Consider the following 57,671-nt stretch of genomic DNA (forward strand, 5'->3'; position numbering starts at 1 on the left):
ATAAGTTAGAATAGAATTTATTCATCGATTTTAAGTGTGCGCTAGAATCTTGCAATTCCAATTCGTACACTGCGTTTAATGCAGATAGATTTTTAGCTAAATTGTTTACTTGATCGTGATAAGCTTGAGAATCTACATTGCTTTCGCCCATTGCTTTCAAGTTTTTGGTTGCATTATCAAAAGCAGCGCTTAGGTTATCAAAACCAGCAGAAGCTGTTTTAACTTTACCTGTAAATTCGTTTGTTGCTGTAGATGCATCAGCTACGCTAGAAATTGCAGCTACTTTATCGCCAAAAGTACGTAAGCCAGTACCTAAGCTCTCAATTAAATCTGGTCCAATTTTAGCATCTGATAACATTTTATCCAATGCAGCTGTATTGGCAGATGAAGCTGGTGCAGCAACAGGTCTAACGGTAGCAGTAGGCAGTTCACCTTTAAAATCTTCTCTTAATTCAGGATAAACTTTATCCCACGCTGGTTCTGGTTCTGGTGGAAAAAACCCTGTTAAGAAGAATAAAAACGCTTCTACTCCAAGCCCAACGCCAATTGCAATATTTCCAAAAATGCCGCCAATGTGCAAAATTTTAAATAGTGCTCCGATAATTACAATACTTGCTCCCCATGAAATCGCTACGTGTAACCAGCTTGGTTGTTTTTTTGCTGCCATAAAATTTTGATGTTTTTCTTTAGTTTTTGTTTTTGTTTGTTTGGTTTTTAATTTCTTAGGTCTGTTCCAGGATAAGCAGATACGCACCTGAACCCAATATATGATCTTTGCTGATCTTGATATTCGTAAGTAGCAACAGCATTTTGCAAGAAGTATCCAGTGTCTTTCCAAGAACCACCTTTAACCACTTTGCGTTTCAAATATTTACTGTCATTCTTTCCAGCAACATATGTGAAATTTGGATTTAAATCGTGTAATAACGGAGCAGATGATTTGTTGTAAGCCGTTTTCGTCCACTCGGCAACGTTACCCGCCATATTATACAATCCATAGTCGTTAGGGAAATAAGATCTAACACCTACAGTATAAATACCACCATCGCTTGAATAATCTCCACGACCGGGTTTAAAGTTTGCCTGTAAACAACCTTTTGTATTTCTGATATATGGCCCACCCCAAGGATATTTGGTTTTTGTATTTCCACCCCTTGCTGCATATTCAAATTCTGTTTCTGCAGGTAAATCGTAATCCATCCTTGCATTCATTGGCAATTTACGTGCAGAAGCTACACCTTGATACAACTGAGTTCTCCAATGCGAGAAAGCTTTTGCCTGTTCCCAACTTACACCAACAACAGGATAATCATCATAAGAAGGGTGATTATAATAACCACGTACCATTGGATCATTTTGTGAATATGAATAATCAGTTTTCCAAACCATTGTATCTGGATAAACTGCAATCACATATCTATCAATATAATCTTGACGTTTGCTATTTGGATCTTTATGGCCTAAAGCGGCTTTATCCAAGTTTAGGATTCCGTAAGAATATTCAAGCTTGCGAACATCAAATTCCTTTCTACCAGGAAGCGCATCTAAACCAGAATAATACATTCCATCTAATTGACTGGCCTGGGCTCCGGCAGAACCTTTACCCTTATTGCGCCAAATATTAGCTCCATTGTAGCCAACTTTTTTCCAATCGATATAATTTTCTCCACCTACTGCATTTGCAGCAGCGCCCTTTTTTGTCATCATGAACTGAGCAGGGTTTCCCATCATTGTAATTGCGATGGAATCGCGAACCCAATTGGTAAACTGACGATATTCGGCATTTGAAATTTCGGTTTGATCCATAAAGAATGCACTAATTGTTGTCATTCTACTTGGACCATTTTGCGAAAAGGTAATATCTTCATCAGAACCACCTAGAGGCGTATGGCCCGGTGGAATATAAACCATCCCCAATGGGATTCTGTGGTTCTTGAATTTGCGGTTATAAGCACCTACTAGTTCGCCTTGACCTCCATGGCCACAACTTGCCAGCAATACGGTTACACCCATTAGAGCTAGAAGGTAAATTTTCTTCATATTAATTATGTTGTGCTAAGCACTGTTAGGAGCAATTTTATCAAAAATCATTGAAATTATCAACAATTACAAATATTTTACACGAAATCATTGTTAAAATGCCATTAAACAGCTAAAAAGGCTTTTTTGTCTAATTTTTTTGTTACAAAATAAAGCGTAACTCTCTTATAACTGAAAAGTTACGCTTTTATTGTGAGACATTGAAAGTTTTCTACAAAGTCTTATTTATTAGATACTTTGATATAGTTCTCTATAGCCATTGTCATAGATGGAACTCCGGGAGTTGGAGCCGCAATATCTACTATTAGATCCATATCTGTTGCTGCTTTACTTGTATTGGTACCGAATGCAGCGATACGGGTATTATTTTGTTTGAAATCTGGGAAATTTTTGAATAAGGATTGAATGCTGGATGGACTAAAGAATGCAATCACATCATAAAACACTTCAGCAAGATCTGATAAATCGCTTACTACAGTTCTAAATAAAACCGCCGGAGTAAAATCGTAACCACTTTTTTCTAAAAATTTCATGGTATCCTCTGTAGCTACATCAGAACATGGATACAAAAACTTTTCGTTGGCATGTTTTTTTAACACTTCGGCTAAGTCTGCTGCGGTTTGTTTGCCAAAGAAGATTTTTCGCTTGCGATATTGAATGTATTTCTGTAAGTATAAAGCTATCGTTTCAGATAGACAGAAATACTTCAGCTCAGCCGGCACATCGTATCTCATTTCCTCACATATTCTAAAGAAATGGTCTGCGGCATTACGGCTAGTAAAAATTACTGCTGTAAAATCGGCAAGGTTAATTTTATCCTTCCTAAAATCCCTGGCAGGCACTCCTTCTACGTGAATGAAAGACCTAAAATCAACTTTTAAGTTATGCTTTTTAGCCAAGTCGTAATAGGGAGATTTTTCTGTTTCAGGCTTCGGTAAAGTAACTAAAATACTTTTTACTTTGCGAAGTTTAGCGTCATTTTTTTCTTGCATTTTCCTTTTTCCTGCTACAATCCTATCGTTTTAATTAGTATCAAAATAGGACATATTTCGAGGGCGCAAAAGTACAAAATTAAATGCATTCTAGAAAACTTATTATTAGAAAGAATTGTAATCCCCGCCCTAAGCAACTGGAATGTAAAAATAACCCCTAATAACAAGTACGCCAACACGATATAAACCCCTCCATACTTTAATGGCGATAGCGCAAAAGCGACCACCAAGGGGATAAACAATAAAGATGCGTTAAAGTAACTTAAATATAATATGGAGATGTACTCTCCTACTGCTTTCTGAACATTGAAAAGATGGCCTAAAAACCTAAGAATGATAAGTTTCAACGCATAAAAAACAATTATGATTATAGAAATTGTAAAGAAAAACCTAAAACCGTGCTGTGCCTGATACATGTCATAATACTGCGCAACAAGGAAGAAAAACATTCCTAAGATAAATCCAAACTGGATAAACAGCAAAAGAAATGGCCAAGAACTAAAAAGATTATCTTCTTTGTTAATGTTATTTAAAATCCTATTGCTAAAAAAGGATTGAACTATTGCCGAAAGCTGTTTGGAAAAGGCATTTTTTAGAATTGCAAAAATGACCAGCATTACAAATATAAAGCCTAGTAAACCTACATTGCCCTTTCTAATAGGCTTCCCTAATTGATATGGATTTTCTTTCTTTTTTAAATATTGAAACTTTTTCTGCCAGGCCAATAAATTAAGTGTAGGAAACAGATATTCTTTTTGAACGCTATCTAGTAAGGCATTTTTATTTAAAGCACTATCTGGCAAAACCCAGGTATGTGTTATAATGGAATCTGTTACTATTTTTTGCCTAGCTAAAGTTGCAGAATCGAGTCTAAATCTTCGGAACTTGTATGGATTAACGGCAGTACTATCGGGTTGAATAGGAACTTGTTGCCCATCAGCAAAATTTGCAAAGCACAAAAAAGCAAATAAGACAAAAACAAACTTGGGCATTCCTATTAAAAATTTAACGGCACAAAAGTAATCCATTAATCATTGTTTACCTAAAGAAAATAAATCGAATTGGTTTTATCACTTATCTTTGCATTAATGTCCGGTATATACATCCATGTTCCCTTCTGCAAAAAGGCTTGCCACTACTGCGATTTCCATTTCAGCACCTCTTTAAAATATGCTGATGAAATGGTAGAAAGCATTTGCAAAGAAATCAAACTAAAAAAAGATAGAATAATCGGCCAGGTTGGAAGTATTTATCTGGGCGGTGGAACACCATCAATACTTTCTCAAGTCTCGCTTCAAAAGATTTTTGACACTATAAATCATACTTTTTCTGTTGATGCCAATGCAGAAATTACCATCGAAACCAATCCAGACGATTTAACGGCGCAGAAACTCAAAGAGCTAAAACAACTTCCCGTTAATCGCTTTAGTGTTGGCATTCAATCTTTTTATAACGAGGATTTAATTTGGATGAATCGGGCACACAATGCACATGAAGCCGAAGACAGTATTAAAAGAAGTCAGGATGCTGGTTTTGAAAACCTAACACTCGATTTAATTTACGGATATCCTTTACTTACGGATGCCAAATGGTTGACGAACATCCAAAAAGCAATCGACTTACAAGTTCCTCATATTTCTGCTTATGCACTTACTGTTGAACCTAGAACAGCTTTAGCGCATGCAATAAAAAATAAAAAACAAATTCCTGTAAGTGATAATCAAAGTGCAGAACAGTTTGTAATTTTAATAGAAAAGCTCCAAAATGCTGGCTTTGAGCATTATGAAATTTCAAACTTCGCTCAGCCGGGTTGTTATGCAGTGCATAATACAAACTATTGGAAAGGTGTTGATTATATCGGAATTGGACCATCCGCTCATGGTTTTGATGGTCAGAACAGATATATGAATCCTGCGAATAATGCCTTATACATGGAAAAATTAGATGCCAACAAACTTCCAGAAATTATAGAAGAATTGAGTTTGAAAGATCGTTTTAACGAATATATTATGACATCATTAAGAACCATGTGGGGAATTGACCTGCAAAAAATAAAGAACGATTTTGGCAAAGATTTCCTCGAGGAAACACAGCACAACCTTAGAAATTTTGAGGATAAAGATTGGTTGTTAATAACAGAAGATAATATAAAACTTACACAGAACGGAAAGCTCTTTGCCGATCATATTGCATCGGAATTGTTTGTAATTAGTGATTGAATTAGAGAATGAGTGAGTTAGAGATTTGCTGAACATATCAGACATAATTAACATTCACTCATTCAATCCCTCGATCATTCAAAATAAATTTATATGTCTAAAATTGTATGGATTACTGGTGCTTCTTCTGGAATTGGCGAGGCGCTTGTTTATAAATATTTTAAAGCTGGAGATAAATTAATTATTTCTGCCCGCAACCGCGATGAATTGTTCCGTGTAAAAAGCAATTGCCAAAATTCTTTTAATGTTCATGTTTTGCCATTTGATTTAAGCGAAACCAAAAGTTTAAAAAGCAAGGCAGAAGATGCAATCCGAATTTTCGGAAAGATTGATCTTTTAATTAATAGCGGTGGTGTTAGTCAGCGGGGATTGGCCTTAGAAACTGATTTATCTACCGAGCAACTGATAATGAAAACCAATTTTTGGGGAACAGTTATTTTAAGCAAGGCAGTATTACCCGTTATGATTGCAAATGGCGGTGGACAAATTGTTGTAGTCAGTAGCTTGGTTGGCAAATTTGGAACAAAACTTAGATCAGCATATTCCGCGTCGAAACATGCCTTACATGGCTATTTTGATTCGTTAAGGTCTGAAGTTTTTGACAAAAATATAGACATAACAATTGTATGCCCAGGATTTATAAAAACCAACGTTTCTATAAATGCACTTACTGCAACGGGTAAAAGCCAAGGCACTATGGATGATGCGCAAGCAAATGGAATGACTGCCGAGGCCTGTGCAATGGAAATTGTAAAAGCAGTAAGTGCGAAGAAAGAGGAGGTGTATATTGGTGGCAAGGAAACAAAAGCTGTTTTATTGAAAAGATTTTTCCCACGCATTTTTTCAAAAAAAGTTAGAGAAGCCAAGGTTACATAAAGCTTAAATTTTCATTTTTTAGGTGGATTGAAAATCCACAGTTTTAAGGACGAGAAAACATTTCCCGACCATCGTCAAACATTAATTAGCCTAGTGTTGGTCGGGATTTTTAATCCTTTTTCCGATTCCTGGACTTATAACCCAGCGTGCACAAAACATAAATCCGCCACCGCAATGTCCCTAAAAAAGATTAAATAAAATTTTAATCTTCTAATTATCAATATTTTATATAATTTTTTCGATTTCAAAAAAACCAAGTATCCGTAAGCCCTCGTAAATGGAATCAAATAACAGAAACTTAAAATAAGAAATATGAAAAATTTAATCCTATCTGCAATTGCCGTAGTTACAATGGCATTTACAACTCAAGTTTACGCTCAAAAAAACCCAATGGTTGGTGGTGCTGCAATGTATGCAACTAAAGATATTGTTGACAATGCTGTGAACTCTAAAGACCATACCACACTTGTTGCTGCTGTTAAAGCTGCCGGTTTAGTAGAAACTTTGAAAAGCGCTGGACCATTTACTGTTTTTGCTCCAACAAACGAAGCATTCGACAAATTACAAAAAGGTACTGTTGAGACATTAGTTAAACCAGAAAACAAAGCAACCCTTACAAAAATTTTAACTTATCATGTTGTAGCGGGCAAAATGGATAGCAAAGCAATTGCAGCTGCAATTAAAGCTGGTGGTGGTAAAGCTGAGTTAACAACCGTAGAAGGCGGTAAACTTTGGGCTTGGATGGAAGGCAAAAAGTTAGTTCTTAAAGATGAAAAAGGTGGAACGAGCACTGTAACTATTGCTGATGTTTATCAAAAAAATGGTGTAATCCATGTGGTTGATACCGTTTTAATGCCAAAATAATTATCACATCCCTATAATTATAACTGGAAACGTTTCTGCTTCGGCAGAAGCGTTTTTTTATTTGTCAGTTTTTATTCAAGATTTTATTAAAGTGGCAATACATATAATTGAGTACTTAGATTTGCACGCAATAAATAATTGAATTATCCTCTCGTTTAAAAATTCAACATACAATAATTAGGATAGATGCATCCCAACATTACTAAAATTCAGCAGAATATAGCGCCTTTAAGGCAACAGATTATTAACCACAAAGTTTACTCGGCCATTAGCGAAATTGAAGATCTTCAGATTTTTATGGAACACCATATTTTTGCGGTTTGGGATTTCATGTCGCTTTTAAAAGCTTTGCAAATCAATTTAACCTGTACAACTTTACCATGGTTTCCGGTTGGCGATGCTGTTACACGTCAGTTGATAAATGAAATTGTTGCAGGCGAAGAAAGTGATGTTGATGCCGATGGAAATATAAAAAGCCATTTCGAGCTGTATTTAGATGCCATGAAACAGTGTGGCGCAAACGTAGAGCCCATAACTAATTTCTTGCATTCTTTACAAAAGGGGCGAGATTTTGATATGGCTTTTGAGCTTGCTCAGGTTCCGTTTGCGGCCAAAGATTTTGTTAATTCTACCTTCGAAACCATTAACAGCAACAAGGCGCATCTGCAGGCAGCAAGCTTTACCTTTGGAAGAGAAGATTTAATTCCGAACATGTTCTTTAGTATGGTAAACGATTTAAATAGCACCCAACCGGATAAGGTCTCTATTTTTAAATATTACTTAGAACGCCATATCGAAGTTGATGGAGATCACCATAGTCATTTAGCTTTATCTATGACAGAAAAACTTTGTTCGAACGATGAAAATTTCTGGCTCGAAGCAGAAGAAACAACTAAAATAGCTTTGCAGAAAAGAATAGATTTGTGGGATGCTGCATATGTAGCTATTGCGAACAGAAAAGTTTTTGCCTAGCAGTAATCAAGTGTTAACAAAGTATTAATTTCCAATTAAGTAATTTTCGTCACATTTATTCCCGGATATTCAATTTGTAAAATAAAATTTACACATTTGTTATTCGGCCACAAATAACCGATTTTAAGCGCATGAGTTTCATTTTAAAACCAGTAGACATCGTCGAGAGTATTACTCCAGAAGATTTTAAAAAAAATTATCTGAAAACAAAACGCCCATTAGTAATTAGAGGCTTAACTAAAGATTGGCCTGCAAGAGATAAATGGACAACAGAATATTTAAAAGAAATTGGTGGCGATTTAGAAGTGCCACTTTATGATAATTCAAAAGCAGATCCATCAAAACCCATTAATGCGGCTACTGCGCATATGAAATTTGGCGATTATCTTGATCTGATTAAACGTGAACCAACTGAACTGAGAATATTTTTCTTTAATCTGTTTAAAAAAGTTCCAAGCTTAATTAATGATGTAAAAATCCCAAAAGATTTAATGGGTGGTTTTATCGAAAGCATGCCTGCAATGTTTTTTGGGGGATCTAATTCTGTAACTTTTTTACATTACGATATCGATTTGCCTCATATCTTCCATACCCATTTTGGCGGAAGAAAACACATTGTTCTTTTTGATAATAAATGGAAAGATAGACTGTATTGCCTACCGAATGCAACTTATGCCTTGGAAGATTACGATGTTGCCAATCCAGATTTCGAAAAATTTCCAGCTTTAAACGGTGTTGAAGGTTATGAGGTTTTCTTAGAACACGGCGATACTTTATTTATGCCTACAGGAATGTGGCACTGGATGAAATATTTGGATGGTTCCTTTTCATTAAGCTTACGTGCCTGGGATCAATCTATTACCCGTAAGGTAGCAAGTGTTTGGAGTTTGTTTACCCACGGTGCGATTGATAGTTTGATAAAAATGACTTTTAAAGAAAAGTACGCACACTGGAGAGAGAAAAAAGCGGTAAAAATTGCTGAAAAAGCATTGGCTAACGGCAGACCATAAAATAATACCTTTCCAACTTCGTTTAAAGAATTTGGGGAAAGCAATTTCAGCGGGGTTATCGATATATCGATAGCCCCGTTTTTATTATCAAAACTATCGGATACAACTTAACCCAATCGAAACACATATTGCACTTGTTTCTAACTTGCGTATTTTAGCCCAATCATATATAGAAAAATGGAAAACGAGATACTTACTGAAAAACAAAAAATGCTAGCAGGCAAAGCATACCAAGCTGGTGGCACAGAACTTTCAAAGGAGAGATTAAAGGCAAGGGAAATCGTTTTCGAATTTAATAACCTTGCTCCCAAGTTCATTAAACAACGCAAAGAACTATTAAAAAGGCTATTTGGTAAAACCGAAAAGATGTTTTACGTAGAACCTCCCTTTCGTTGCGATTATGGTTATAACATTGAAATTGGAGATAATTTTTATGCAAACTTTAACCTTGTTATTTTAGATTGTGCCAAAGTAAGCATTGGCAATAATGTTTTTATTGCGCCAAATGTGTCGATTTATACGGCCGGCCACCCTATACATGCACATCTTCGCGATCAGGAATTTGAATGGGCTCAAGAAATTACAATTGGAAACAGTGTTTGGATCGGCGGAAATGTAGTTATAAATCCAGGGGTAAAAATCGGCTCAAATGTGGTTATCGGTTCAGGAAGCATAGTTACAAGAGATGTTCCGGATAATGTTTTCGCTGCCGGAAATCCATGTAGAATTATCCGTCAGATTACAGATGAAGACAAAGATTTTTATTATAAGGGTTTTAAATTGGGGGAATAGTTTCTCAACTTGTCATCTCGAGCTTGTCGAAAGATATGGTATTCGACAAGCTCAGGCTGACAACATGAGCATTCTCGGCCATTTTCCACCTTCCCTCCTGCATCTTAAATTTATCCTAACTCGAATGGTCTACAATTATTTTCCACTGTCCATTAATTTTCTTAAACAGCAAGGTAAAGAAACCTTTAAGTTCATCTTTATCACGCTTAACATTCCAACTACCCAAAACAAAGGCAACATCTTTACCTAAAAAATCTACTTTCTTTATGCCAAAAGATAAGTAGCCCATTGCAGATTTATCAGGATAACCACGCTTGTAATTATCTAAAGTTTTTTGCCACCCATAAGTTGGTCCGCTTTTACCAACAAAAAGTAAGCTGTCGCTTTTGGCATAACCTTGCATGTAGGCTACAACATCGCCCTTATTCCATTCCTGTCTTTGATTTTCGAGCACGTTAAGTATGGCTTGTTTATCTTTTGGTGTTTGTGCAAAAGTGTTAGTAGCAATTAAGCATAATACGGTTACTAAAATTTTTCTCATGTTGAGCATCATAATTATAATTTAAAGATATTAAAACATTTATTTCTTTACGCCGGTAAAAATTGTTTCTTTACATTTCCAAAATTAATCCATGCAAAATAAAGTTATCACAATAGGCGAAATACTTTGGGATGTTTTCCCAGAAGGCAAAAAAGCAGGCGGCTCCAGTATGAACGTTGCCCTTAATCTACACAAGCAAAGTATAGATAGCGGTTTTATTAGCGCTGTTGGCGATGATGATAATGGAAAAGAGTTATTAAGCTTTCTTGATTCGAACCATTTTACAACGGATTTAATTGAAGTAAATGAGGAATTGCCTACGAGCACCGTAGTTGTTCAGCTCGATGAAAACCATCAGGCAACATATACGATAAAACAACCTGTTGCCTGGGATGATATAAAAATTACCGATGATAATATCGAGGCCGTTAAACAAGCTGATGCATTGGTGTATTGTAGTTTAACTTGCCGTGATGAAAGATCAAAGAAAACAATACTTGAGCTTTTAGAAAATGCCAAAACCAAAATCTTCGACATTAATCTTCGTGCGCCTTTTTTTGAAAAGGATTTAATCGATCAACTTTTAAAAAAGGCTGATATTTTAAAAATTAACGAAGACGAAATTATTTGGGTTCGCGATACTTTTGGTTTGACGGGCAATACGGATGAACAAATTTTAAAACAGCTATCGGCACAATTCAACATCGAAATTATTTGTTTAACCCTAGGCGGTAAAGGTGCCTGCGTTTTAAAAGATGGGAAATTGTTTAAGCATGCGGGCTACAAAGTTCAGGTTGCAGATACTGTTGGCGCAGGCGATGCTTTCTTGGCCACTTTTATTGCTTGTTATTTGCAGGGCTACCCAATGGAAACCACTTTAGATAATGCCTGTAAGGTTGGTGCTTTTGTAGCATCTCAATCTGGCGCAAACCCTGAGTATAACAAGAAGATTTACCATATGGCGTTGGGGTAGTTTCTGCTACGGAAAATTATTATCTCGTGATTGCGAGCACAAAGCAATCGTAAAGCTATGGGTTTTTATATCGATCATAGTAAGATTGCTTCGTAGCTCGCAATGAAGGCCGCATAAAGGCTTTAACATCAATTCATTGCCGTGGACCAGTCAACGGTTACAAGTTTTATTAGACATCCTAATTAGTACGTTGGGTTTTGCGTTAGGGATTGTAAGGGTTCAGTACCGATTTTTCATCGGTACCGTAGCGTAGCGAAGCCCTGAAAAGCCCGACCCTTGCGCAGCTTGGGGAACGCCCAAATTAGTTTTCGGTAGGCAGTATCGGCTTTCGGCTAGCCACTCCAAATATGACACCCCGCTTAAATTAATCCAAATCGAAACTTTTATCTTTAGTAATCCGTTAATACAATTACATGAGAGGTTTTCGTTTTTCTGATTATAAGCCCGGCGATACGCCAAAGGGTGGGTTCGATGAGTTGCTGAAATTATTTAGCGAATTGCTAAATTATACTTCAGGCGATGCAGCTGAGGCATTAAGCTGGCTTAACGAACTCGACAAACAATATAAATTAACCAATAATGATTACGGTATTGGGAATTTTATCGACGACCTTAAAGATAAAGGCTACCTGACTGAAGATAATCAATCGGGAGAGTTTAAAATTACAGCCAAAACGGAGCAAACAATTCGTAAATCTGCCCTAGATGAAATTTTTGGAAAGCTGAAAAAATCGGGTCGCGGAAATCACAATAGCAACCAAAGTGGCATTGGCGAAGAAAAAAATGCAGACAGACGAGAATATAGTTTCGGCGATAGTCTGGACCAGATCGACATGACGGCCTCTATCCAAAATGCTCAGATTAACCACGGAATAGGCGATTTTACATTAACAGACAGGGATTTAGAGGTTGAAGAAAAGGATTTCAAAACCCTGACTTCTACGGTGTTGATGATTGATATTTCGCACTCGATGATTTTATACGGTGAGGACAGAATTACGCCCGCAAAAAAAGTGGCGATGGCTCTGGCCGAACTCATTAAAACAAAATATCCGAAAGATACACTGGATATTGTAGTTTTCGGAAATGATGCCTGGCCAATAACGGTTAAAGATTTGCCTTATTTACAGGTTGGCCCGTACCATACCAATACTTATGCAGGTTTGGAATTGGCGGCAGATTTACTGCGAAGAAGAAAAACGCATAACAAGCAAATTTTTATGATTACAGATGGGAAACCAACCTGTTTAAAAGAAAATGGCAAGTATTATAAAAACAGTATGGGTTTGGATAGAAAGGTGATTAACAAAACCTTAAATATGGCGGCCCAATGCAAGCGTTTGAAAATTCCCATTACCACGTTTATGATTGCCAAAGATCCTTACTTACAACAGTTTGTGCGCCAGTTTACTGAAATTAACGGCGGAAGGGCTTTCTATAGTTCGCTAAACGGATTGGGTGAATACATTTTTGAAGATTACATTAAGAACAGAAGAAAAACAGTTAAATAGATAAAAGAACAAAGATCAAGGAACAATGGTCATTCGATTATGCCGAATGGTCTTTGTTCTTTGCTCTTTTATCCTACTCAAATAAAAGATGCGAAACACAACTTTAGGCCAATTAAAGGCAACAAATTATAAATCAAGAAGCGTTAAAGAAGAACTGAGAGAAAATCTGATTAAGGTTCTCAGAGATAAAAAAACTGAATTTGAGGGCATTATCGGTTACGATGAAACGGTAATCCCTGAGTTACAGACAGCAATCCTTTCTCGCCATAACATTTTACTTTTAGGTTTACGCGGTCAGGCGAAAACACGTATTGCCCGCTTAATGGTTAACTTATTGGATGAATATGTTCCATATGTTGCCGGAAGCGAAATTTTTGATGATCCGTTGAATCCTATTTCATGGTATGCAAAAAACGAGATTGAAACCAAAGGCGATGCTACTGAAATTGCCTGGTTACACCGCAGCGAACGTTATACCGAAAAATTAGCTACGCCCGATGTTACCGTTGCCGATTTGATTGGCGATGTTGACCCCATTAAAGCAGCAACATTAAAGTTGACTTATAACGATGAACGGGTAATCCATTTTGGGTTAATTCCTAGAGCGCATAGAAGCATTTTTGTAATTAACGAACTGCCCGATTTGCAGGCAAGAATTCAGGTTGCATTGTTTAATATGTTGCAAGAAAAGGATATCCAAATCCGTGGTTTTAAACTGCGATTGCCTTTGGATATTCAGTTTGTTTTTACAGCAAATCCCGAAGATTACACCAACCGCGGAAGCATTGTTACGCCTTTAAAAGACAGAATTGAAAGTCAGATTTTAACCCATTATCCTAAGAGCATCGAAATTTCGCGTAAAATTACTTTCCAGGAGGCGAAGTTAACCGATGAACAAAAAACAAATATCGAAGCGGATGGATTGGTAAAAGATTTGGTAGAACAAATTGCCTTCGAGGCTCGTAAAAGTGAGTATATCGACCAGAAATCTGGCGTTTCGGCAAGGTTAACCATTTCGGCTTACGAGAATTTAATCAGCACTGCTGAACGCAGAATGTTAATTTCAGGCGAAAAAAACACAGTTGTTCGTTTGGCAGATTTAGCAGGAATTATCCCTGCGATAACAGGTAAAATAGAATTGGTTTACGAAGGTGAATTGGAAGGGCCAGCGCATGTTGCTACAACCTTAATTGGCAAAGCGGTTAAAACTTTGTTTGCCCGTTATTTCCCTGATCCAGAGAAAGCAAAGAAAAGCAAAACCGCAAATCCTTATACCGAAATTACCGAATGGTTTACCGAGGGAAATAATTTGGATGTTACCGATACCCTAACAAATGCTCAATACAAAAAAGCGTTGATGGCAGTGCCGAGTCTTTATGATTTGGTTAAGAAATTCCATCCAAAGCTGAGTGAAAATCAGACCCTACTTTTAATGGAATTTGTACTCCATGGATTGGCAGAATACTCGCAATTGAGTAAAAACTTCTTAAATGGAGGCTTCGGTTTCAGTGATATGTTTGGCAGTTTGTTTAACGCCGAATTTGATGAGGAAGAGGATGAAGATGATTTTAGATAATAATTAAATAACACAATTTGTTTAGCTTTGAATACTTTCTATCCATTGGAGGAAAGTATTCAAAGCTTTTTTATTTACAACTAGTCCATTGAAATGGGAAGATTACCCTTAATAATTGTTGCTTGCATTTTCATTATCGCTTTTGATGTTTACTGTTTTAAAGCAATTGTCTCTGTTTTCAAAAAATGGAAACCATCCACAAAAAAAATCTTTGGAATTTTATATTGGACATACAGCATTTTACTCATTATTGGCGTATTTGCCGGGATTTACTTAAACCTGTTTCTAACTTTAAGAGCGATTATTTTAGTGGCGTTCTTTTTAACTGTTGCCTGTAAATTGGCCATGTTGCCGTTTCTGATACTTGATGATTTGCGAAGATTATTCATTAAACTTTTCAGAAAAAAAGAAGTAATAAAAGACCAACCAATCAGCGAGGCAGAACCGATATCCCGTTCAGAATTTTTAGTTAAAGCAGGTTTGGTGGCCGCTGCCGTTCCTTTAACATCATTAAGCTGGGGCATTATTTCTGGTGCTTACGATTATCAGGTTAGAAGAGTAAATCTTATTCTGCCAAACCTACCAAAGGCTTTTGATGGCATTACCTTGGGACAGATTTCTGATATTCACTCTGGAAGCTTTTATAATAAAACGGCAGTAAAAGGCGGTGTTGATATGTTGCTTGCCGAAAAACCGGACTTCATATTTTTTACCGGTGACTTGGTTAATAATCTAACCAATGAAGTAAGAGATTATCAGGATATTTTCGCAAAGGTTAAAGCACCGCTTGGCGTTTATTCTACCTTAGGCAATCATGATTATGGCGATTATTATTTTGGAAAGGAATCATCACCAGCAAAAGTTAAAAATCTTCAGGATATTATCGATGTACACAAGGTAATGGGTTACGATTTATTGATGAATCAAAACCGACGACTTAAAGTTGATGGCGAGGAAATCGGAATTTTAGGGATCGAAAACTGGGGAATGGGTCGTTTTCCCAAATATGGAAAAATGGAATTGGCTGTTCAAAATACTGATGATTTACCAGTTAAATTACTACTAAGCCATGACCCTTCGCACTGGCGTGGCGAAGTTTTACAAAAATATCCTCAAATCGATGCGATGTTCAGTGGCCACACTCATGGAATGCAGTTTGGCGTTCGTTTAAAAGAATATCAATGGAGCCCTGTTCAATATATATACAAAGAATGGGCGGGCCTATATCAGGAACAGAAACAACAGCTTTACGTAAACGTTGGCTATGGCTTTTTGGGCTATCCGGGTAGGGTTGGGATTTTGCCAGAGATTACAATTTTTACGTTGAAGAGGGCGTAAAAATGAGTGAATTTTGAATGATTAAATGAGTGAATATATTTGCATCACGCCATTACATTCACTCATTCAATAATTCTCTCATTTAATAATTCATTCTACCCCGCGTTAAAGCGATAGCCTACACCACGAACCGTTTGCAACAATTGTGGGTTATCTGGATTCAATTCTATTTTTTTTCGTAAGCGTACGATATGCATATCAAGCGTTCTGGTATTTACATCAGAGTTGTAACCCCAAACCACTAACATCAATTCATCACGATTAATTACCTTACCCGGATTGCGTAAGAAATAGAGTAGAATCCGATTTTCTAGAATCGTTAATTCGATCTTCTTACCTTCTCTAAATAATGTGTGGATGTTTGGATGATGCTCCATATTTCCAAAGCGGTGGATTTCTGCCGTGTCTTTATTGACAATAAATTTAACCTTGCTTTCTAACATGGCAACCAAAACATCCATGTTAAATGGCTTGGTAATGTAATCAGAAGCGCCAAAATTATAAGCATCAATTTTATCTACATCCTGCGCTTTGGCTGTCATCATAATAACTAAGTTCTCGAAACCCTGCTTGCGAACGCTTTCGCAAACATCAGAGCCCTGCTTGCCTGGCAACATCCAGTCTAAAAGTACAATATCCGGCTGATCGGCTATAATCATCCTTTCGCCTGCGTCGCCATCATTTGCCTCAAGTACATTATAACCTTCGGTTTTTAAACGATGTGCTACTAAAAAACGTAGGTTTTCATCATCTTCTACAATTAATATTTTTACTTCTTTAGACATTTTGTGTGTTGTTAGGGTTGTAATGCTTTAAGTTGTATGGCAACACTTAAACATTTCGATTTTTAATATTTCAATTTTAACTATTATAAGGTAGTACAATTTTAAACTCTGTTCCTGTACCCACTTTACTTTTTACGGTAATTTCGCCATCCATAAAGTTAACGAGTTCTTTGCAGAATGCCAAGCCCAAGCCAACGCTTCCCATTTGGTTGTATTCGTTCTGGATTCTGAAAAACTTTTTAAATATATTATTTAATTCACTAGCTGCTATACCAATTCCTTTATCCGTAAAACGGAATACCAAAACACCTTTTATTAGTTTTGCGCTAATGTGAAGTTTTTTATTGGCGGGCTTAGAGTATTTGTATGCATTTTCTGCCAAATTATCGAACAAACTTCCTAATAAAACCGGATCGGTAATAAAGGTTTTAAAACCCACAACCTCATAAGTCATGTTAAAATCTGGGTGTTTTAAGGTATGAGATTCTATGGTACTTTCAATAAAATCCACAATATTAACCTCTTCTTGATTTAATTTGATGGCCTTATTTTCAATTTGTGTAAAGGCCAGCAATTTGTTCATCAGTCCATTCAGTTTATCGGCTTCCTCATCTAAAATTTTGCCATAGAGCTGCTGTTCTTTCTGGCTGAGGGATGTTGCGCTTTTAATGTTGTTTCCTGCAATTTTAATTACGCTAACGGGCGTTTTAAATTCGTGCGTTAGGTTATTTACAAAATCGTACTGGAGCTTAAACATTTTACTGTTGATGTTCAGGTTTCTATATATTAAAAAGGCAACCAGTAAAAGCACCCCATAAACCAATAAAAGCACCAGTGCAATTGGCATAAAGTATATAAAAATTTCTTTCTTGATATAAGATTTTGATGAAGTGAAATATAATTTAAAATCAGAAAAAGCGCCTGGCAATGCAATTTCGGTAGTTATATTTTCATCTGATGTATCAATAGGATCATATGTCAAAGGCTCAATTTTTATGGTTTGATACAATAATGGCCTTGTATTAACAACCTTAATTTTATTGGCATCTAATTGAAAAACAAGCATATCCTGCTGATAAACGGGCGCTGGATCCAGCTTACGTTGCATCATTTCCTTGTAAACCTTTAAATCTTCTCTTCGTGGAATATTTAAATAGGTGATTCGATTATCGTTTGATGAAACTACAGAAAAATTTGTAAAGAGCTCTTCCTGAGAAGGAACAGTAGCCGTATCAAGCTGGTCGACAAATGTGACCAATTTATAAGCCATCGCATTAAAATCATCGCCAACCTTGAAAGATTTAGTATTCTCTTCGGAAAATAATTTTATGGAATCTGGTTTGATATATTTTCCAAACTGAAAGATAGATTTTGGTCCAATTGCCAAATGACCGGCATTCATACCATCCTTAACGGGAACATTTTTAACCTCTGTATCGTAAAATGTAATTTTAGATACAAAGGGATATTTTAAAATAACGGTATCAACAAATTTTGAGGCTGTAGCCGAATCAAGAAATCCGTTGTAGTAAGAAATCTCAGGCATTTTGTTCTGAAAGAAATCGTTGTAGGGCTTAATACTTTCCTCAAGCACATTTACCTTTTCTGATACAAATTCATTTTCGATGGATTTCTTGCTGAAGTTAAAAGCAAGAAATAAGGAAAGGATAAAAAGGATCGAAATTAGGGATATGAAAATTACGCCGAGCGAGAAGTTTTTACGATAACCACTTTTCTTATCTAAGGCCATAAGCTATTTTTTGCTTAGGTTTTGTTGTAAAAATTCTTCTAACGCTTTGTAAAGTGCTGTTCTACCCTGCTGACGCATGACTGGGTTTGGGCCTTCTTCTTTTTCGATATAGGTTACAGGTACATTCCTTTTCTTTAACTCTTTTATAAACTGAACACCTTCTGCAACATTTACACGTGGATCTTTAGGATTTTGTGCGATAAAAACCGGAGTTTTAAATCGATCAGCATGAAAAACCGGAGACGCGAAACGCATATAATCGGTATCGGTAATCGGGTTTCCTACAAGTTCATAATACATCTGCAAATTCGATTTTAAGAATGGAGGAATCGTTTTCAAATAACTAAACAGATTAATTACTCCAGAATTTGAACCGCCACAGCTATAAATATCGGGATTCTTATACAAACAATTTAAAGCAATATAACCCCCAAAACCTGTACCGTAAATGGCAACTTTTTTAGGATTAGCAATTTTCTTTTCAATTAACCATTTAACACCATCATTAACATCTTCTTGTATTTTATCGCTCCACTGTTTAAAGCCTGCAGCATAAAAAGCCTTTCCGTAACCGGTAGAGCCACGGTAATTAACCTGCAAAACCGCATATCCCCTATTGGCCAAAAATTGCACATCGGCATTGTAGCCCCAGGTATTTCTTAAACCTGGTCCATTATGGGGCACCACTACCACTGGCAAATTAGTTGCCTTTTTATTTTTTGGCAGGGTTAAATATCCGTTAATTGTTAAGCCATCTGAACTTTTATAACTGATTGGCTTCATCTCACTCATCTCTTCTTCTTTGATAGATGAATTGATATCCGTTAACTTTTTGAGTTTATTCTCGCCTGCATTGTACAAATAATAAGAGCCAGGATTTTTATCGGTAAAGGTTCTAACAATAAAAACATTGTCTACTTTATCCTTATCCATTATTCTCCATTCTGTACCTGGCAAAAGATGATCAATTTTGGAATAGGCCACCCGGGTGCTGTCATCAAGGTAGAATTTTTCCTTTTTCCAGGTTTCGCAGGTTACAAAGATCATTTTCTTCTTTGTACGGGAATATTTGGCATCAACTACGTTTAAGGTATCATTCCCGAATAAAACCTGCTTCTCTTTTCCGGTTTTTAAATCTAAGGCAACCAAGGCATTTTTATCCCGATCTACATTCGAAATGGCATAAAGTACATTTGCCTGCGCTTCAGAAAAAGCAATGGGTTGCAAAGTTGTTTCGAAATTATTGGTTATTACGGGCTTAAACGGCTGACTTTCGTTTTCGCGATACATCAGCGTTTCGTTCACGCCATCACTGGTAACCGCAATTTTCAAAACGCCTTTATTATCGGTCATCCATTCAGTAACGTTTCCAGGATTTTTGGCGGCAATATCCATATTGCCATTCCGAACATTTAATCGGTAAACATCAAAAACGGTAGAATCGCGTTTATTTGATGCTACGATAATATATTTATCATCAATAAGCTGATCCTCAATTACACGTACACGGGTTTTCTCATTCGAGCTTAATTGAACTTGTTTGCTCCCGTCTTTGTTGATTACAAACAAATCTGATTTGCGTTCTTTCGATTCATCTTCGGTATAGTAAACCAGTTCGTTATTGCTTGTCCAAAAGTAAAAACTAATGCTTTTCTCGCTCAAATGTGTAAGTTGAACGGTCTTTCCTGATGCCAGATCCTCTACAAACAAATCGAGTTTTTTATCTTGAAGTTTTAGATAGGAAAGGCACTTACCATCTGGAGAAATGCGATAATAAGCTTTGTCCTGTGTTTTAAAAAAATCATCAACGGGTATAGTTTTATCATCATTGTTGCCTTTACAGGCAAAAATTAAAGCAACCAAAAACAATACGATAATTCTTTTAAACATAAATAATTTCCTCACGGGACGACAAAAATAAGTATCCCAATTACTTTACAACGATATACACCAACAATGTTACTTATTGATGAACTTGTGGTTCAATTTAGGATTTAAAATAAATAGACAAAATAAAATACAGGTAACATTTAAAATACGTTTTAAACAGACTTATGCCTTAGCGTAAACTGAATTAAAATGTTACATTAAAACTCTTAACTTAGGGTTATGAAGCATCTGATTTTTCCTATACTTTTTATTTTCTGCATTAATGCGAATGCTCAGATTTTTCGCCAAAATCAGCAAATTGGAAGTGATGATGGCGCTCTAGCTGTTCAATATTATCAAGATGGCGATTTTGAAAAGGCTTCGGTTATTTTAGAAAAACTCCTTGTTAACCCAGCCAACGAGGGTTATTTCGATTTATACTTTAATTCCCTACTAAAATTAAAGAAGTACGATGTTGCCGAAAAGATGATCAAAAAACAGATGAAGCAATCACCACAAAGTGAAGTTTATCCAATTGCCTTAGGCAAGCTTTATCAAGAAAAAGGTGATGTTCAAAATGCCAATAAAATTTTTAACGAGGTAATTGCTAAGCTTCCAAAAGATGAATTCAAAATCAGGATGCTGGCCAACAGTTTTTATCGTTTTGAGAACTATGATCTGGCCATTCAAACTTTTAAGCAGGGCAGAAAATTATTGGATAACAACCAGCTTTTTGCTTTTGAATTGTTAAACATCTATCGTTTTAAAAAGGATAAACCCATGCTCATGCAAGAGTATTTGGATGTGCTCGATTCTATGCCGCAAATTCTGCCTCAGGCTGAAGCTGTTCTTTCCAATATTTTTGAGGATAAAACAGATTATCAAACTTTCCAAACGGGCATTTTAAAGAAAATGCAGAAACAACCTGATGCAGAAATTTACGTTCAGCTTTTAACCTGGAATTATATCCAACAACAGGAATATGATATGGCGCTTCGCCAGTTAATTGCTTTTGATAAACGCACCAAAGCCGATGGCGGAACTTTATTTAATGCCATTTATACATTTGTTGATAATGGTGCTTACGAAACGGCGATTAAAGCTTACGATTATTTGCAGACCAAGGGGAAGGATAATCAATATTATTTGCCATCGAAAATAGAATCACTTAACACCAAATATAGTTTACAAACCAAAGGGAAATACAATACCACTGATCTGGATTTGCTTGCCAAAGATTATCAGGTTCTAATAGATGAAAATGGCAAAAACAGAAATACTTTGTTCGCCATTAAAAAGCTGGCAACGTTGCAGGCTTATTACCTAAACCAGCCTGCAAAAGCAGAGAAAGGATTAGAGGAAGCATTGCAAATTCCGGGTGTAAATCCGCAGGATATTGGTCAGTTAAAATTGGATTTGGGCGATGTTTATATTTTAACCAACCAGCCTTGGGAAGCCTTTTTAGTTTACGAACAAGTAAGCAAACAATTTGAAGGACAGGCGATTGGAAATGAAGCCCGTTTTAGAAGCGCCAAACTTTCATTTTATCAGGGCAACTTTGAGTATAGCAATGGGCAATGCTTGGTTTTAAAAGCTGCAACCTCCCAGTTAATTGCCAATGATGCATTAAATTTAAGCTTACTGATTACCGATAATATACAAACTCCGGCAGATAGTAATGCGTTAAAAATGTATGCAGATGCAGAAATGCTATTGTTCAGAAATCTGCCACAGCAGGCTGTTAAAAAAATGGATAGCATCGCAATTGCTTATCCTCAAAATAGCCTTACTGATGCCATTATGATGAGCAAGGCTAAAATATTTATTAATTCTGGCGAGTATCAAAAAGCATCTGAAATTCTTAAAAAGGTAACAGAAGATTTTAAGGATGGGATTTGGACAGATGATGCTTTATTTACCCTGGCCGATTTATACGAGAAAAAGCTTAACGATATTGCACAGGCCAAAATCTACTTTCAAAAGTTGATTACTGATTATCCAGGAAGCATGTTTACTGCCGAAGCAAGAAAAAGATTTAGGAATTTGCGAGGGGATGGAGTTTAAGACCTTTGACAGCTCCAATAGCGTTTTGGAAGGGTGTTATTGAAGCTGAAGTCACCTTATGAACTAAATTTAAATTTGCATAAATTGAACTTTCTGTTGATATTTCAGTCGGTGAGACACCAACCGATACGTGAACCACTCACCCAAGTTTATCATTTTTCTTTATCTTTGCCACATGCTTTTATACAACGTAACCTTAATATTAGATGATTCTGCCGCCGAAGAATGGTTGCAATGGATGCAAGAAATTCACATTCCTGAAGTAATGGCAACAGGTATGTTTGTATCTAACAGATTATTAAAAGTTATTGATTCGCCAAATGAAGGCGTTACGTATTGCGCACAATATGTAGCCGAAAATTTAGAAAATTATAATCAATACCAAGAAGTTTATGCCCCCGCGTTGCAAGAAGATTTAAATGAAAAATTTAAAAATCGTTTTGTTGCTTATCGCACATTAATGGAATTTGTAGGCTAAACGCAGATTTTACTTAAGTTTTTCGTTATTCTTATGCCTATCCGCATCGCGAATACTTTTCTTTACCAAATTTTTCTCCAAAGCTTCGGTTAAGTTTATCCCTGTTTGGTTTGCAAGACAAATAAGTACAAACATCACATCAGCCATTTCATCAGCCAGATTTACATCTTCATCGCTCTTTTTAAAAGATTGCTCACCATATTTTCTAGCCATAATCCGGGCAACCTCCCCAACCTCTTCCATTAAAATGGCAGTATTGGTCAATTCATTAAAATAACGTATTCCAGTGGTTTTGATCCAGTGATCAACGGTTTCCTGCGCATCATTTATCGTCATACTTATTCCTTGTTTTTGGTGTCAATTATAATAGTAACTGGGCCATCATTTAATAAACTAATTTTCATATCTGCGCCAAATACCCCTGTTGAAACTTTTTTACCTAGCAGCGCTGATAATTTTTCGATCATCTTTTCATATAGCGGAATAGCAATGTCTGGCTTGGCAGCTCTGGTAAAACCTGGGCGGTTTCCTTTTTTTGTGGCTGCAAACAAAGTAAACTGACTAATCAAAAGAATCTCACCATTTACATCGGCTAAGGCTTTGTTCATTAATCCATTTTCATCGCTAAACACCCGCATGCCAATTATCTTTTGCGCAAGCCATTCTAAATCTTCGTTCGTATCTGCATCTTCAATCCCTAAAAGAACTAAAAATCCTGTATCAATAGCGCCTGTTGTAACGCCATCTACAACACAATTCGCTTGTGTAACTCTTTGTAAAACTGCTCGCATTTTATGCTACTTTTGATGAATTAAATTGATATGCGCAAGATAGGTATTTTAATAATTTTTGCATTTTGCTTTATATCGTGTAAGCAAAAAATGCCTGCTCACCCAACATTTTATTTTTGGAGAACCGATTATCAGAACAAAAAAGCAGAGACCAACTGTCTTCATCAATTTAAGTCGAAATCGCTTTACGTTCGCATTATGGATGTAGATTTTAATCCCGATTTACAGCAAGCCGTTCCAGTTTCGCCCATAAAATTTTCTGATCCGTTACCCAAAAATATAGATATTATTCCGGTTGTATATTTGGTAAATAATGTGTTTAATCAGATCGACTCGCAACAGGTTATTATACTTGCCAATCGAGTGGCAAAATTTGTAGAGGCTAAAGTTAAGCAAGCTGGCAAACCATATTTTACCGAACTGCAGATAGATTGCGACTGGACAAAAACAACTAAAAACCAGTATTTCGATTTCCTAAAAATATTGCAGGCCAATCCACTGTTGAAAAACAAGACGCTATCTGTTACTTTAAGACTGCACCAAGTAAAAAATGTAGTATCGAGTGGTATTCCTCCAGTTAAAAAAGCCATGCTCATGTGTTACAATATGGGTAATTTAAGAAAATATGGTGATCAGAATTCCATTTTGAATCAGCATGAGCTTGACGTTTATCTCAAAGATTATTTAGAAAGCTATCCGCTAAAACTTGATGTAGCCTTACCCATTTTTGAATGGGCAGTGGTTTTTAGAAAACAAAAATATGCAGGTATTTCTAAGCGCATAAATAAAGCAATTTTATTAGATAAAAAGCTTTTTAAGCAACAGGAAAATTCGAATTTATACCAGCTTTTATTTGATTATCCAAAAGCAGGATTAAAGCAGGGCGATGTAATTAGATGGGAAGAAACTTCTACTGAAAGTTTACTTGCAACATCCAGTTTTTTATCCCGATATTTAAAACCAGAAGAACGAAATCTCGTTTTCTATCATCTCGACACCGACCTTTTAAAACATTTTACGAATGAAGACTTTCAAAAAGTTATTGCTAATTTTTAGCGTTTTCTTGATTACATTTTTTGGCGAAATTGCCATCAATTTCGCCTGTGGTGGAGAGGTTGATCCTTATGATTATTATATTTCCTATTTTCATAACAATGTTCAGGGCGATGAATATTTATCCTTCGCATTTAATCAGATGCAATATTTAAACAGCGAGGAAGAAGTAGAAAATGAGTCGGATATAAACAGTAAAGAATGGGCTAATTATTTAAATGTTAAAGCAGAAGATGTACACAAAGTGATGTACGAAGCTGATAGTGCAACAAGTGTTAAGCTTGCAAACTATACAGGAAAAATCTCTGAACTGCCGGACAGTTTACAAAAAAACAGCTTTCTTCAAAGTTTAAGCAAACAAAAAAATGTTTTGAAATATTACCTTTTTGCAAAAAACTGTGAGCCCTATGCAAATGTTGATTTCAACCTCTGGGATCCTAAACCCCGTGATAGTTTGGCTATGGATGTTAAGGCAAAGGAAGCATTGGGTTTAACAGCATCAGAAAAAGACGGTTTTCTTAAATTACGTTATGCTTATCAGGCGCAGCGTATGTTTCATTATGCTGGTTTACACAACGATAGTAAAACTACTTACGATAAATTTATAAATACAAGTAAAGATAATAGTGCGGTAAAAGGTTGGGCTTTGGCATTGTATGCGGGTTCTATCCGTAGATTAGGAAATCCAGAAGAATCTGCATATCTTTTTTCAAAAGTTTTTGCGAGCAGTCCAGAGAGAAGGGTTCAGGCTTATAAAAATTATTACTACAACAGCGCTCCGGTAAATGGTGCATTAAAATATGCCAAATCGAATAAGGAAAGGGCAAATATCTGGGCCATTAATGGCTTTGGAAATCCAGAATCGAATATAGAAAGCTTAAATAAAGTTTACCAGTACGAACCCAATAGCTTATTAAACGGTGCCTTGTTGGTTAGAGAAGTAAATAAACTTGAGCAGGCTTTAATTGCAGATAACGACATTGCCAAAATATCTTTTAACTATTATTTCTCGAATAGCGACAATCAAAAATATAAGGATAGTGTTAAAAGCATAAACCTGAAACACCTCAATGAGATCAGAAACTTTGCCGTAAAACTTGCTTCGGAAAAGAAATACCCACAACCAGAATTGGGCACATTAACCGCTGCTTATTTATCTTGGATGGAAAATAAAGATTTCTTGGCTTCGAATTATCTTGCGATTTTAAATCCCGACAAACTTTCAGAAAGATTACGCGACCAATACCATATTACAGCTCTTTTACTAAAAGCAAAAAACATTAGAAAAGGTAATCCATTTAATGAGAACGAGTTATTGCCAACGCTGAAATGGCTTGATGAAAAACGATTCGAAGAAAACAAAAATCAAGTTAATGATTGGGACAATGAGGATAAAAGATTTAGTAGAACTACAAGAAACTTTTATCAGCAAATATTAGCGCCCGCCTATCTTAAATTAAGCGATACGGCAAAGGCAGCGCTGGCCATGGTAAAGGGAGATTTGGCATCTAGAACTTTAAAAGAAAATTCCCTTTTCCAAAATATGAGCTATCAAACCACAGCTTTTTGGCAACAGTATTTAACGCCGAAAAGTATGCAGGGCCTGGCCGTTTATAAAACTAAAGCATCTGGAAATGATTTGACTGCTTTGTTGGCAAAAGCATTAAACCAACTCAAGAACGATGATTTTTATGAGCTTTATGGAACCACTTATCTGCGTACGCACCAATACGATAAAGCAGTTCAAATGTTTGCAAAAGTATCTCCAAACTACAGCTATTTTACTCCTGAAAATTGGTACGCTCAAGAGGAAAACTCTAAATTATATGCAAATCCTTTTGTTCAAACCATAAATGATTACCCTAAAAAATATGTAACATCAAAAACTTCTATTACGAAAAAATCTTTCGCGATTGAAATGCTTCGATTACAAAAATTAACGGTAAGCGATAAAAAGAATGCTTCACTTTATTATTATAAAATGGCTAATGCAGTTTACCAAACGGGTTATTTCGGTAACAGCTGGTTTTTAATCAGCTACGATTGGTCGTCTTACGATAATTACAGTTTGCCAAAATATGCGTATGATGTTGATTATAAAAAAGCGCAGACCGCAAAAGCCTGGTATTTAAAGGCTAGGGCTTTAAGTACAAATGTGGATTTTAAAGCAAAATGTACTTTTATGCTGGCCAAATGTGCACAGAAACAGATTATTATGAATTCGCAATCGCTTTCTTTTGGTTATTACGATAAGGATGATGTAAAATATAAAGATTTTATCCATGCCAATTACAACAATCCATATTTTAAGGAATTAAGATTAAAATATAGCAAAACAACGTTTTATCAAACGGCATCAACAGAATGCAGCTATTTAGGGGATTTTATTGCAGGAAAGTAACTAAGATACAATTAGCATATTTCGCACTTGTTGCAGTTCTTCATTTTGAAGGCGGGCATAGTAAACGCCTGGCCCGTAATTTTGATTTTCGAAATTGATACTGTAATTGCCTTCTTCCTTTACCGCATCAACAACGGTTGCCATTAACCTGCCCATAGTATTAAAAACCTGAATTAGAACATGGCCGCCTTTTGAGTAATATTTAATGGTGGTCGTAGTTGTAAAAGGATTAGGATAATTGGTGATTAGCGATTCGCCACTTAAATGATTGGCTTGCGCTAAACTTGTAGACATGCAATTGGTGCTGGACTGAATAATGGGTAAAGATTGGAAATCTTTAAGCATTACGTTAGAAAGTGTTGCCTTATCTACACAGAACCATTTTTCCAATAAAGTAGCATAAACAGACCTAAAATCGTATTGCATCGGAATATTATCATTTACCGATGTAGTAGCACTTATGGTTGGGTTCTTACCTAAAACTCCACCCTGTATGGCATCTCCAAAAACAATTAGTGGCGCCGCTGCGCCATGATCTGTTCCATTACTTGCGTTTGATTTTATCCGTCGGCCAAACTCTGAAAAAGTCATTCCGGCTACTCTTTTCGATGCGCCTAAAGTTTTTAAATCATCCATAAATGCTTTAATGGCATCGCTCACTTTCTGTAGTAAAACAGCATGTGTTCCCGTTTCGGTTGACCCAGTATTTACCTGAGAAGCATGCGTATCAAAAGACCCAATATTAACCATGTATAATCTGGTTTTTAATCCACCGGCAACCAATCGGGCTACTACTTTTAGCTGATCTGCCAATGAATTATTTGTTGGATAAACGCCTTGCTTGGTTACCTTGCCCGCAGCTGTTTTAATAACAGAAGAATACTGCTGTGTTTGTTGCGCAACCTGCCTTACATAGGTTAATTCTTTACCTGCATTGGTGTTTGGCGCCGGAGATTGAATTCCATTAATTAAATTATAAAAATTAACCGGATCTGAAATGGCCATTCCCATGTTAACTGATGGCCCTTGGAATGCAGGCGAGATGAATGACCCAATTTGTATTGCCAATGGATCTGGCATTACCGCATTTGGATAACCAATAGGGAAGTTGGTGTATTCTTCTGCCAAATATCTTCCGGCCCAACCGCTATTTACAACCTGATCAGATTCTGATGCTGAAAGCCAGATATCTGTCGCTCTAAAATGGCTGAAATTGGGCTGAGGATAACCAACAGATTGAATCACCTGAACCTTTCCATCATCATATAATCCCGCTAAGCCCGACATAGCTGGATGGATGCCGGTATTAAAACCGGTAAGTTTTATAATTTTATTTTTAGGAAGAATTATATTGGGACGAGCAATGGTTAAATTATCATACTGATCCAATGGAAGAATCATATTTAAGCCATCATTACCTCCATTTAACTGGATAATTACCAAAACGTGGTCGGTTTCCTGACTGGCCGCGGTAATGGCCGACAGTAAACTTGAAGCACCAAAAGCTTTGAGTGAAAAACCACCGATTAGAGACGGAATTAGCACACCTGCAGGCATTGCCTTAGTTATAAAATCCCGCCTTTTCATGAGAGTTGATATTCTTCAAGGTTCATAATATATTTATAAAACTCCTGTAAACGGGTTAAAACGATGGTGGTTTTCATCGTTGTCGGTGCGGTCTTATAATCAAGCCAGGCGGTAGTCCAATAGCTATCATTAACCTGATTACTTAAAAGAATACTTTTTAAAAACGCCCTCACTTCCGGACTAACATCTATCGTATACAAATGAGATAAGGCTTCATCAACCAATACATTGGGATCTTCTGGCTTACTAAATTTCGAAGTATAGGCAATTGCATCAATTACAATTTTTTTTCCGTTTCGGGTATAGCCAGTGCTAATGAATCGATCGGTAAAAATATTCCTCTTTGGCAAGGTGTCAGAATTTATCCAGAGTTCGTAAAACTGAGGAATTTGGTAATAAGCCGGCCAACCAGAAACATTAGGTGGATCGCCTAGATTTTGTTGAAGATTAGATGCTGTTGAACGCAAATAATCCCACATGTAATAGGCATTCACATAATCTATTGAATCAGGGAAAACAATTTCAAATTCTTTTGCCAAACCAACCACAAAATCTACAGGTGCTTTAATATTGCAGGATCTGTTTTGAGCTAAAAAGAAATGACTGCTGGTGAGTAAAGCTTTGAGTACAGGCTTTATTTCGTAATTATTGTTTCTGAAAATTTCGGCTAATGGAGTAATGATATTCGATTCAACATCAGATGTAATCTCATAATAAACGAAAAACCGGTAAAGTCTTCTACAAATGTATTTGCTCAATTCTACCTGTGCAAAAAGCATATCCAACAAATCATCAAGCTCTTTCGCACCATCTACCCCAGTTCTGCCTTTTATTAATTTACCATTATAAAATGAAGAAAACTGTTTGTCGGCAACATCATGTCGGGCAGGATCAAATACAGAAGTAATGGCTACCGAATCGATTTTATAACCCGTTAACAATCTTGCTGCGGCTTTTACATCTGCTTCAGTGTATTTAGAATCTGGTCCTTTTCCCATGGTGAAGAGTTCCTGTAATTCTCTTCCATAATTTTCATCAGGCGCAGATTTTGTACTTACGTATCCATTAAGATATTTAAGCATTGCCGGATCGATGGTTATTTGTTTAACCAAAGTTTTAAAATTGCCCAATGCCAAACTGCGGAGTAAATTATTGTGCTTGTAAATGTAACGTGCATCATCAACGGTATCGGCTTCGGTAGAAAAATGATTGTGCCAAAAGAGCGTCATTTTTTCAGTTATAGAAATGGGCTGAGCCAACATTTGACTAACCCACCAAGCTTTAAAAGATCCAACCCTACGGCTGTTTGCCGTTCCGTCTGTATAAATGGCATTTACCCAAGGTTGGCCAGGCAGTACATTTGCATCGGTATATCCGGTATCGTTATAATTATTTATGGGTGGATTTGGGAGTGGAAGATCTTTTAGAAGTAAATCGACTGCTTGTGTTACGGATTTTCCCACAACACTGTTAATATCACTTCTTTTTGCGCCAAATAGTGTACGTTTTAAGAGGTGATTTATTTCTTTTGTTCCAAAATTTCCTGAGTAAATCTCTATCGCCATATAATCCTTTGTAACAAAAATAAAACTAAGGATTAAATTGCTGATATTCAGCTATATTATTAGATTTTTTTTATTTTTTTCTAGAAAAAATTATTTACCACCTAATTAATGCGCTTGCCCAAGTAAATCCTGATCCAAAAGCCGCCAAACAAACTAAATCACCATCCTTTATCTTACCCGCTTCCCAAGCTTCGCACAATGCAATCGGAACAGATGCAGCGGTAGTGTTGCCATATTTCTGAATATTATTGAAAACCTGATCATCGCGTAAGCCCAAAAGCTGTTGTACATATTGGCTAATGCGCAAATTGGCTTGGTGCGGAACCAGCATATCAATATCCTTTTCGTTTAAATTATTGGCTTTTAAAGCTTCCTTAATTACTTCTGGAAACTTTATTACAGCTTTTTTGAAAACTGATGGCCCGTCCATATAAGGCAAAGCAGCGCCACTTTCTAAAATTTCATTGTTCATAAATAATCCACCCAATTCCTGATCGGGAAAAGCTGGTTTATCTTTCATCCATTTATTTGCGTGAGAACCTGGATAGTACATCGCTAAAATTTCAGCATCAGCACCATCACTATGTAAATGTGTGCTTAAAATTCCTTTGCCAGGTTCATCTGTTGGTTGCAGTACAACTGCGCCTGCGCCATCACCAAAAATCACAGATACATTTCTGCTTCTGGTTTCAAAATCCATTGCGAAAGAATGTTTCTCACTGCCAACTACGAGCACATTTTTATACATGCCTGTTTTTACAAACTGATCGGCAACAGATAAGGCATAAACAAATCCAGAGCACTGATTGCGAATATCTAAGGCACCAATTTCGCCCATTCCCATTTCGCGTTGAAGCAAAACACCACAACCAGGGAAATAATAATCGGGGCTTAAAGTTGCAAAAACGATAAAATCTACATCCTTTGCCGTAATCCCTGCCCGTTCCAAAGCAATTTTAGAGGCTTCGATTCCCATGGTGGTTGTGGTTTCCTCATATCGATCGGCAAAACGGCGCTCTTTAATTCCGGTGCGTTCTTGAATCCATTCATCGCTGGTTTCCATAAAACGGCTTAAATCATTATTGGTATAAACATTTTTCGGAACGTAATATCCAATTCCGGCAATTTTAGAATGGTGCATGCTCATTTTATTATCTGGTTAACAAATGTATTAAAAGGGATGAAGATTATGTAAGAAGTACGAGGGAAGATGGAAAATGGATTGAACATCAGTAAACAAACCAAAATCGAAAATTAAAAATATATGTATAACCTGCAAAAGCTCATCTTCCATTTAACATATTACATCTTCCATAAAAATAGTTATTTTTGCGCCATGTCTACAGAAACCAAAGAAGAGACCTTTACGCTCGAAGAAATTTTAACTTCCCTAAAAACCGTACATCGCCTTATTTTGTGGAATGATGATGTAAATACCTTTGACCATGTAATTTACTGCATGATGAAGTATTTGGATTATAACGAATCTCAGGCAGAAAAAATTGCCTGGAAAGTCCATAATGATGGAAAATGCCCCGTACTAGAAGGATCATTTACCGAAATGGAAGTTTACCGTAAAATTTTACAACAAGAGGGACTAACGGTAAGTGTAGATTGAATTTCAATGGTATCGTCATGCTGAATTTATTTAAGCATCTTAAACGCCTGAAATAAATTCAGAGTAACGAAAGTTGATTAATTATTCTCCAATTTATTTAAAAGCCCGCTCAATTCTGCCTGTGTGGTTTGAGTTTTATCTTTTGCATACCAACCATGAAGTTTTTCTGCAATTAAAAGCATATCGGTGCTTTCCTTTTTCCAGTCTTTTAGTAGCGCCTGTAAAACCTGTGGCCTTGGTGCCCAGCTTGCTAAAACTTTTTCCGCTGTTTCATCTAATATCAAAAGCACAGGGATTGCCCTGCCACCATTGGTTAAGTGTGCATCGATTAAAGGAAGGTTCTTATCGCGAAGCACGAATTTCAGTTCAAATTTTTCTGGTGCGACCATAGCCATTTTGTTGAAAATTGGAATAATCTGTGCCGCATCGCCACACCACCCTTCGGTAATAACCAATAATTTATATTTTTCTTTTAAATGTTCAATAGCAGAAGATAGCTCATTATTCAAACTTGCGGTTTTATCTACCCGGCTCATGCGCTGAACATTCATTTTACTGTAATGTAACATGGCCTCCGAATGATCCGGACCAGTAGTATGTCCTTCAGCTAAAAGCTTATCAACAAGTTGGCGGTAAGTTTTATAATCGATTCCTTGTTCTTCGAAAATTTCGCGATAATTAATCATGGTGTTTGCTAAAAATTACAGCGCAAAGGAAAGTAGAAAATCAATCAAAATAATCATCTCTTTGCAAGAAAAAATAGGCATTGTATTGCGAATCCAAATTCATTAACTGTTTATTTATTTTGTTAAGTTGAACGCAATCAATTGACTATTATTGTTAACATCTCTTTATTAAGAACAACATAAAAGATGCCTCCTTAACATCATTTAACATCTGTCTCAATTTATTTACACAGCATTTTCGAGTATTTAAATAGACTTAAAAGGCTATTAAACAACCTTTTAAGTGGTTTTTAGACAGAAAATAAATCAATCGATTGATTAAATGACAGAATTTGGACAGACTTATTTTTTTTTAGGCTCTATTTTTGGACACTTGAAGCGAAAAATCGAAACTTCGGTATTTGATTACGCTTTTAAGCCCGGGAATTTAAATTTAAACACACAGAAATAGTCCATGAGAAAAGTAACAACTCTCTTTTTTAGTATGAGCATCGGTATGCTTCTAGCATCTTGCGGAGGTAACGATGATGCAAAAAAAGCAGCGGCAGCAGCAGCCGCTGGTCCACAAGCCTATCCGGTTTTTACCGTTAACGCACAAACAACAGAATTAAATTCAGATTATCCTGCTACGATAGAAGGAATTCAAAATATCGATATCCGTCCAAAAGTTGATGGCTTTATTCAAAAAATACTGGTTGACGAAGGCGCTGTGGTTAAAAAAGGACAACTTCTTTTTACCATAATGGCACCGCAATACGAGCAAGAAGTTAGAACAGCAAGAGCAGCGATTAGCAGTGCAGAAGCAGATGTAAATGCAGCTCAGCTACAGGTTAATAAAACCAAGCCTCTTGTTGAAAAAGACATTATAAGCAAATACGATTTAGATGCCGCACAATTAACTTTGCAAAGTAGAAAAGCAGCGTTGGCTCAGGCTAAAGCAGCTTTGGCAAACGCCCAGGTTAATTTAAGTTATACATCTATTACAAGTCCGGTTGATGGTGTTGTTGGAAGCATTCCTTTTAGAAATGGAAGTTTAGTAAGCAGTTCGAGTACCGAGCCACTTACAACAGTTTCAAACACATCTAGAGTTTACGCTTATTTTTCACTTAACGAAAAACAACTGTTAGATTTTTCCAAAACGTACAAAGGAAACACACTGGCAGAACAAATGAAAAACATTCCGGCTGTAAGTTTGGTATTGGCAGATGGAAGTGTTTACGCTCAAAATGGTAAAATTGAATCCATTAATGGCCAGATTAATACAGCTACTGGTTCTGCAAGTTTAAGAGCTACCTTCCCAAATCCGATTTCTTTGTTAAAGAACGGAGCGAGTGCATCAGTTAGAATTCCACAACATATAGAAAATGCTATCCTTATCCCTCAAAAATCAACAATCGATTTACAGGGCAAAAAATTCGTTTATGTTTTAGGAGATTCGGCCAAAATTATCAGTACCGAAATTCAAATTATGGATTTAGCGAAAGACAAGTTTTATGTGGTAACCAAAGGCTTGAAAGCAGGCGATAAAGTTGTATTAGAAGGCTTCCAATCATTAAAAGATGGCGCCAAAATTAAACCTGAAGAAAAAAGTGCAGATTCAGTTTATGCTGATATTAAGAAATAACAATATAATCAGTGCAATAACACGAATCAGTGTAATCAATATTAATTATGTTTAAGAAATTTATAGAAAGGCCGGTTTTATCAACGGTTATATCCATCATCATCGTAATTCTCGGTGTTTTAGGTTTAGCTACGTTACCGGTTTCACAATACCCAGAAATTGCGCCCCCAACGGTGCAGGTTTCTACCTCTTATCAAGGTGCCAACGCCGATGTGGTAATGAATAGCGTTGTTGTTCCGTTAGAAGAACAAATAAACGGTGTAGAGGACATGACTTACATGACTTCATCTGCAAGTAACGATGGTACAGCCACTATTACGGTTAACTTTAAATTGGGAACAAATGCAGATTTAGCAGCAGTTAACGTACAAAACAGAGTTGCCCGCGCAACCAGCTTACTACCAGCAGAGGTTACAAAATCTGGTGTAATTACAGCAAAAAGACAAGCGAGTAACGTATTAATCTTCGGTTTGTATAGTGATGACCCATCTTATGATCAGAAGTTTTTACAGAATTATGCGAACATCAACATCATTCCACAAATTAAACGTATTAATGGTGTAGGTGATGCAAGTGCTTTCGGAACCTTAGATTATACAATGCGGATTTGGCTGAAACCAGATATCATGGCAACTTATGGCTTAATTCCGAATGATGTGAGTACCGCTTTGGCAGATCAAAATGTGGAGGCAGCGCCCGGGCAGTTCGGAGAGCAGGGCGATCAAGCTTTTCAGTACACTTTGAAATATACGGGTAGGCTAAAAGATGAGGCTCAATTTGGTGATATCATTATTAAAACGGCTTCCAATGGACAGATTCTTCGTTTAAAAGATATTGCCAGAATAGAATTGGGTGCGCAAAGCTATGCCAGTTCTGTAAAATTTAATGGCAAACAGGCTTTAGGTATTGCGATTAACCAAACAGCAGGATCAAATGCTAAAGAGGTTATCGAAAATTCGATTAAAACCTTAGATGAAGCACAGAAATCTTTTCCAAAAGGTGTTCATTATTCAACTTTAGTTAACGTTAACGACTTTCTCGATGCATCAATTGAAAAAGTAATCCATACCCTAATTGAAGCATTTATTTTGGTTTTCTTGGTGGTATTCATCTTCTTGCAAGATTTCCGCTCAACATTAATACCTGCCATCAGTGTTCCGGTTGCAATTATAGGTACTTTCTTTTTCCTCAGTCTTTTCGGTTTTACCATTAATTTACTAACCTTATTTGCGCTCGTCCTCGCCATTGGTATTGTTGTAGATGATGCGATTGTAGTGGTTGAAGCGGTGCATGCTAAACTAGACGAAGGTTATACCGATGCTAAAAAGGCCACAATTGATGCAATGGATGACATCAGCGGAGCCATTATTTCCATAACCTTGGTTATGGCAGCGGTATTTATTCCGGTAAGTTTTATTCAAGGATCTTCTGGAGTATTTTACAAACAATTCGGTTTAACGCTTGCCATCTCAATTATTTTATCAGCAATTAATGCGTTAACCTTAAGTCCGGCGTTGTGTGCTTTGTTTTTAAAACCACACACCGAAGAGCATGAGAAGAAGAAAAATTTCTTGGAGCGTTTTTATGCTGCTTTTAACACTTCTTTCGATGCGGTTACCGGAAAATATAAAAAATCGGTTGGCTTCTTATCAAGAAAAAAATGGATCGTTGGTTTGGGGATTGCGTTCTTTACACTTGTTTTGGTTTGGACAATGAATACTACACCAAAAGGATTTGTGCCAAATGAGGATTTGGGAACAATCATGTCTGATATTTCATTACCTGCAGGAACATCGCAAGAAGAAACCAATATTGTTATTGCAAAAATTGATAGCATAGCCCACAAAATTCCAGAGATTAAAAACACCTTAAGGGTTGTTGGTCGAAGTATGATAAGTGGTTCGGGAAGTTCTTACGGGATGGTAATTTCTCGTTTATCTCCCTGGGATGAACGTAAACGAGATGTAAAAGCGATTATTGGCGAACTTTTTGCTAAAACAGCAAGTATTAAAGGTGCCAAAATTATTTTCTTTGCGCCACCAACTATTCAGGGTTTTGGTACTAGTGGAGGTTTTGAATTTCAACTACAGGACAAAACCGGTGGAGACATTAAAAAATTCAATGAAATTGGAAATGGATTTTTAGCCGCTTTGAGTAAACGTCCGGAAATTCAATATGCATCAACATCGTTTAACCCTAACTTCCCTCAATATCAAATTGATGTTAACGTAGCTAAGGTTAAACAAGCTGGTTTAAACGTTGCCGATGTTTTGGGCGTAATGCAAGGTTATTATGGTGGTGTTTATGCATCAAACTTTAATAAATTTGGCAAGCAGTTTAGGGTAATGTATCAGGCTGATGCCCAGTATCGTGCAAATGAACAAACCTTAACCCGCATTTTCGTTAGAAACGGTTCAGGTCAAATGGCTCCAGTTTCCGAATTTATTACACTGACTAAGGTTTATGGCCCACAAGCAATTTCTCGATTCAATTTATTTACTTCTATTTCGGTAACAGGTAACCCTAATGCGGGTTATAGTTCTGGTGATGCACTTAAAGCTGTGCAAGAAGTTGCAGCACAAAGTTTACCTGCCGGATATGGATATGAATTTTCAGGACTATCTCGTGAGGAAATAAGTGGCGGAAGCCAAACGGTATTCATCTTTTTACTGTGTATAATTTTCGTTTATTTCTTATTGGCTGCACAGTACGAAAGTTACATTTTACCTTTAGCAGTTTTGATTTCTTTACCAATTGGTTTATCTGGGGTATTTGTTTTCGATAAAATATTTGGGGTAGACAACAACATTTATACTCAAATTACTTTGATTATGCTGGTTGGTTTGCTCGCTAAAAATGCCATCCTAATTGTAGAATACGCAGTAGATAGAAGAAGAAAAGGGATGAGCATTGTTAATGCTGCAATTGATGGTGCAACAGCTCGTTTACGCCCAATTTTAATGACCTCTTTTGCCTTTATTTTGGGATTACTTCCATTAATGCTGTCGTCAGGTGTGGGTGCGTCTGGAAATAAATCTATCGGTACAGGTGCTGTTGGGGGTATGTTAATTGGTACTTTGTTTGGTGTATTTGTAATCCCCGCATTATTTATCATTTTCCAAAGCCTACAAGAAAGAGTGAGTAATAAATCACCATTTAATGAAGGAATTGAGAAAGAACAAACCTCTGAAGAATACGAATTGGCCACAGCTAATAGTAAACATTAATTTAACACAACATGAAATTTAGCTATAAGCATTCCATTTTAATCGGACTTTCTATACTTACCTTAAGTGCCTGCGTAACTAAAAAATACGAACGCCCGCAAGTTAAAAACGAAGGTTTGTATCGAGACAACAACACAACCGATACCATAACAATGGCCAATTTGCCATGGAAAAACCTATTCTCCGATACGACCCTGCAATCTTTAATTCAACAGGGGATTAATGAGAATTTAGATCTTAAACAGGCAATTGAGCGAATCAAAATATCTGAAGCTACTTTACAACAAAGTAGAGCTGCATTTTTACCTAGCTTACAGGGAGATTTATCGGTTACAGACAACAAAGCATCTGCGGCGGCGCAAAACTTTCCTGCTGGGATTAACATCAATTTAGAAACCCAAACTTACCGGGCGCAACTAAGTACTGCCTGGGAAGCTGACATCTGGGGTAAACTCAGTAGTGCAAAGCGTGCTGCATACGCAACCTTACTTCAAAGTGATGCTGCGAAACGTGCCGTACAAACCCAGTTAATTGCAACAATTGCCAATAGCTATTACACATTATTGGCATTGGATAAACAATTGGCCATTACCGAGCAAACGGTAAAAATTAGAATGCAGGATGTTGAAACCATGAAGGCCTTAAAGGAAGGCGCAGTTGTTAATGGAGCGGCAGTAGTACAAAGCGAAGCAAATTTATATGCGGCACAAGTAACCCTGCCTGATTTAAGAAGAAGCGTGAAAGAAGCAGAAAATGCCTTGAGCGTTGTTCTGGCCCGAGCACCAGGCAGTATTAATCGTACTACTTTAGATCAGCAAACGCCTTACACAAATTTGCAAACAGGTGTATCGGCACAGCTTTTACAAAACCGCCCGGATGTTATTGCTGCAGAGTTTGGATTCAGAGCCGCTTTTGAAAATACCAATGTGGCAAAAACCTATTTCTACCCTGCTTTAACCTTAACGGCTTCTGGTGGTTTAACAAGTTTGCAGTTGAGCAACTTTTTTGATAACTCCATCTTCTATAGTTTAGTTGGTGGTTTAACACAGCCAATTTTTGCAAAAGGTGCCAATAAAGCCCGTTTAAAAACGGCACAGGCTAACCAACAAATTGCATTTTACACTTTCCAACAAGCACTTTTAACCGGCGGACAAGAAGTGTCTAATGCTTTGTATGCATATCAAACCGCAGCAGAAAAAGAAGAAACAAGAGCGAAACAAATCGCATCTTTAACCAAAGCTGTAGATTTTACAAAAGAGTTGTTACGCTATAGCTCTGCCACAAATTATACGGATGTTTTAACATCAGAACAAAGCCTCTTAACTGCCCAGCTAAGCGGCATCAATGATAAATTACAGAAACTTCAATCGGTAGTTAATTTATACCGTGCATTAGGTGGTGGCTGGAAATAAACATTATAGTTAACAAGCATTTAAGGCATTCTGGTTTTCAGAATGCCTTTTTTATTAGAAATCAATTTTATCAAATTGAGATGAATATTTGCAAATCATTCAGCAAAAATGCCAGTTATAATGCATCAAGCTTTTACATTTATGCACAATTATTTTTCCAAAAATTTTATTGCCATTTAAGCTAGATTTTTTGATGTAACCTTAAATTATTGTAAGTTTAAAGTTTTTTAAGCGCCTAGCTTCTAAAAAATTTTAAACCAAGCAATGTTACGTGTCGATAGCTCTAAAACCTGTAAAGTGGTGTACTCCTTGTGCAAGCATGAGTATTTGGGCTATATTATTGAACCACACATAGTTCAGTTAAATCCGCAGGGCGATTTCTCCTTTACTTACCAGAGAATTTTTACGCATACTGCCGAAGAATTCAACGCCTGTTTATCTGAAATTGATTATAAGCTGATCAAGATTTTGGATGATATTGAACAGGATTCGATCATCAAAAAATATTATAAAAAATTAATCCGCCCTACAGAATTTTTTGCAAAGGTTTTTGATGATAAATTTTACGAAAGTGTAAGACCAAAAATCGAGAAAAAACTTGCTGAGGCCTTGGAGCTTTTAAAGGTTAAAGATGAGCTTTACATTATGGATAAAGACGGTTGGCCTGTTGAATGTAAAATTGAACTGGCTACAGAACCCGCATCCATTTTATTCCATTTCCGTAAGAACGAGACTGAAACACGATATTTTCCGACCATAAAGTATCAGAATTTACGCATCGAATTTATGTTTAAAGATGCTCAAATTGTGAGCAATAAGCCAGCTTGGTTATTGCTAAATGATGTTTTATACTTTTTTGATCAGGATATTGAAGGGAAAAAACTCCAGCCGTTTTTAAATAAACGTTATATCGCAATTCCTAAAGCTACGGAGGCCACTTATTTCGAAAAGTTTGTGGCGCCATTAATAGAAAAGCATCACGTTTATGCCGAGGGTTTTGAAATTAGAACCGAGCAATTTGAGGCCACTCCAGTGATCAAGGTGTTATACGTTGATGGTGGCTTATCGCAAATTCAACTGTATTTTAAATACGGAGAATACACTTTCCCTGTCGAAAATGCCCACAAAGTAACGGTTCGTCTAGAGAAAACAGCTGACAATTATATTTTTCACAGAATAAAACGATCTGCAGATTGGGAGAAAAAACAGTTCAGCCTGCTGTTATCTCTTGGTCTTAAAAAATCCAGTGCCTTGTTTAGCAATCTCGAGGTTATTGCTGCAGATGAAAATCCAAGTTATGCGGCCATAAACTGGGTTAATGAGCATATTGAAATTTTACAGGGTTCAGGCTTCGAAATTGAACAGGCTACAGGACAGAAAAAATTTGTTTTTGGAGCGAGTAAAATAGACTTAGAAGTTAAAGAAGGTAATGATTGGTTTGATATCCATGCGGTGGTTTGGTTTGGCAAATATCAAATTCCCTTTCTATCACTAAAACAACACATCTTACATAAAAGAAGAGAGTTTTTATTGCCCGATGGTGAGGTTGCCATTATTCCAGATAAATGGTTTACGCAGTATGGCAGCCTATTTAGTTGGGCAGAAGCCGGAAAAACCTTAAAATTAAAGAAACACCACATTGGTTTAATTAATGATTTGGCTGAAGATAGTTTGGCAAATGTAACCCTCGAACGCAAGCTTCAGCGCTTAAATGATTTCGAAAACATTGCCGATACCCAAATGCCAGTTCACTTTAAAGGAAGTTTACGCGATTATCAAAAAGCAGGTTACAACTGGTTTAGTTTTCTGCGTGAATACAATTTTGGAGGTTGCCTTGCCGATGATATGGGTTTGGGTAAAACCATCCAAACTCTGGCCATGCTGCAAAAGGTAAAGGAAGATGATCAGCTCTTACAAACTCAGACAACATCGTTAATTATAATGCCTACATCGTTAATTTACAACTGGTTAACGGAAGCAAAAAAGTTTACGCCAAAACTTAAAATATTGGCGCATACTGGTACCAATAGAAATAAAGATGTGGCAAATTTTGCCAATTACGATATCATTATTACAACATACGGAGTAACAAGGGTTGATGTAGACGAACTTAAAAATTTTTATTTTAATTATATTATTCTGGATGAAAGTCAGAACATCAAAAACCCATCTTCAAAATCTTTCAAGGCAGTAAGAAGTTTAAAATCGAAAAACAAATTGATTTTGAGCGGAACGCCTGTAGAGAATTCAGTTGGCGATTTATGGTCGCAATTAACTTTCTTAAACCCTGGATTATTGGGCACACAAGCCTTTTTCTATGAGGAATATGTACAAGCCATAGAGAAAAAGAAAGATGAAGAAAAAGCTAGAAAACTACAGTCGATTATAAAACCATTTGTTTTACGCCGAACAAAAGAACAGGTTGCGGCAGAGCTTCCGCCAAAAACAGAGCAGATTATTTATTGTGACATGAGCGAAGATCAAGCTCAATATTACGAAAAAACAAAATCGGCCTATCGCAATGATTTATTGCAAAGTATGGATGATGGAACTTTTGCCCAAAAACAGGTTCAGCTTCTACAAGGATTAACCGCTTTGCGTCAGCTGGCCAATCACCCTGTGATGATTGACAGCGATTACCATTCTGACTCTGGAAAATTCGAAAATGTAATTCATACACTAGATAACGTACTTAAAGGCGGGCATAAGGTTTTGGTATTTTCTCAGTTTGTAAAACACCTGGATATATTTAAAAAGCACTTTGAAAAGGAACATATTCCATTCGCTTATTTAGATGGCGCAACCAAAAACCGTGGTGAAATTGTAGCTGAATTTCAGCAAAACGCAGATTTAAAAGTCTTTCTAATCTCAATAAAAGCAGGTGGTGTAGGTTTAAACCTTACACAGGCCGATTACGTTTTTATACTTGATCCATGGTGGAATCCAGCGGTAGAGCAACAAGCCATTGACCGTACCCACAGAATTGGGCAAGACAAAAAGGTATTCATATATAAATTTATTTCTAAAGATACCGTTGAGGAAAAGATTCTAGCGCTCCAAAAACGCAAAAAATCTTTAGCAAATTCTTTAATTACAACTGAAGAAAGTTTCTTCAAATCGTTGAGTAAAGAAGATATTAGAGATATATTAAAGTAAGGATTTATAACTATTGTTTCTTTATTTTTTCTACCGCATTAAGATTGCTTCGTACCTCGCAATGACGAGACTACTCATTTATTCCGTGTAAATTTGTTTCCGTGGCAATGCATACATCCAATTATTTTAAAACTCAATGCTAATTAACTTGTTATATTAAAGAACATAAATTCTATAATCATGACAAATGAAGATTTAAACACCACAATAAGTAATGTTAAAGAAGCTTGGAAATACCCTGAGTTATTTCAAAACGTTTCAAGATCAGAACGCTGGTTATCTGGCGCTGCCGGAACTTATTTATTATACAAAGGTTTAACAAGCCTATTTTCTCATCCTGTAATTGCTTTAACTGGCGCAGCCATTGGTGCTGGTTTATTGTATCGGGGCGTTACCGGTTATTGCCCAATGAGAGATTTGGCCGAACAACAAAAGGCAGACCTTGCCCCTGATGAAATTTTAGTAAGCGAAACTTACGTTGTAGACGAATTGGGGTAAAATTTTAAATACGAAATTTCCTTTTCTTAATAAACTGGTTAACTTTAGAAAGTTAATCCTTAAATATGAACAAATACGCATTATTATTTATTCCGGCATTTTTTGCGGTAGAAGCAATGGCACAAGATAAAAAAGTAGATCCTGCCAACGATCCTAAAACTACTGAGGTTTGGGAGCCCGTACCTAAAGTTGTTTCACCTGGAAAACTTCCGCAAGAGGCACCTTCAGATGCCATTGTATTGTTTGATGGAAGAAACTTAGATGCTTGGCATTCTGTAAAAGATCCATCTAAACCGGCCGCATGGACAATTGATGATGGTTTTTTCACTGTTAAAAAAGGAACTGGAAATATTGAAACCAATAAAAAGTTTACCGATTATCAGCTTCATATGGAATGGAAAATTCCAGCTAACATTTCGGGAGAAGGACAGGCCAGAGGCAATAGCGGTGTATTCCTAGCCTCAACAGGTGGCGGAGATGATGGTTATGAAATCCAGATTATGGATGCATACAAAAACAAAACCTATGTAAACGGACAAACTGGAAGTGTTTACAAGCAGGCAATTCCATTAGCAAATGCAAATAAACAGCCAGGAGAATGGCAGTATTACGATATCATTTGGAATGCGCCACGTTTTAATGAAGATGGAACGGTTAGTAAACCAGCTAGCGTTACCCTGTTTTTAAATGGAGTTCTTTTACAAAACAATTTCGTGTTAAAAGGAGAGACGAGATATATCGGTGCCCCAGCTTATAAAAAACATGGACCGGCATCTATAAAACTTCAGGATCATGGAGATCCAAGTCCTGCAATAAGCTTTAGAAATATCTGGGTTAGAGAATTATAGCTACAAAAATACATAAAACGAAACCTGCAATTTTTAAACATTGCAGGTTTTTGTTTTTTAAGATAATTTGGCTGATAATTGTATTCAAACAGAAAGCAAAGATTTTTTATGAACAAGGGAAGACTAGAAGCATTTAGCGATGGTGTTATAGCAATTATCATTACCATTATGGTACTCGAAATAAAGGTGCCTGAAGGCGAGAGCTTAATGACGCTGAAACCACTAATTCCAAAGTTTATCAGTTACGTTTTAAGCTTTATTTATGTGGGTATTTACTGGAACAACCACCACCATTTAATGCATGCAGTTAAAAAAGTTAGTGGAGCTATGCTTTGGGCAAATCTTAATTTCTTATTCTGGCTCTCCTTGTTTCCGGTTGCTGCCGGTTGGATGGGCGAAAATCATTTTGCTCTCTGGCCTGTAATTATGTATGGAATTGTGCTTTTTCTTGCCGCAGTTTCTTATACCCTACTGGTTATCGTAATTAAAAAAACTGAGGGACAGGATTCTTTAATTGTCCATGCAATTGGTAATGATGCTAAAGGAAAAATCTCTTTATTGTTTTACATTACCGGCGTAGGCTTAAGTTTCATTAATCCATGGATTGGTGTTTTGCTTTATTTTTTGGTGGCTTGTATCTGGTTTATTCCCGATAAAAGAATTGAACACGCCATGCGCCAGCAACAGTTATTGGATGACAAATAGAATTTAAATTGTTTTTTGAAGTATGGCTGAATACAAATCCCGATCAATCATTTCAGCGCCCATACTCATTAAATGATCATTCGGCAACTGGCAATCTATTAAATCGATATCGGTTTCAGCCAGAAAAATCAGTGCGGTTTTAGATGCGTTACTTACATGGCTAAACATGCTTTCGCCACAAAAAACGCGGTTAATTTTTATTCCATACAAGCCACCAACCAGTTTTTTATCCAACCATACCTCAATACTGTGGGCAAAACCTTTTTTATGTAAATTAATGTAGGCATTTTGCATTTCATCGGTTATCCACGTTCCCTCCTGCCCTATTCTTGGCGTATCGGCACAATTTTTAATAACAGCTTCGAATGCAGTATTAATAGTGACTTCAAAAGTTCTATCCTTCAGGATTTTCTTCATGCTTTTGCTTACGTTAATTCTTTCAGGATAAATTACGCAACGCTGATGTGGTGAATACCAAAGAATTGGATCACCTTCACTAAACCATGGAAATATGCCATTTGAATAGGCTAAAAGCAATCTTTCCAAGCTCAAATCGCCACCAATAGCAAGCAAACCATCTTCTTCGGCAAGTGCCGGGTTTGGAAAACTCAGGTCATCATCAACGAGTTGGAAAAACATAGGCGAAAATAAGAAAGAAAACAAACATTAAACCCTAGCGTTTAAATTATGTCATACTGTTAAAATTGTCCATTATGAGCGCAAAAGATAATTTCCTAAAAGTAAAACATCTTTATAACCGTGCAGGCTTCGGCATCTCCTATCCCGACTTACAAAAACTAAGCAGAAAAAACATCGATAAAGTTGTAGATGGATTATTAAAAAAACCTAAAAACGACGATGACATTACGTTGGTTAACAATGTAGAATCCAAACGTCAGTTGTTGGCACAGGCAGGTTTATATTCTAAAAAAGATTTAACCGATGAGGAAAAGAAAATGCGACAGGATATTGTGCGCATGCAGAACGAGGTTAGTCGCGATTTGAACATTGGCTGGGTGAGTAAAATGATCAATACCGATGCGCCATTAAGAGAAAAAATGACGCTTTTTTGGCATGGCCATTTCGCCTGCAGAAGCAACAATCCATACTTTGCGCAACAACTTAACAACATTCAAAGAGAAAATGGTTTAGGCAGTTTTAAAACCTTATTGGTCGAGGTTTCCAAATCTCCGGCCATGTTGCAATACCTAAACAATCAGCAAAATAGAAAAGGCCGACCGAACGAGAATTTCGCTCGGGAATTAATGGAACTTTTTACCTTGGGCAGAGGAAATTATAGCGAACAGGATATTAAAGAATCAGCACGTTCATTTACGGGTTGGCAATACGATAAAGATGGAACATTTATCTTCCGCCCTAATTTGCACGATGATGGTACGAAAACCTTCTTCGGCAAAATCGGAAATTTTCAGGGCGAAAACATCATCGATATTATCTTGGAAAAGCCAGAAACATCTCAGTTTATTGCCCGTAAGGTTTATAAGTTTTTTGTTAACGATAACCCAAATGAGGAGCACGTTAAAGAGCTGGCAACTCATTTTTATAATTCGAAATATGATATTTCGGAACTGATAAGAAAAATGTTCACTTCCGATTGGTTTTATGCTCCGGAAAATGTGGGTACAAAAATTAAGTCGCCTGCCGAATTTCTAGTCGGTTTAAGTAGAGAATTTTATGTTACCTACAACAAACCACAGGTTTTAATCCAGTTGCAAAGCAGTTTGGGCCAATATTTATTTAACCCGCCAAATGTTGCGGGCTGGCCTGGAGGGCAAAGCTGGATTGACAGTTCATCACTAATGTTAAGAATGCGGATTCCATCTTTGGTTTTAAACGATGGGGAAATAGATTTTAGTGGCAAGGCCGACCCAGAGGATGAGGCTGTAATTGCTTTAAGTAGAGCAGGAACAAATAATGCCAACGCTAGTGCCAAGCCAAAATCGTACGTTAATGCGAATGCAGATTGGCCAAAGTTTTTAGATACACTACCAAAAGGACTAACACCATTAGAGCTTACAGAATTTTTGCTCCAGCCTAAATTAAATGATAAAATAATTAAAATGGTAAGCGATAATAAAGGTTTAAGAAGCACATCGGTAGAAATTACCAGCATGCCAGAATATCAACTTTGTTAGCGAAAATTAGTTGATAGCCGATAGTTAATGGTTGGGTACTTAAGGAAAGAGCCTGTAAAATTGATAACCAAAATTTAGTAGCTGGCTTGGGTATTTAACGATAAACTATGAGCCATTAACCATCAACTACAAAATCATTAAAATCTATTGAAATGAACAGAAGAAATTTTTTAAGAAATACAGGTTTTGTTGCAGCAGGCTCTTTATTTGTTCCTGCATTTATGAAACCGCTCGAGGCCATGGCTTTAGATGAGCTTAGCTTATATAAAAATTTGGTTGTGGTACAGCTTTCTGGCGGTAACGATGGCTTAAATACCGTTATTCCATTCGGCAACGACATTTATTATCAAAAAAGAAAAAGTATTGCCATCCAGCCAGATCAGGTAATTAAATTAAACGATATGCAAGGCTTAAATCCAAATATGGCTGCCTTACAAGAGATTTATGATCAAGGGTGGATGACGATAATTAACGATGTTGGTTATCCAAACCCAGATCGTTCGCATTTCCGCTCGATGGATATTTGGCAAACAGGGAGCGATAGCAATCAGTTTCTATCAACCGGTTGGATTGGACGTTATTTGGATAGCAATTGCCAAACCTGCAAGTTTCCATACACTGCAATAGAAGTTGACGATTCGTTGTCGCTTGCATTAAAAGGGCAAACCAAAAAAGGCATTGCATTAAAAGATCCCGGAGCATTGTTCCGCAACACAAACGATCCGTTTTTCAAATCGATGATTCAGAACGATAAAGAGCATTTAGATGAAGATAATTTAGGTTATCTGTATAAAACCATGATCGAAACCTCATCATCTGCAAACTACATTCAAAACACATCAAAGGTTTATCAATCGAAGGCTACTTATCCAAATACAGGCTTTTCAAATCAACTTAAAACAGTTTCTAAATTTATATCTTCAGGGTTAAAAACCAGGGTATATTATGTTTCTTTAAGCGGTTTCGATACACATGTAAATCAAACCAACCAACAGGGCAATTTACTTAAGCAATATAGCGAAGGCATGGCCGCGTTCTTAAAAGATTTAAAATCCAATAATAAGCTAGAAGACACCTTGGTCATTACCTTTTCAGAGTTTGGCCGTCGCGTAGAGCAAAATGCAAGTAATGGAACCGACCACGGAACGGCAAATAATATGTTTGTTTTTGGTGGTCGATTACAGAAAAAAGGAATCTATAATCCTGCTCCAAACTTGGGCGATTTAGATACCGGAGATTTAAAATATCAGTTGGATTTTAGGCAGGTTTACGGAACAATTTTAGATAAATGGCTCGATGTAAACAATGCCGATATCTTAAACAAGAAGTTTAATACTTTAGATTTTATTTAAAATTAGAAAAGCAATACCTGTATTACGTCGGTTTATTCTGTCCCGCTATTCATTACAACGCCAGCAATAGAAAAAATTGCTGGCGTTTTCATTGCTATCGGGTTTATTATAGTTAAGTTTTTTCAATAAACAAAGTACTGCTAACTTAACTATTTCCTTTTCAAGATGTAAACAGATCTTCCCATGTCTTTTCCGTTTTGCTCAGAATAAGCCTGAAACAATTCATAGCCATAATTCTTCATTTTGTTTACACAATCTATTGCGGAATTAAATGCCAGTTTCTTACCATCAGCGCCTTTAATATAAGCATCATCAAGATATTCAACTTTTTGGCCGAAGTAGAGCGCAATCCATAAATTATCTGAAAATGTGGATGTAATGGCTCTGATTTCGATATAATCTGACCGTATGTCGCTCAGTTTTGTTCCATTTACGGTTTGAGCCTTTACATTGAAAAATGCAAGGCATGCGATGACCGTAGCCAATAAAATTGATTTTTTCATTTTAATAGGGTTTAATTTGTGTGTGGTTGTAATTTAAGAAGAACTATAAAATTAAAAAAGCCGGCTAGCAATTTTCTGCGTAACAATTCTGGCTAAAACCAATCTTAAATAAAACATAAAAAATGAATTTTATAGGCAATATCATCTGGATAATTTTTGGCGGGATCTTTATTTTCTTCGAGTATATTATTGGTGGATTAATTCTTTGTTTAACAATTATTCGAATACCATTCGGCATTCAATGTTTCAAATTTGCCATAGTGGGTTTAGCACCTTTTGGCGTAAAAATTACCGATACTTCTTCTAACACTGGTTGTCTTTCAACCATTATGAACTTCATCTGGATTTTCTGTGGTGGTTTTTGGATTGCGCTAACACATTTATTTTTTGGCCTGTTGCTTTGTATAACCATTGTTGGAATTCCGTTTGGCCGCCAGCATTTTAAACTGATGAATCTGGCTTTTACACCATTCGGAAAATCGATTTCTTAAAGGGTTAAAATACGTTGGTCGAGATTCCGCTGGTCGAGATTTGCAATCTCGTCCCAATGAAATGTGGATTTGTAATCTACTATAAATTGAGTTTGCAAACCCTCGCTGTTCGGGATGTTAGCATAGCGCATCCCGAACTTAAGGATAATGTGGATTTTTAATCCACCACAAAACGGGTTTGCAAAACCTCCTTCCTTCCTTAAGTTCAAAATGCCCTTCAGAACATATCAAACAGCTGTGTAAGGATTAAAAATCCTTGGCTCACAAGACGGGATTGCAAATCCCGACTAACTTAAGATAACTGAAAAGATTTTTCTCCCCGAAGAAAATTTAGCTGGAGTTAAATAGACCCGATTGTATTGAAGCTCCCGATTTTTCATCGGAGCGAAAAGGAAAGCGGGACTATCGGAACCGATTGGCACTGCAACTGCTCTCCAAATTATTGAATTAATCCTATCGCTTTAGAATGCTTAATGGCTTCTTCGCTATTATTAAAAAGGCAGGCGTAAACCTTTTGAGATTCAATCTTTTTCAGTAACAGTTTAGTTTCTTCTTCCTTCTCCGGGCGGATATTTCTAATGTAAACCGCCTCAATATTTTGCGGGTATTTTTCTACAATTGACGAATAAATTGCTGGATCCTGCTGAGAATTATCTCCAAAGAAAACAAACTTTTGATTCGGAAAAGCATCTAGAATGCGCATTACCCGCAATAATTTTCCTTCGTGACCAGTTTTACCCGTTTTGATCAGATCTTTCCAACGCTTTAAAGTATTTAACAGAAAGGCACCATCTGGCAATTTATTAAATTTAAAGGTTTCGATTAAATAATCATACAAATTCCACTCGCTGCTGCTTACGTAAAAAAACGGATTGGGCTGATTTGCAGAAGTATGAGAAAGCGCCAGTTGCTGATAATGGCTAGATGCATTTGGAAAGGTTTTACGTGTGTGTGGATTTTTAATAAACAGTTCCCTCAATCGCCTACCAATTGTTGCAGAATGCGAAATCATAACCGTATCGTCTACATCAGAGATAAAAGCATATTGTGTAATGTGCGGAACATAAATTTTCCCTGTCCTAACATTTAAAACCTGATCATCATCTGTTAGGGCCTCAACCGTTACATCGTGCCAACCTGCGGGAATATTGGTTTCAGCACTCCATTCGAACTTAAAAAAACCATCGCCCTCTGTTTTGTTGTAAATGGTTTGGCCGAAAAACTGCAACTTTACCTTAACAAAAGGATAAGGCTTTAGAATAAAAAGCTTTAAAAGATGGATGATATTAATGAATAAATTATTGCTAAAAACCTGTTTAGTTTTTGCTTTATGCTTAAAAACATGGCCATAAACCACCAAGTTTTGGGTATGACCATAGCCATGATAAACTTTAACGCTTACAGATTTATTCATCGAAGTTAAAACAGTGTTTACTTAAAGTTGTTTGTGTTGTAAACCATTAAGGTTAACCACATGAAATTACTATTCATTATCAACCCAGGCTCGGGCAGTCACGACATTAATTTAAAGGAAGTAATTTCGACTCATTTTAGCAAAAAAGAAACTGAAATTGATTTGTTTGAACTGCCTGAAGACTGCTCTTTGGATAAGATTAAACATCAAATTAAAGAATCTAATGCCGATCGTGTTGTTGCCGTTGGTGGAGATGGAACTTTAAAGTTGGTAGCCGAATGTTTGTTAAAAACCGATACACCAATTGCAATAATTCCGGCTGGATCTGCAAATGGAATGGCAAAAGAACTGGGCATCCCCACAGATGTAGAACTTGCCCTGGATTTGGCTGAAAATGGAAAGCCTAAAAAAATTCATGTCACAAAGTTAAATGATGAAATCTGCATCCATTTATCGGATTTAGGCTTTAATGCCTACTTGGTTAAAAAATTCGATACGCTGCCTGAGCGTGGCATGTGGGGTTATGCCAAAGCAACTTGGCACGCCTTATGGAACCATAAAAAAATGGAGGTACAATTGAAATTAAAAGGTAAAACCGTTAATTCTGCAGCGGCAATGGTTGCCATTGCCAACGCAACCATGTATGGCTCTGGCTTAAAAATAAATCCCGACGGAAAGCTAGACGATGATCTTTTTGAAGTGGTTTTAGTGAAGGATTACTCTTATCTGGAAATTTTAAAAATCTGGCTAACCAAGCTTCCTTTTAACCCAAAAAAGATTGAAGTTTTTCAAACCTCGGAAGTTAAAATTACATCGAAGCATAAGGCGCATTTTCAGGTTGATGGCGAGTATATTGGCAAAGTAAATACTGTTGAAGCGAAAATTATTAAAGATGCGATTTCTGTAATTGTTTAATTTAACGCATTGCGATGAATTTTAATGGTAAAGTACAATCTGAAAAATTCTGCTACAAAGCAGAGCTTAAAAAAAATATCGAACCAGGCTTCTTTAAGGTTTAGCAATTCTGGGAGCAGTGTTATAAAACCAATGGAAAATACCCAAACCATCAATCGAAATGGGAACTGGATGTAATATGCAATAAACCCAAATTTTTTAAAAAGGAATAATCCAATTGCCGAAACAAAAAGCGATAAAAATAAAGGCAATGTTAAAACAACTCTAGCTTGCGATAAAAGTTCCTGGGGAATTTCATTAAGGTGCGTTATAATTTCCCAAAAAGGTTGGGCCAACAATATGATACTGATAACATCTAAGAGCGCAAAAAATTTAATCGTGTATCGCATTTATTTACAGTATTGGGCAATGTATTTATCCGCTTTTGTGCTTCCCACATTCTTAACGAAGGAGAAATCGTCGCAAGCACCCTGTTTATCGCCTTGCTTAATTTTTTTTAAACCATCTTTTATGCGATCATCCAAGTAGTCATCGTCTATTCCAAGTTGATTCTTAATGGCAATAATTTGTGCTTCTTGTCCGGGTTTAGCCAAATCTATATTTTTATAAAAGTTGATAACCGTTTTGGTTAAATTTTCATCTGTTTCATAAGCTTGAATGGCTTCTTTAATATCGGCATCGCTTTTAGTTTCGCAATTATAACCAGAAAGTTTAAAATTAACCGGAACGATTACTGAAATTGTGGTATCGTAGCCAGCCGGAACCAGCCATTTTCCACTACTTAAACGGACTAAGCGTAAAGCTTCTTCGTTCAGCTCGGTTAAAATTCCTTTGGTAACTTTTGAAGAATATACTTTTCCTTTCTGATCTAACTTGAAGCTTACATCAACCGTTCCCTGAATACAATTTTGCTTAGAAAATGCAGGATAAACGGTATTATCCCGTAAAAAATTTGCGAAGCCTGTTTTACCGGTTTTAAACTGCAACTGGGCTACAGAAACCGAACAGTAAAACATTAAACCTAAAAACAGTAATTTCTTCATTAAGCTAATTTACGGTTTCTAAAAGTTTTAAAGTAAGGAAAAGAAAGTTTTTAATGAGGAAGAGAAGAGTTTTTAGGAATTAGAGCATGAATTAATGAACACCCCGCCTTACAGTGGTAGCAGACCGAGACGTTATTTAAATTTTAGACTAACCAAGCGAACAGTTTAAAATCAAATTCGGATCTGGGCAATTTGCCAAATACTTTTCGCGTTCGCTAAACTTGCAAACGCCAGGATAATCGCCTTTTAAACCTTGCAAATTTTTAATAATCTGAAAATGTAAATGAGGAGGCCAATATCCATTTTCTTCTTTCTTGCCAAATTCAGCAATCTGTGTTCCAGCAGGGATAAACTTACCTTCTTCTAAATTATTTAAGGAAGCCAAATTCAAGTGGCCATACAAAGCATTAAACTTAAAGCCTTCAATTTCGTAAGCCAAAATTATCGTTGCGCCATAATCTCCAAAGTTATTGTTGTTGGCAAAACTATGAACCGTAGCATCGTAGAATGAATAGATTGGTGTTCTAGCAGGTCCCCAAATATCTACGCCCAAATGTAATCTACGGGGTTCCTCATCAGAATCAAAATGTGTACTTCTAGCATAAATGGTTCTGTGTTCATCGTATCCACCAATCCCATATCTAGCACTATTATCTACAAGTTTTTGGTTTACCCAAGTAGAAAATAAATCGGTATTATCCAAAATTTCATCTGTAAGCTCGGTATTTGTTACAGTAAAATCTAATGGCAAAAGTCGGTCGGTAGTTACATCAAAATCAACAACTTTTTGAATTGCCAAAGCTTTTGATTTTATAATTTGCTCGAAGGTTTTCAGCATAGATTTACCTAAAAATATAAACGTAGTTGTAAATATAATGAGAAAGTGCCCCTCCAATTACAAACAGATGCCACAGCTCATGGCTATGCATCCACTTAAACATTTGTTTATCTTTTGCATAGTAATAGGTACCTGCAATATAGAAAAGCCCACCAAAAAGCAACCAAAAAATGGCTCCAACAGGCAAAGTTCCAAGCATTTTTTGAAGCAGTGGAACAATTAAACAACCCATTAAAATGTAAATGCTTAAAGATAATGCTTAAAGATATAGCGGTACTTTTAAGGCGGTTAAAAATTTTGAGCAGACAGCCAACAATTGCAATTATCCAAACTATAGCGAATAAACTCCAGCGCAACCAACCGTCGAAAACCAGTAAAGCCGTTGGCGTATAAGAACCAGCAATCATCAGATAAATACAACAATGATCAAATTTCTGCCAGAATCGAATGCCATAATCGGTAGCGGGATAGCCATGATACATGGCGCTTACACCAAACAAAATAAATGTTCCGATGCCGTAAATCCACGCAGCGGTAAATTCAATTGGGGCATTACATTTTTGCAACAAAAGGTATCCAGCTGGGATTGCAAGCAATGCCGGAATAAAGTGCGTAAAGAAATTAACAGGTTCTCTTATGCTTCTCACCAGAAACTATTCAGTGTCTTCGTCTTTTTGTCTTGGCTCTTTGGCGATCTTATCAAAAAGATGATCCATCTTCTCAACATATTCATTCGTATCATCAACAAAGAAGGTCAGTTCAGGCACAACCCTTGCCTGATGGCGAATTCTGGCCCCTAGTTTATATCTGATTTCTCCATTGTGCGCATTAACTGTATTAATCGAAAGTGTGGTATTGTTGGTATTAAAAAAGCTCAGATAAACTTTTGCCACAGATAAATCTGGCGATACCCGAACACGCGTAATCGTTACCAAGGTATTTGGCAAAAATGCACCACCCTCACGTTGAAAAATTTGTGCCAATTCTTCCTGTATTACTCCTGCAAATTTTTGCTGACGTTTACTTTCCATAATGTTTTCTTCTTCGTCATTGCGAGGCACGAAGCAATCTCATAACAATCGCCATTAAAATTTAGCGCACTAAGATTGCTTCGTACCTTGCAATGACGGTTTAACTAACTAATATAACAAATTATTATCATAAGGATATCTCGCCGTATGAATGGCTTTAACCTTATCGTATAACAATGTTTTAAACTCTTCTATATTTTCCTTTTGTGTTGCAGAGATAAATAAAACTGGTGTTTTGCCATGGCTCATCCAGCTTTTTTTAAAATCTGACAAACTCATTTTACCTTTTTCAAAGGCCACTAAATCTTCTTCTTCTGGGGCAACATAAGCATCAATTTTGTTAAAAACCAAAATCATGTCCTTATCAATGGCACCTATATCTTTTAAAGTTTCGTTAACAATATGAATCTGATCTTCAAAGTTTGGATGCGAAACATCAACCACATGAATCAGGATATCTGCTTCCCTAACTTCATCTAAAGTAGATTTAAAACACTCTACCAAATGGTGAGGTAGCTTGCGGATAAATCCAACCGTATCGGATAATAAGAATGGTAGATTCTCAATCACCACCTTACGAACCGTAGTATCTAAAGTTGCAAATAACTTGTTCTCAGCAAATACTTCCGATTTCGAAAGCATATTCATAATTGTCGATTTACCAACGTTCGTATAACCAACCAAAGCAACACGAATCAGCTGACCACGATTTTTTCGTTGCGTTTCATTCTGTTTATCAATTAAACGCAAACGCTCCTTTAGCAATGAAATTTTAGTTAAAATAATCCTTCTATCGCTTTCAATCTGCGTTTCACCTGGCCCACGCATCCCGATACCACCTTTTTGGCGCTCCAAGTGGGTCCACATACCCGTTAACCGTGGCAATAAATATTGTAATTGCGCCAGTTCGACCTGCGTTTTTGCCTGTGCAGTTTGCGCTCTATTCGCAAAAATATCGAGGATTAGATTACTTCTATCCAAGATTTTTACTCCAATTTCACGCTCTATATTTCTCAGTTGAGATGGCGATAGTTCATCATCAAAAATAACTGTATCAATCTCCTCCGACTTTACAAAAGCCTTAATTTCTTCCAGTTTTCCTGTACCCACAAAAGTTGCACGCTCAGGTTTCAGCATCTTCTGCGTGAAGTTTCTTTCTACCACACCACCAGCTGTTTCAACCAAAAAGGCCAGCTCATCCAAATACTCTTTTGTTTGCTCCTCCTTTTCGCCTGGGGTAATTACACCCACCAAAATGGCTCGCTCCTGCTGTACAGCAGTATCATAAAATTTCTGTTTTCCCATGTAATAAGCACAAATATACAAAATTTGCAAACGTGTAATTCCATTTACAAACCATACAGATGCAATAAAAGTTTTTGATCATTTTGAAAGCGAAAGGCAACAGCTTTTGGCCAATACAGCCCCGCTTTTTGTTACAATCTTTTTAAACTTCTGTTATTCTGAGGAACGAAGAATCTCTTTCATCGGCTGCAGATGCTTCGTGCCTCAGCATGACAGTTTATTAAAGGCTACTACTTAAAAAGTATTTCCACTTCAATCGGGCTTATCAAACTTTGGCAAAAAATAAGCGAGCTACATCTGCTCAATAAACTCCTTTATCGCCTCACCAGGATTCTCCGTTTTCATAAAATTTTCCCCAATTAAAAATCCATTAAATCCTGCAGTTTTTAATTCTCTAATAACGGCCGGATCGCTAATTGCACTTTCTGAGATCTTTAAAAACTCATTCGGAATTCTATTTACCAAATCGAAAGAGGTTTGAATATTAACCGTAAAATCACCTAGATTTCTATTGTTCACTCCGATGGCATCTAAATTAGGAGAAATACTTCTTTCGAGTTCTTCCAGATTGTGAACTTCTAATAATACATTTAAGCCCAAATCATGGGCAAATTTTCCAAAATCATTAATCTGTTTTGGCGTTAAAATCGAAGCAATTAATAAAATAATATCTGCTCCCCAAGCTTTAGCCTCCAAAATCTGATATTCATCAATCATGAAATCCTTGCGTAAAATCGGAATTTTATTTACCGCTCTAGCCGAAATAAGATCATCCGCTTTACCGCCAAAAAAGTCTACATCAGTTAAAACCGAAAGTGCAGAAGCGCCAGCATTATTATAATCCTGCGTTACTTCAGCAACATCAGCAACACCATTTATCAAACCTTTAGATGGCGAACGACGTTTAAACTCCGCAATAATTCCCGTCCGATCTTCAGCCAATAAAAATTCTTTGAAAGAATAAGGCATTCTTTTAAAATGCTCAGCCCTTTCTAAATCCTGTATGGAAACCAGTCGCTTTACATCGGCAACTTCTTCCTTTTTACGCAATACGATTTTATCTAAAATATTCATATTCATATATTGCCGTCATTGCGAGGCACGAAGCAATCTAAATCACAAATGAGATTGCTTCGTGCCTCGCAATGACGAAATTCCTTAAGTCGTCAACCAATTCTCCATCATTTGTTTTCCATACTCGGTCAGCACGCTTTCTGGGTGAAACTGTACACCACGTACATCTAAACTTTCGTGTCTTAAGGCCATAATCTCGCTTTTGTGATCTCTGGCCGTAATTTTCAAACAAGATGGAAAATTTTCCTTACTCACTACCCAACTGTGGTATCTTCCAACGTTTATCGTTTGCGGACATTCCCAAAATAAAGGCTCATCACCATCAACAACGGTAACTGGGGTGGCGATTCCATGCATTGGTCTGCCGAGGTTTAATAAAGTACCGCCGAAAGCCTCGGCAATAGCCTGTTGACCCAAACACACACCAAAAATGCTCTTGGATGGCGAATAAGTTTTAATCACATCCAATAACAATCCGGCTTCTTCCGGAATTCCTGGACCTGGAGAAAGCAAAATCTTGTCGAATTTTTCAACTTCGGCCAAATCAAATTTATCGTTTCTCCAAACCACAGCTTCGTAACCAACTTCGTTTATTAAGTGAACCAAATTGTAGGTAAAACTATCATAATTGTCAATTACTAAAACTGTTTTTTTATCTATATTTTCCATTATATTTCTCTGCTATTTACATTTTCCATCTCACATCATCCCTCTTATATTCCCTCAGCCATTACAATTGCCTTGCGCAATGCTGCAATTTTGTTATTCACTTCCTGCATTTCTGTTTCGGGAACAGAATCGGCCACAATGCCGGCGCCGGCACGATAATGCAATTCATTGTTTTTACTCATGAAAGTTCTGATCATTATCGCATGATTAAAATCTTCGTTAAAGCCCATAAAACCTATAGCTCCGGCATAAAAATTACGGCCAAGCTTTTCATTTTCATCAATCAACTGCATTGCCTTATACTTTGGCGCACCACTTAAAGTTCCGGCTGGATAAGTATCTGCAACTACTTTAAACGCAGTTACGTCTTCCTGTAAATGACCGCTAACTTTACTGACCAAATGGATTAAATGCGAATAATACTGAACTTCTTTAAACGATTTTACCTCAACCCGATTGCAATGTCTGCTCAAATCGTTTCTAGCCAAATCTACCAACATTACATGCTCTGCGCTTTCTTTTGGGTCTTGCTCTAACTTTTTTGCTTGTTCGGCATCTTCAATATCGTTTCCACTGCGTTTAAAAGTTCCGGCAATAGGAAAAATATTGGCTGTATTATTTTTTATGGTAATCTGTGCTTCTGGCGATGAACCAAAAAGTTTAAAGTTTCCATAATCAAAATAGAAGAGGTATGGAGATGGATTTATCGATCTTAAGCAACGGTAAACATTAAATTCATCGCCAGAAAAGGCCTGTTTAAAAGCCCTCGAAGGTACAATCTGGAACACATCACCCCTGTAAATATGTTTTTGAAGTTTTTCTACCAAGGTCATAAAGCCCTGATCGGTTAAATTAGAAGATTCCTGACCTCGAATTTGAAACTTGTATTCAGGATAGTTTTTATTCTGGATTAGATATTCCATTTTTTCCAAACCACCCTCTTCTTCGCCTTCGAAAGTATTTTTGAACAAAGTAATTTCATTCTTAAAATGATCTATCGCAATTAGATAACGATAAAAATGATATTGCATTTCAGGAATTTCTTCACCTTCAGGAGTT

51 protein-coding genes and 1 pseudogene (2 of these 52 cut by a window edge) are annotated in these 57,671 nt (G+C 36.7%); 26 read left to right on the top strand and 26 right to left on the bottom strand.

Features of this window, described 5'->3' with window-relative positions:
* The 4 genes from porL to DF947_RS15665 form a co-directional block, all read right to left on the bottom strand.
* Nucleotides 1–667, bottom strand: partial view of a type IX secretion system motor protein PorL/GldL gene (porL, locus tag DF947_RS15650; RefSeq protein ID WP_109931099.1) — the 5' portion only. The gene continues 143 nt to the left of window position 1, outside the view; the window shows 667 of its 810 coding nt (coding positions 1–667); the start codon lies at nucleotides 665–667; its stop codon lies beyond the left edge, outside the window.
* 47 nt (nucleotides 668–714) lie between these two features.
* Nucleotides 715–2,040, bottom strand: coding sequence for a T9SS ring complex lipoprotein PorK/GldK (gene porK, locus DF947_RS15655; RefSeq protein WP_109930976.1), 1,326 nt, complete (start codon nucleotides 2,038–2,040; stop codon nucleotides 715–717).
* Nucleotides 2,041–2,261: 221 nt separating this feature from the next.
* Complete coding sequence (locus DF947_RS15660) at nucleotides 2,262–3,032, bottom strand: uroporphyrinogen-III synthase (RefSeq protein WP_109930977.1); 771 nt, start codon at nucleotides 3,030–3,032, stop codon at nucleotides 2,262–2,264.
* A gap of 14 nt (nucleotides 3,033–3,046) precedes the next feature.
* Nucleotides 3,047–4,024, bottom strand: a complete 978-nt coding sequence (locus DF947_RS15665) for a DUF4271 domain-containing protein (RefSeq protein WP_109931100.1) — start codon at nucleotides 4,022–4,024, stop codon at nucleotides 3,047–3,049.
* 96 nt (nucleotides 4,025–4,120) lie between these two features.
* On the opposite strand from DF947_RS15665, the gene hemW reads away from it, so the two are divergent.
* From hemW to DF947_RS15695, 6 genes are all read left to right on the top strand, one after another.
* Nucleotides 4,121–5,251, top strand: coding sequence for a radical SAM family heme chaperone HemW (gene hemW, locus DF947_RS15670; protein WP_109930978.1), 1,131 nt, complete (start codon nucleotides 4,121–4,123; stop codon nucleotides 5,249–5,251).
* A gap of 93 nt (nucleotides 5,252–5,344) precedes the next feature.
* The gene (locus tag DF947_RS15675; protein ID WP_109930979.1) at nucleotides 5,345–6,127 is read left to right on the top strand and encodes an SDR family oxidoreductase; all 783 of its coding nucleotides are present in this window, start codon (nucleotides 5,345–5,347) and stop codon (nucleotides 6,125–6,127) included.
* Between the two features lie 312 nt (nucleotides 6,128–6,439).
* Entirely contained in the window at nucleotides 6,440–6,991 is a 552-nt protein-coding gene (locus DF947_RS15680; protein WP_109930980.1) for a fasciclin domain-containing protein, read from the top strand.
* Nucleotides 6,992–7,177: 186 nt separating this feature from the next.
* Nucleotides 7,178–7,963, top strand: coding sequence for a DUF3050 domain-containing protein (locus DF947_RS15685; RefSeq protein ID WP_109930981.1), 786 nt, complete (start codon nucleotides 7,178–7,180; stop codon nucleotides 7,961–7,963).
* Between the two features lie 131 nt (nucleotides 7,964–8,094).
* Nucleotides 8,095–8,973, top strand: a complete 879-nt coding sequence (locus DF947_RS15690) for a cupin-like domain-containing protein (RefSeq protein WP_109930982.1) — start codon at nucleotides 8,095–8,097, stop codon at nucleotides 8,971–8,973.
* 177 nt (nucleotides 8,974–9,150) lie between these two features.
* Nucleotides 9,151–9,765, top strand: coding sequence for a sugar O-acetyltransferase (locus DF947_RS15695; RefSeq protein WP_240615394.1), 615 nt, complete (start codon nucleotides 9,151–9,153; stop codon nucleotides 9,763–9,765).
* Nucleotides 9,766–9,880: 115 nt separating this feature from the next.
* Here DF947_RS15695 and DF947_RS15700 read toward each other — a convergent pair whose 3' ends face one another.
* On the bottom strand, nucleotides 9,881–10,306 hold the full coding sequence (locus tag DF947_RS15700; RefSeq protein ID WP_109930983.1) for a YybH family protein: 426 nt from the start codon (nucleotides 10,304–10,306) through the stop codon (nucleotides 9,881–9,883).
* A gap of 91 nt (nucleotides 10,307–10,397) precedes the next feature.
* Between DF947_RS15700 and DF947_RS15705 the strand changes: the two genes are divergently transcribed.
* The 4 genes from DF947_RS15705 (at nucleotide 10,398) to DF947_RS15720 (ending at nucleotide 15,704) form a co-directional block, all read left to right on the top strand.
* Nucleotides 10,398–11,279, top strand: a complete 882-nt coding sequence (locus tag DF947_RS15705; RefSeq protein WP_109930984.1) for a carbohydrate kinase family protein — start codon at nucleotides 10,398–10,400, stop codon at nucleotides 11,277–11,279.
* 413 nt (nucleotides 11,280–11,692) lie between these two features.
* Nucleotides 11,693–12,790, top strand: a complete 1,098-nt coding sequence (locus tag DF947_RS15710; protein ID WP_109930985.1) for a vWA domain-containing protein — start codon at nucleotides 11,693–11,695, stop codon at nucleotides 12,788–12,790.
* An 88-nt stretch (nucleotides 12,791–12,878) separates the two neighbouring features.
* Nucleotides 12,879–14,366, top strand: a complete 1,488-nt coding sequence (locus DF947_RS15715; RefSeq protein WP_109930986.1) for a sigma 54-interacting transcriptional regulator — start codon at nucleotides 12,879–12,881, stop codon at nucleotides 14,364–14,366.
* A gap of 93 nt (nucleotides 14,367–14,459) precedes the next feature.
* Nucleotides 14,460–15,704: a metallophosphoesterase gene (locus DF947_RS15720; protein WP_109930987.1), complete on the top strand. Its 1,245-nt coding sequence runs from the start codon at nucleotides 14,460–14,462 to the stop codon at nucleotides 15,702–15,704.
* A gap of 95 nt (nucleotides 15,705–15,799) precedes the next feature.
* Here DF947_RS15720 and DF947_RS15725 read toward each other — a convergent pair whose 3' ends face one another.
* The 3 genes from DF947_RS15725 to DF947_RS15735 all read right to left on the bottom strand — a co-directional run bounded on the left by DF947_RS15725 (nucleotide 15,800) and on the right by DF947_RS15735 (nucleotide 20,129).
* Nucleotides 15,800–16,489 carry a response regulator transcription factor gene (locus tag DF947_RS15725; protein ID WP_109926527.1) on the bottom strand — a complete coding sequence of 230 codons (690 nt, stop codon included), beginning with the start codon at nucleotides 16,487–16,489 and terminating at the stop codon, nucleotides 15,800–15,802.
* Between the two features lie 76 nt (nucleotides 16,490–16,565).
* Entirely contained in the window at nucleotides 16,566–18,239 is a 1,674-nt protein-coding gene (locus DF947_RS15730; protein ID WP_109930988.1) for a sensor histidine kinase, read from the bottom strand.
* Between the two features lie 3 nt (nucleotides 18,240–18,242).
* Complete coding sequence (locus DF947_RS15735; RefSeq protein WP_109930989.1) at nucleotides 18,243–20,129, bottom strand: S9 family peptidase; 1,887 nt, start codon at nucleotides 20,127–20,129, stop codon at nucleotides 18,243–18,245.
* Between the two features lie 219 nt (nucleotides 20,130–20,348).
* On the opposite strand from DF947_RS15735, the gene DF947_RS15740 reads away from it, so the two are divergent.
* Together DF947_RS15740 and DF947_RS15745 are read left to right on the top strand one after the other, a co-directional pair.
* Entirely contained in the window at nucleotides 20,349–22,172 is a 1,824-nt protein-coding gene (locus tag DF947_RS15740) for a tetratricopeptide repeat protein (RefSeq protein ID WP_109930990.1), read from the top strand.
* A gap of 175 nt (nucleotides 22,173–22,347) precedes the next feature.
* Complete coding sequence (locus DF947_RS15745; RefSeq protein ID WP_109930991.1) at nucleotides 22,348–22,650, top strand: DUF4286 family protein; 303 nt, start codon at nucleotides 22,348–22,350, stop codon at nucleotides 22,648–22,650.
* Nucleotides 22,651–22,659: 9 nt separating this feature from the next.
* Here the strand turns inward: DF947_RS15745 and DF947_RS15750 are convergent, their stop codons facing one another.
* Nucleotides 22,660–22,986 (bottom strand): nucleotide pyrophosphohydrolase, encoded by a 327-nt coding sequence (locus tag DF947_RS15750; protein ID WP_109930992.1) that lies wholly within the window; start codon nucleotides 22,984–22,986, stop codon nucleotides 22,660–22,662.
* 2 nt (nucleotides 22,987–22,988) lie between these two features.
* Nucleotides 22,989–23,441 (bottom strand): D-aminoacyl-tRNA deacylase, encoded by a 453-nt coding sequence (dtd, locus tag DF947_RS15755; RefSeq protein ID WP_109930993.1) that lies wholly within the window; start codon nucleotides 23,439–23,441, stop codon nucleotides 22,989–22,991.
* A gap of 90 nt (nucleotides 23,442–23,531) precedes the next feature.
* Here dtd and DF947_RS15760 point away from each other — a divergent pair, with 90 nt between their 5' ends.
* Nucleotides 23,532–24,497, top strand: a complete 966-nt coding sequence (locus DF947_RS15760; RefSeq protein WP_240615395.1) for a hypothetical protein — start codon at nucleotides 23,532–23,534, stop codon at nucleotides 24,495–24,497.
* Entirely contained in the window at nucleotides 24,463–26,895 is a 2,433-nt protein-coding gene (locus DF947_RS15765; RefSeq protein ID WP_109930995.1) for a hypothetical protein, read from the top strand. Before DF947_RS15760 ends, DF947_RS15765 begins: the two co-directional genes overlap by 35 nt.
* On the opposite strand, the gene DF947_RS15770 is transcribed toward DF947_RS15765, so the two are convergent.
* The 3 genes from DF947_RS15770 to DF947_RS15780 all read right to left on the bottom strand — a co-directional run bounded on the left by DF947_RS15770 (nucleotide 26,896) and on the right by DF947_RS15780 (nucleotide 31,194).
* Nucleotides 26,896–28,482 (bottom strand): DUF1501 domain-containing protein, encoded by a 1,587-nt coding sequence (locus tag DF947_RS15770; protein WP_109930996.1) that lies wholly within the window; start codon nucleotides 28,480–28,482, stop codon nucleotides 26,896–26,898.
* Nucleotides 28,479–30,047, bottom strand: a complete 1,569-nt coding sequence (locus DF947_RS15775; RefSeq protein WP_109930997.1) for a DUF1800 domain-containing protein — start codon at nucleotides 30,045–30,047, stop codon at nucleotides 28,479–28,481. The genes DF947_RS15770 and DF947_RS15775 overlap by 4 nt, the downstream gene beginning before the upstream one ends.
* Before the next feature lie 94 nt (nucleotides 30,048–30,141).
* Nucleotides 30,142–31,194 (bottom strand): 3-oxoacyl-ACP synthase III family protein, encoded by a 1,053-nt coding sequence (locus DF947_RS15780; RefSeq protein WP_109930998.1) that lies wholly within the window; start codon nucleotides 31,192–31,194, stop codon nucleotides 30,142–30,144.
* A 189-nt stretch (nucleotides 31,195–31,383) separates the two neighbouring features.
* Here DF947_RS15780 and DF947_RS15785 point away from each other — a divergent pair, with 189 nt between their 5' ends.
* On the top strand, nucleotides 31,384–31,665 hold the full coding sequence (locus tag DF947_RS15785; protein WP_010599054.1) for an ATP-dependent Clp protease adaptor ClpS: 282 nt from the start codon (nucleotides 31,384–31,386) through the stop codon (nucleotides 31,663–31,665).
* Between the two features lie 77 nt (nucleotides 31,666–31,742).
* On the opposite strand, the gene DF947_RS15790 is transcribed toward DF947_RS15785, so the two are convergent.
* Nucleotides 31,743–32,351 (bottom strand): thioredoxin family protein, encoded by a 609-nt coding sequence (locus DF947_RS15790; RefSeq protein ID WP_109930999.1) that lies wholly within the window; start codon nucleotides 32,349–32,351, stop codon nucleotides 31,743–31,745.
* Between the two features lie 454 nt (nucleotides 32,352–32,805).
* On the opposite strand from DF947_RS15790, the gene DF947_RS15795 reads away from it, so the two are divergent.
* The 7 genes from DF947_RS15795 to DF947_RS15825 all read left to right on the top strand — a co-directional run bounded on the left by DF947_RS15795 (nucleotide 32,806) and on the right by DF947_RS15825 (nucleotide 43,821).
* A complete protein-coding gene (locus tag DF947_RS15795) occupies nucleotides 32,806–33,975 on the top strand; it encodes an efflux RND transporter periplasmic adaptor subunit (RefSeq protein ID WP_109931000.1) in 1,170 nt (389 codons plus the stop codon).
* A 47-nt stretch (nucleotides 33,976–34,022) separates the two neighbouring features.
* On the top strand, nucleotides 34,023–37,202 hold the full coding sequence (locus tag DF947_RS15800) for an efflux RND transporter permease subunit (protein WP_109931001.1): 3,180 nt from the start codon (nucleotides 34,023–34,025) through the stop codon (nucleotides 37,200–37,202).
* An 11-nt stretch (nucleotides 37,203–37,213) separates the two neighbouring features.
* The gene (locus DF947_RS15805; protein WP_109931002.1) at nucleotides 37,214–38,614 is read left to right on the top strand and encodes an efflux transporter outer membrane subunit; all 1,401 of its coding nucleotides are present in this window, start codon (nucleotides 37,214–37,216) and stop codon (nucleotides 38,612–38,614) included.
* A gap of 264 nt (nucleotides 38,615–38,878) precedes the next feature.
* Entirely contained in the window at nucleotides 38,879–41,770 is a 2,892-nt protein-coding gene (locus tag DF947_RS15810; protein ID WP_109931003.1) for a DEAD/DEAH box helicase, read from the top strand.
* Between the two features lie 180 nt (nucleotides 41,771–41,950).
* Nucleotides 41,951–42,268 (top strand): YgaP family membrane protein, encoded by a 318-nt coding sequence (locus DF947_RS15815; protein WP_109931004.1) that lies wholly within the window; start codon nucleotides 41,951–41,953, stop codon nucleotides 42,266–42,268.
* 65 nt (nucleotides 42,269–42,333) lie between these two features.
* Nucleotides 42,334–43,116 (top strand): 3-keto-disaccharide hydrolase, encoded by a 783-nt coding sequence (locus DF947_RS15820; protein ID WP_109931005.1) that lies wholly within the window; start codon nucleotides 42,334–42,336, stop codon nucleotides 43,114–43,116.
* A gap of 108 nt (nucleotides 43,117–43,224) precedes the next feature.
* The gene (locus tag DF947_RS15825) at nucleotides 43,225–43,821 is read left to right on the top strand and encodes a TMEM175 family protein (protein WP_109931006.1); all 597 of its coding nucleotides are present in this window, start codon (nucleotides 43,225–43,227) and stop codon (nucleotides 43,819–43,821) included.
* Between the two features lie 3 nt (nucleotides 43,822–43,824).
* Here the strand turns inward: DF947_RS15825 and aat are convergent, their stop codons facing one another.
* Nucleotides 43,825–44,460 carry a leucyl/phenylalanyl-tRNA--protein transferase gene (aat, locus tag DF947_RS15830; RefSeq protein WP_109931007.1) on the bottom strand — a complete coding sequence of 212 codons (636 nt, stop codon included), beginning with the start codon at nucleotides 44,458–44,460 and terminating at the stop codon, nucleotides 43,825–43,827.
* 74 nt (nucleotides 44,461–44,534) lie between these two features.
* Between aat and DF947_RS15835 the strand changes: the two genes are divergently transcribed.
* Nucleotides 44,535–45,977 (top strand): DUF1800 domain-containing protein, encoded by a 1,443-nt coding sequence (locus DF947_RS15835; RefSeq protein WP_109931008.1) that lies wholly within the window; start codon nucleotides 44,535–44,537, stop codon nucleotides 45,975–45,977.
* Between the two features lie 152 nt (nucleotides 45,978–46,129).
* Entirely contained in the window at nucleotides 46,130–47,329 is a 1,200-nt protein-coding gene (locus DF947_RS15840) for a DUF1501 domain-containing protein (RefSeq protein WP_109931009.1), read from the top strand.
* 149 nt (nucleotides 47,330–47,478) lie between these two features.
* Here DF947_RS15840 and DF947_RS15845 read toward each other — a convergent pair whose 3' ends face one another.
* Nucleotides 47,479–47,832, bottom strand: coding sequence for a hypothetical protein (locus DF947_RS15845; protein WP_109931010.1), 354 nt, complete (start codon nucleotides 47,830–47,832; stop codon nucleotides 47,479–47,481).
* Nucleotides 47,833–47,954: 122 nt separating this feature from the next.
* Between DF947_RS15845 and DF947_RS15850 the strand changes: the two genes are divergently transcribed.
* Nucleotides 47,955–48,323, top strand: coding sequence for a YccF domain-containing protein (locus DF947_RS15850; RefSeq protein ID WP_109931011.1), 369 nt, complete (start codon nucleotides 47,955–47,957; stop codon nucleotides 48,321–48,323).
* Nucleotides 48,324–48,762: 439 nt separating this feature from the next.
* Here the strand turns inward: DF947_RS15850 and DF947_RS15860 are convergent, their stop codons facing one another.
* Entirely contained in the window at nucleotides 48,763–49,737 is a 975-nt protein-coding gene (locus DF947_RS15860; RefSeq protein ID WP_109931013.1) for an App1 family protein, read from the bottom strand.
* A gap of 60 nt (nucleotides 49,738–49,797) precedes the next feature.
* On the opposite strand from DF947_RS15860, the gene DF947_RS15865 reads away from it, so the two are divergent.
* On the top strand, nucleotides 49,798–50,652 hold the full coding sequence (locus DF947_RS15865; protein ID WP_109931014.1) for a diacylglycerol/lipid kinase family protein: 855 nt from the start codon (nucleotides 49,798–49,800) through the stop codon (nucleotides 50,650–50,652).
* Here DF947_RS15865 and DF947_RS15870 read toward each other — a convergent pair.
* The 9 genes and pseudogenes from DF947_RS15870 to DF947_RS15915 all read right to left on the bottom strand — a co-directional run.
* Complete coding sequence (locus DF947_RS15870) at nucleotides 50,649–51,041, bottom strand: hypothetical protein (protein ID WP_109931015.1); 393 nt, start codon at nucleotides 51,039–51,041, stop codon at nucleotides 50,649–50,651. The genes DF947_RS15865 and DF947_RS15870 overlap by 4 nt on opposite strands.
* The gene (locus DF947_RS15875; RefSeq protein WP_109931016.1) at nucleotides 51,042–51,695 is read right to left on the bottom strand and encodes an energy transducer TonB; all 654 of its coding nucleotides are present in this window, start codon (nucleotides 51,693–51,695) and stop codon (nucleotides 51,042–51,044) included.
* Between the two features lie 148 nt (nucleotides 51,696–51,843).
* Nucleotides 51,844–52,533, bottom strand: a complete 690-nt coding sequence (locus tag DF947_RS15880; protein WP_167398022.1) for a peptidoglycan DD-metalloendopeptidase family protein — start codon at nucleotides 52,531–52,533, stop codon at nucleotides 51,844–51,846.
* A 4-nt stretch (nucleotides 52,534–52,537) separates the two neighbouring features.
* Nucleotides 52,538–53,180 (bottom strand): annotated as a pseudogene (trhA, locus tag DF947_RS15890) (PAQR family membrane homeostasis protein TrhA).
* A gap of 6 nt (nucleotides 53,181–53,186) precedes the next feature.
* Nucleotides 53,187–53,564 (bottom strand): 30S ribosome-binding factor RbfA, encoded by a 378-nt coding sequence (rbfA, locus tag DF947_RS15895; protein WP_109931019.1) that lies wholly within the window; start codon nucleotides 53,562–53,564, stop codon nucleotides 53,187–53,189.
* A 108-nt stretch (nucleotides 53,565–53,672) separates the two neighbouring features.
* Nucleotides 53,673–54,869, bottom strand: coding sequence for a GTPase HflX (hflX, locus tag DF947_RS15900; RefSeq protein WP_109931020.1), 1,197 nt, complete (start codon nucleotides 54,867–54,869; stop codon nucleotides 53,673–53,675).
* 291 nt (nucleotides 54,870–55,160) lie between these two features.
* Nucleotides 55,161–55,943 carry an indole-3-glycerol phosphate synthase TrpC gene (trpC, locus tag DF947_RS15905; RefSeq protein WP_109931021.1) on the bottom strand — a complete coding sequence of 261 codons (783 nt, stop codon included), beginning with the start codon at nucleotides 55,941–55,943 and terminating at the stop codon, nucleotides 55,161–55,163.
* 84 nt (nucleotides 55,944–56,027) lie between these two features.
* The gene (locus tag DF947_RS15910; RefSeq protein WP_109931022.1) at nucleotides 56,028–56,612 is read right to left on the bottom strand and encodes an anthranilate synthase component II; all 585 of its coding nucleotides are present in this window, start codon (nucleotides 56,610–56,612) and stop codon (nucleotides 56,028–56,030) included.
* A gap of 44 nt (nucleotides 56,613–56,656) precedes the next feature.
* On the bottom strand, nucleotides 56,657–57,671 hold the 3' portion of the coding sequence (locus tag DF947_RS15915) for an anthranilate synthase component I family protein (protein WP_205940800.1). 389 nt of this gene lie beyond the right edge of the window; 1,015 of the gene's 1,404 nt are visible here — the last part of the coding sequence; its start codon lies off the right edge, out of view; the stop codon is at nucleotides 56,657–56,659.

The organism is Pedobacter paludis (assembly GCF_003173575.1).
Taxonomy (GTDB): Bacteria; Bacteroidota; Bacteroidia; order Sphingobacteriales; family Sphingobacteriaceae; genus Pedobacter; species Pedobacter paludis.

Coding starts and splice junctions, on each gene's coding strand:
- DF947_RS15850 (WP_109931011.1), top strand. CDS start 47,955: ATGAATTTTATAGGCAATATCATCTGGATAATTTTTGGCGGGATCTTT.
- DF947_RS15810 (WP_109931003.1), top strand. CDS start 38,879: ATGTTACGTGTCGATAGCTCTAAAACCTGTAAAGTGGTGTACTCCTTG.
- aat (WP_109931007.1), bottom strand. CDS start 44,460: ATGTTTTTCCAACTCGTTGATGATGACCTGAGTTTTCCAAACCCGGCA.
- DF947_RS15720 (WP_109930987.1), top strand. CDS start 14,460: ATGGGAAGATTACCCTTAATAATTGTTGCTTGCATTTTCATTATCGCT.
- DF947_RS15760 (WP_240615395.1), top strand. CDS start 23,532: ATGCCTGCTCACCCAACATTTTATTTTTGGAGAACCGATTATCAGAAC.
- DF947_RS15860 (WP_109931013.1), bottom strand. CDS start 49,737: ATGAATAAATCTGTAAGCGTTAAAGTTTATCATGGCTATGGTCATACC.
- DF947_RS15775 (WP_109930997.1), bottom strand. CDS start 30,047: ATGGCGATAGAGATTTACTCAGGAAATTTTGGAACAAAAGAAATAAAT.
- trpC (WP_109931021.1), bottom strand. CDS start 55,943: ATGAATATTTTAGATAAAATCGTATTGCGTAAAAAGGAAGAAGTTGCC.
- DF947_RS15745 (WP_109930991.1), top strand. CDS start 22,348: ATGCTTTTATACAACGTAACCTTAATATTAGATGATTCTGCCGCCGAA.
- DF947_RS15910 (WP_109931022.1), bottom strand. CDS start 56,612: ATGGAAAATATAGATAAAAAAACAGTTTTAGTAATTGACAATTATGAT.
- DF947_RS15820 (WP_109931005.1), top strand. CDS start 42,334: ATGAACAAATACGCATTATTATTTATTCCGGCATTTTTTGCGGTAGAA.
- DF947_RS15835 (WP_109931008.1), top strand. CDS start 44,535: ATGAGCGCAAAAGATAATTTCCTAAAAGTAAAACATCTTTATAACCGT.
- hflX (WP_109931020.1), bottom strand. CDS start 54,869: ATGGGAAAACAGAAATTTTATGATACTGCTGTACAGCAGGAGCGAGCC.
- DF947_RS15825 (WP_109931006.1), top strand. CDS start 43,225: ATGAACAAGGGAAGACTAGAAGCATTTAGCGATGGTGTTATAGCAATT.
- DF947_RS15690 (WP_109930982.1), top strand. CDS start 8,095: ATGAGTTTCATTTTAAAACCAGTAGACATCGTCGAGAGTATTACTCCA.
- DF947_RS15795 (WP_109931000.1), top strand. CDS start 32,806: ATGAGAAAAGTAACAACTCTCTTTTTTAGTATGAGCATCGGTATGCTT.
- dtd (WP_109930993.1), bottom strand. CDS start 23,441: ATGCGAGCAGTTTTACAAAGAGTTACACAAGCGAATTGTGTTGTAGAT.
- DF947_RS15780 (WP_109930998.1), bottom strand. CDS start 31,194: ATGAGCATGCACCATTCTAAAATTGCCGGAATTGGATATTACGTTCCG.
- DF947_RS15675 (WP_109930979.1), top strand. CDS start 5,345: ATGTCTAAAATTGTATGGATTACTGGTGCTTCTTCTGGAATTGGCGAG.
- porK (WP_109930976.1), bottom strand. CDS start 2,040: ATGAAGAAAATTTACCTTCTAGCTCTAATGGGTGTAACCGTATTGCTG.
- DF947_RS15695 (WP_240615394.1), top strand. CDS start 9,151: ATGGAAAACGAGATACTTACTGAAAAACAAAAAATGCTAGCAGGCAAA.
- DF947_RS15730 (WP_109930988.1), bottom strand. CDS start 18,239: ATGGCCTTAGATAAGAAAAGTGGTTATCGTAAAAACTTCTCGCTCGGC.
- DF947_RS15840 (WP_109931009.1), top strand. CDS start 46,130: ATGAACAGAAGAAATTTTTTAAGAAATACAGGTTTTGTTGCAGCAGGC.
- DF947_RS15770 (WP_109930996.1), bottom strand. CDS start 28,482: ATGAAAAGGCGGGATTTTATAACTAAGGCAATGCCTGCAGGTGTGCTA.
- DF947_RS15665 (WP_109931100.1), bottom strand. CDS start 4,024: ATGCCCAAGTTTGTTTTTGTCTTATTTGCTTTTTTGTGCTTTGCAAAT.
- DF947_RS15805 (WP_109931002.1), top strand. CDS start 37,214: ATGAAATTTAGCTATAAGCATTCCATTTTAATCGGACTTTCTATACTT.
- DF947_RS15790 (WP_109930999.1), bottom strand. CDS start 32,351: ATGATTAATTATCGCGAAATTTTCGAAGAACAAGGAATCGATTATAAA.
- DF947_RS15845 (WP_109931010.1), bottom strand. CDS start 47,832: ATGAAAAAATCAATTTTATTGGCTACGGTCATCGCATGCCTTGCATTT.
- DF947_RS15815 (WP_109931004.1), top strand. CDS start 41,951: ATGACAAATGAAGATTTAAACACCACAATAAGTAATGTTAAAGAAGCT.
- DF947_RS15785 (WP_010599054.1), top strand. CDS start 31,384: ATGTCTACAGAAACCAAAGAAGAGACCTTTACGCTCGAAGAAATTTTA.
- DF947_RS15710 (WP_109930985.1), top strand. CDS start 11,693: ATGAGAGGTTTTCGTTTTTCTGATTATAAGCCCGGCGATACGCCAAAG.
- DF947_RS15725 (WP_109926527.1), bottom strand. CDS start 16,489: ATGTCTAAAGAAGTAAAAATATTAATTGTAGAAGATGATGAAAACCTA.
- DF947_RS15865 (WP_109931014.1), top strand. CDS start 49,798: ATGAAATTACTATTCATTATCAACCCAGGCTCGGGCAGTCACGACATT.
- DF947_RS15870 (WP_109931015.1), bottom strand. CDS start 51,041: ATGCGATACACGATTAAATTTTTTGCGCTCTTAGATGTTATCAGTATC.
- DF947_RS15765 (WP_109930995.1), top strand. CDS start 24,463: ATGAAGACTTTCAAAAAGTTATTGCTAATTTTTAGCGTTTTCTTGATT.
- DF947_RS15660 (WP_109930977.1), bottom strand. CDS start 3,032: ATGCAAGAAAAAAATGACGCTAAACTTCGCAAAGTAAAAAGTATTTTA.
- DF947_RS15750 (WP_109930992.1), bottom strand. CDS start 22,986: ATGACGATAAATGATGCGCAGGAAACCGTTGATCACTGGATCAAAACC.
- rbfA (WP_109931019.1), bottom strand. CDS start 53,564: ATGGAAAGTAAACGTCAGCAAAAATTTGCAGGAGTAATACAGGAAGAA.
- hemW (WP_109930978.1), top strand. CDS start 4,121: ATGTCCGGTATATACATCCATGTTCCCTTCTGCAAAAAGGCTTGCCAC.
- DF947_RS15705 (WP_109930984.1), top strand. CDS start 10,398: ATGCAAAATAAAGTTATCACAATAGGCGAAATACTTTGGGATGTTTTC.
- DF947_RS15875 (WP_109931016.1), bottom strand. CDS start 51,695: ATGAAGAAATTACTGTTTTTAGGTTTAATGTTTTACTGTTCGGTTTCT.
- DF947_RS15800 (WP_109931001.1), top strand. CDS start 34,023: ATGTTTAAGAAATTTATAGAAAGGCCGGTTTTATCAACGGTTATATCC.
- DF947_RS15700 (WP_109930983.1), bottom strand. CDS start 10,306: ATGAGAAAAATTTTAGTAACCGTATTATGCTTAATTGCTACTAACACT.
- DF947_RS15685 (WP_109930981.1), top strand. CDS start 7,178: ATGCATCCCAACATTACTAAAATTCAGCAGAATATAGCGCCTTTAAGG.
- DF947_RS15715 (WP_109930986.1), top strand. CDS start 12,879: ATGCGAAACACAACTTTAGGCCAATTAAAGGCAACAAATTATAAATCA.
- DF947_RS15680 (WP_109930980.1), top strand. CDS start 6,440: ATGAAAAATTTAATCCTATCTGCAATTGCCGTAGTTACAATGGCATTT.
- DF947_RS15735 (WP_109930989.1), bottom strand. CDS start 20,129: ATGTTTAAAAGAATTATCGTATTGTTTTTGGTTGCTTTAATTTTTGCC.
- DF947_RS15880 (WP_167398022.1), bottom strand. CDS start 52,533: ATGCTGAAAACCTTCGAGCAAATTATAAAATCAAAAGCTTTGGCAATT.
- DF947_RS15740 (WP_109930990.1), top strand. CDS start 20,349: ATGAAGCATCTGATTTTTCCTATACTTTTTATTTTCTGCATTAATGCG.